This is a genomic window from Sphingobium yanoikuyae (assembly GCF_034424525.1).
GTDB lineage: Bacteria > Pseudomonadota > Alphaproteobacteria > Sphingomonadales > Sphingomonadaceae > Sphingobium > Sphingobium yanoikuyae.
Map to the genome: position 1 here is coordinate 4,795,913 of NZ_CP139979.1, position 54,753 is coordinate 4,850,665.

A 54,753-nucleotide genomic window follows, 5' to 3' on the forward strand; every position below is an offset into this window, starting at 1 on the left:
CGAGATGCTCGGCGCCGCGATTGACCTGCTTCAACAGTTCGGTGCGGCCGATCACCTCGTCCAGGCTGCGGAAGCCCAGGCGGGCCAGGATCTCGCGCACTTCCTCGGCGATGAAGGTCATCAGGTTGATGACCTTTTCCGGGGTGCCGGTGAACTTCTGGCGCAGCTTCTCATCCTGCACGCAGACGCCCACGGGGCAGGTGTTGCTGTGGCACTGGCGCACCATGATGCAGCCCATGGCGACCAGCGACAGCGTGCCGATGCCGAATTCCTCGGCGCCCAGGATCGCGGCGATGACGATGTCGCGCCCGGTCTTGAGGCCGCCATCGGTGCGCAGCTTCACGCGGTGGCGCAGGCCGTTGAGGGTCAGCACCTGATTGGCTTCCGACAGGCCCATTTCCCACGGCGTGCCGGCATATTTGATCGATGTCTGCGGGCTGGCGCCGGTGCCGCCGACATGGCCGGCGACCAGGATGACGTCGGCATGCGCCTTGGCAACGCCGGCCGCGACCGTGCCGATGCCGGCCTGGCTGACCAGCTTGACGCAGACGCGAGCGCGCGGGTTGATCATCTTGCAGTCATAGATGAGCTGCGCGAGATCCTCGATCGAGTAGATGTCATGGTGCGGCGGCGGCGAGATCAGCGTCACGCCGGGCGTCGAGTGACGCAGGCGGGCGATGAATTCGGTCACCTTGAAGCCGGGCAGCTGGCCGCCCTCGCCGGGCTTGGCGCCCTGTGCGACCTTGATCTCGATTTCCTCGGCCGATCCCAGATATTCGGCATGGACGCCGAAGCGGCCCGACGCGATCTGCTTGATCACCGAGTTGGCATTGTCGCCATTCTCATAGGGCTTGAAGCGCGCGGCATCCTCGCCACCCTCGCCCGACACCGCCTTGGCGCCGATGCGGTTCATGGCGATCGCCAGCGTTTCATGCGCTTCGGGGCTGAGCGCCCCCAGCGACATGCCCGGCGTCACGAAGCGCTTGCGGATCTCGGTGGTGGCTTCCACCTCGTCGATCGGCACCGCCTCGCGGGCGAAGTTGAACTCCATCAGGTCGCGCAGATAGACCGGCGGCAGGTCGCGCACGCCGCGCGAGAATTGCAGATAGGTCGAATAGCTGTCGGTGCCGACGGCGGTCTGCAGCAGGTGCATCAGCTGGGCGGAATAGGCATGGGCCTCGCCGCCGTTGCGCTGGCGATAGAAGCCGCCGATCGGCAGGCGGACGACCGCGCTGTCATAGGCCTTGTCGTGGCGCAGCATCGCCGAATAGTGGAGCGAGGCATAGCCTTCGCCCGAAATCTTCGCCGGCATGCCGGGGAAGAGATCGTTGACCAGGGCGCGCGACAGGCCGACCGCTTCGAAATTATAGCCGCCACGATAGGAGCTGACGACCGCGATGCCCATCTTGGACATGATCTTGAGCAGACCCTCGTTGATCGCGGTGCGCTGACGCTCGAAACACTGGTCGAGGGTCAGGTCGCCGAACAGGCCTCGGGCGTGGCGATCGGCGATGCTGGCTTCGGCCAGATAGGCGTTCACCGTGGTTGCGCCCACGCCGATCAGCACCGCGAAATAATGGGTGTCGAGCGCTTCGGCCGACCGCACGTTGATCGACGCATAGCTGCGCAGGCCCTTGCGGACGAGATGAGTGTGGACGGCGGCGGCGGCCAGCACGCCCTGGATCGCGACCCGGTCCTGCCCGGCACGCTCGTCGGTCAGGAACAGTTCGCTGCGCCCTTCGCGCACCGCCTGCTCGGCCTCCTCACGGATGCGGGCGATCGCCGCGCGCAGCTGTTCCTGGCCGCCGGTCGAGGGGAAGGTGCAGTCGATTTCGGCCACGGCCGGGCCGAAATAGGCCTTGAGCCGCGCCCATTCGGCGCTGTTGAGCACCGGCGATTCCAGCACCAGCACATGGCTGTTCTGCGCATCTTCCTCCAGGATGTTGTGGAGGTTGGAGAAGCGCGTCTTGAGGCTCATCACATGCCGTTCGCGCAACGGGTCGATCGGCGGGTTGGTGACCTGGCTGAAATTCTGGCGGAAGAAATGGCTGATGGTGCGCGGCTTGTCGGAGATGACCGCCAGCGGCGTGTCGTCGCCCATCGAGCCGATCGCTTCCTTGGCATCCTCCACCATCGGCGCGAGGATCAGTTCCATATCCTCCAGCGTCATGTTGGCCGCGACCTGGCGCCGGGTCAGTTCCGCCTTGTCCCATGCCGGCAGGGCGCTGGGGACGTCGGGCAGGTCGGTGATGTCGAGGAAGTCCTTGATCAGGTCGCCATAGGGGCGCTCGCCCGCGATGCGATCCTTGATCGCGCGGTCGTCATAGACTTCGCCTTCCTGCAGATCGATCGCGATCATCTGGCCCGGACCCATGCGGCCCTTCTGGACGATGGTGGTTTCGGGCACGACGACCATGCCGGTTTCCGAACCCACGATCAGCAGATTGTCGCCGGTCAGCGTGTAGCGCAGCGGGCGCAACGCGTTGCGGTCGACGCCGGCCACGACCCAGCGGCCGTCGGTCATCGCGAGTGCGGCCGGGCCATCCCACGGCTCCATCACGGAGGCGAGATATTCATACATGTCGGCATGCGCCTTGGGCAGCTCGGCGCTTTCCGCCTGCCATGCCTCGGGCACCAGCATCAGCTTGGCCGTGGGCGCATCGCGGCCCGAGCGGCAGATCGCTTCGAACACGGCGTCCAGTGCGGCGGTATCCGACGCGCCGGCCGGGATCACCGGCTTGATGTCTTCCGACTGCTCGCCAAAGGCCAGCGAAGCCATCTTGATCTCGTGGCTCTTCATCCAGTTCTTGTTGCCGCGGATCGTGTTGATCTCGCCATTATGGGCGAGGGTGCGGAACGGCTGGGCCAGCCACCATTGCGGGAAGGTGTTGGTCGAATAGCGCTGGTGGAAGATGGCGACGCGGCTCTCGAACCGCTCATCCTGCAGGTCCGGATAGAAGACCGACAGCGATTCGGCGAGGAACAGGCCCTTGTAGATGATCGAGCGGCACGACAGCGAGCAGACGTAGAAATCGCTGATCTGCGCTTCGATCACCTTCTTCTCGATGCGGCGGCGGATCAGGTAGAGATCCTTCTCGAACTCGCCGACGTCGCGTTCCTCCGGCATCGGGCCGGCGATCATGATCTGCTCGATCTCGGGACGGGTGCGCTGCGCCTTCTCGCCGATGACGGAGACGTCGACCGGCACCTGGCGCCAGCCATAGATGGTGTAGCCCGCGTCGATGATCTCGGCCTCGACGATGGTGCGGCAGGTTTCCTGCGCGCTGAGGTCGGTGCGCGGCAGGAAGATCATGCCGACGGCGAGGCGGTTGGGCAGCGGCTTGTGGCCCGAATCGGCGATCGCATCGTCGAAGAAGCGGACCGGCAGGTCGACATGGATGCCCGCGCCATCGCCGGTCTTGCCATCGGCGTCGACCGCGCCGCGGTGCCACACGGCTTTCAGCGCATCGATCGCGGAAGAAACGACGCGGCGGCTGGGCCGGCCGTCGGTCGCGGCGACCAGGCCGACGCCGCAGGCATCGCCCTCCATCTCGGGATGATACATGCCCTCGGCAGCGATGCGTGCGCGCTCTTCGGGGCTGGCCATGAAATTGGTGTCGGTCATGATGACTTACCCTTGCATCTGGCCGTCCCCTTCTTGGGGCACGGCCGCCTTCATTCTGTTGGTGCCGGCGTGCCGGCGTCGATCGTCAGTTTGCCTTTTGCGTGTCCGCCCCGAGCAATGCGGTGAGGCGGTCGCGTTCGGCCTTGGTCAGGTCTTTATAGGTGCGCGGCTTGGGCAGCTTGGCGAGTTCGGCCTGAGAGGATTGCATGATCTCCGGCATGGCCTTCATCATGTCGGGCATGATCTTCTGCATGCGGCCGATATAATGGGGGTCGGTTGCCAGCTGCATGAAGCCCTCGCCGAACTTGGCGCCGGTCGGCGTCTTCAGGAAGGCGGCGATCTGATCCAGTTCGTTCGCATTGTAGCGATAGGCAAAAGCCTCCGCCATGCCGGCGCGCATGTCCGGTTCGTAACGGCCCATGAAGCGGCCCATGGCGGGCATCATGGTGTTGACGATCACGTCCATCCGCTTGCGGAAATTGGGATCGAGGATCGCCATCATTTCCTCCATCGTGCCTTCGCCCAGGCCTTCGGCCCGTTCGGGGGCGATGCCGCCGACCTTCAGGAACTCGCGGATGGGCATCTTGGTCATGCTGTCCATCATCGGGCCCATCATCTTCTGCATCATCGGACCCATCATCTTTTCCATCGTGCCGTCGGGCAGGATGAGGGCCGCGATCGGCTGCGCCTTGGCGAGCAGCGCCGGATCGACCGGCTGCTCGGCGGCTACAGGCGCCACCGGCGTCTGCGCCTGCACGGCGACCGGGGCCGCCAGCAGCAACAGGGACAGGAAGGCGAGGCGCATCAGGCGGCAACCTTCTCGCTGGCGGCGGCGACGGCCTTGGCCTTGAGATATTTGTGCATATGGTCGGTCACGTCGCGGCCGTCGCGAATGGCCCAGACCACCAGCGATGCGCCGCGCACGATGTCGCCGGCGGCGAAGACGCCGTCCATGCTGGTCATCATCGTCTTGTGATCGACGCGCAGCGTGCCCCAGCGGGTGACCGACAGGTCGTCGGCGCCGAACAGGCGAGGCAGGTCTTCGGGATCATAGCCCAGCGCCTTGATGACCAGATCGGCTTCCAGCGTATGTTCGCTGCCCGGATCGGGCTCGGGCGCGCGCCGGCCCGATGCGTCGGGCGAACCCAGGCGCATCTTGGTGACCTTGACGCCGGTGACATGCTCCGTGCCCTCGAAGGCGATCGGCGCGGTCAGCCAGACGAACTCGACGCCTTCCTCCTCGGCATTGGCGACTTCGCGCTGCGAGCCGGGCATATTGTCGCGGTCGCGGCGATAGAGGCACTTTACCGACTTGGCGCCCTGGCGGATGGCGGTGCGGACGCAGTCCATCGCGGTGTCGCCGCCGCCGATCACGACGACATTCTTGCCGGTGGCGAGCAGGGTGCCATCCTCATGGCCGGGCACGGCATCGCCAAAGCCCGCCTTGTTGGAGGCGGTGAGATAGTCGAGCGCCTTGACCACGCCCGGTGCGCCGACGCCCGGCGCCTTGATGTCGCGGGCCTTGTAGACGCCGGTGGCGATCAGGATCGCGTCATGCTTGGCACGCAGCTGTTCCATGCTGGCGTCGCGGCCGACCTCGAACCCTTCGTGGAAGATGATGCCGCCATCCTTGAGGCGCTGGACGCGGCGCATGACGACATCCTTTTCCAGCTTGAAGCCGGGGATGCCATAGGTCAGCAGGCCGCCGGCGCGGTCGTGCCGGTCATAGACATGGACTTCATAGCCCGCGACGCGCAGATATTCGGCGGTGGTGAGGCCGGCGGGGCCGGCACCGATGACGCCGACCGACTGGCCGCGCGCGGCGCCGGGGACCAGCGGTTCGACCCAGCCTTCCTTCCAGGCGGTGTCGGTGATGAACTTTTCCACCGAGCCGATGGTGACCGATCCGTGGCCGGAAAATTCGATCACGCAATTGCCTTCGCACAGACGGTCCTGCGGGCAGATGCGACCGCAGATTTCCGGCATGGTGCTGGTCAGGTTCGACAGCTCATAGGCTTCGCGCAACCGGCCTTCGGCGGTCAGGCGCAGCCAGTCGGGGATATGATTGTGCAGCGGGCAGTGGGTCGAGCAATAGGGCACGCCGCATTGCGAGCAGCGCGACGCCTGTTCCTCGGCCTTGTCCAGAATGAAGGACTTGCTGATTTCCAGAAAGTCCTCGGCGCGCGCATCAGCGCCGCGCTTTTCCGGATAGGCCTGTTCCTTGCCCACGAACTTCAGCATCGGATTTTCAGCCATGGCATTTCCCTGCAACGATTGTTTGCAGTGCGCATAGCAGGAAAACCCGCGGAGTCACGCGGATTCTGGCATTTAAGACAGCTAGGTTGACCTATTATCTAGCGGTTTCGGAAAAGGCTGTCGCGGCGCTGTAATTATCTTTCAAATATTAGGTCCGTATCGGCCTTATCTCAGGCTGAGCCAGACCAGCGCGCCGATGCCGGCAATGATTCGATACCAGGCGAAGGGCGCGAAGCCATGGCGCGACACCAGGCCGACGAACCATTTGATGACCAGCAGCGCGACGATGAAGGAGACGATGAAGCCGAGCGCGATGCTGTCCCAGCCGACCTGGGCGCTGGTGAGCTGGTCGCCCTTCTTGAGCAGTTCCAGCGTCGAGGCGCCGAGCATGGTCGGGATGGCGAGGAAGAAGCTGAATTCGGCGGCGGTGCGGCGTTCCACGCCCAAGGTCAGTGCGCCCATGATGGTCGCACCCGAGCGGCTGACGCCCGGTACCATGGCGAGGCACTGGATGAAGCCGATGCCGATGACGCGGACCAGCGGAATGTCGGCGATGCCGTGGAAGCGCTGTTCCCTGATCAGGCGCTCGATCACCAGGATGGCGACGCCGCCGACGACCAGCGCGACGGCGACGACGCGGGGCGAGCCGAGCAGCGTGTCGATATAGTCGTGCAGGGCAAGGCCGATGACGACGGCGGGGATGAAGGCGACCAGCAGGTTGCGCACGAAGCGGATGCTGACCGGGTCGAGGCGGAGCAGGCCCATGGCCACCGCCCAGAAGGTGCGCCAGTAGAGGACGACGACGGCGAGGATCGCACCGAGCTGGATCATGACGTTGAACATCGCCCAAACCGACGCATCATAGCCGAGCAGTTCGCTCGCCAGGATGAGATGGCCGGTCGAGGACACGGGGAGAAATTCGGTCAATCCCTCCACGATGCCGAGCAGGATGACCGTCAAATAATGCATGTCCATGGGGATGTCGGATCCTCAAGCAGGGGGCGCATAAGCCAAGCCCTCCCCCCGCGAAGGGAGAGGGCCGGGCAATGCCTATATGTCAGGGATGCACCATGCCGCAGTGCAGCGAAAAGGCAAAGCGGCATGGCCACGGCCGGTCGTGGCCGATCATCGGCCCGTCGAGCCGATGGCGGGAATGGATCAGGCCTTCACGCGGCCGGCGAAGCGGCCATGCTTGCGATAGGGGACCATCCAGCGTTCGGCGACGGCGGCCATCGGCGTGGGCGCGACGCCCAGCGCCTCAAGGCCCGGCGCGCCGGGCGCGGCGACATTGTCCTGGCCCAGCATGGCAAGCTGGTCGCGGGTGATCGGGCCGCCGGGCAGCATCGCCAGCAGCGAGGCGAAGGCGCCGGGCACTTCGACCAGCGGCTTGTCGCCCCGGCCGATTGCCTTGGCGACCCAGGCGTTGATTTCCTTCATGCTCATGACCTGCGGGCCGGCGAGTTCGAAGGTCTTGCCGCCAAAGACGCCGGGCTGCTGCGCCGCGTTGGCGATCGCCTCGGCAACGTCGCCGACATAGACGGGCTGGAATTTGGTGGCGGCGCCGATCACCGGCACGACCGGGCCGCTGCTGGCGACGCCGGCGAAGCGATTGAGGAACTGGTCTTCCTGGCCGAAGATGATCGACGGGCGGACGATTGTGGCATTCGGAAAGGCGGCCAGCACGGCGGCTTCGCCCGCAGCCTTGGATCGGCCATAGGCCGAAGGGCTGTTGGCGTCGGCGCCGATCGCCGAGACATGGACCAGCGCGGTGACGCCGGCGGCGGCGGCGGCCTTGGCGACATTGGCGGCGCCCTCATGCTGGACCGCGTCGAAATCGCCGCTCAATATGCCGACCAGGTTGATGACGATGTCGCTGCCATGCAGGGCGCGGGCGACGGTGTCGGGCTTGCGGATATTGGCCGCGACGAACTGGGTCTGGCCCAGATTGCCGAGCGCCTTCACCTTGACCGAATTGGCGAGGTCGCGCTGGGCGATGCGGACGCGCGCGCCGCGTGCCATCAGCGCCTGGGCGACCTGGCGCCCGAGAAAGCCGCCGCCGCCGAAGATGGTTACCAGATTGTCCTTCATCACGCGCGTCCCATGCTGTTCGAAAAGGGGAAAGTTCGTGCCGTTTCCCTTGCAACTTCCGCCGCCCGCTGACAACCGCCCGCCGGCGGCGGTGTTCCCTTTTTACCCGATCCAGCCCTGCAGTCCGGCGATCATCCACAGGCCCAAGAGCAGGAAGAGCAGGGCGGCGCCGACCTGCAGCGCGCGCATCGGCACACGCTTCGCCAGTGCTTCGCCGAACAGCACGGCCGGGACATTGGCCAGCATCATGCCGCAGGTGGTGCCGGCGGTGACGGCAAGCAGATTGTCGAACTGCGCGCCCAGCGCCACGGTCGCCACCTGCGTCTTGTCGCCCATCTCGACCAGGAAGAAGGCGACCAGGGTGGTCACGAACACGCCGGCCTTGGACGGGGCCTTGAGCGGCGCATCCTCGTCGATCTTGTCGGGCACCAGCGTCCAGAGCGCCATGGCGATGAAGCTGGCCGCCACGGCATAGCGGAACCAGGGCTGGGTCAGCACCCCGGCGATCGAATGGCCGACCAGCGCGGCGAGGAAATGATTGGCGATGGTGGCGACGAAGATGCCCAGGATGATCGGCACCGGCTTGCGAAAGCGGGTGGCGAGCAGCATGGCCAGCAACTGCGTCTTGTCGCCCATTTCGGCGAGCGCGACGAGGGCGGTGGAGGTGAGGAAGGCTTCCATGAAGAACGTCCGGGCCGGGCTCTGACAAAAAGACACAATGCCACCGTCTTCCCCGCCCGGCCGGACTGGGAAGCCGATGCCATTGGTCTCGCCCGATGCGGCTGATACCGCATCCCATATGCCATGGCCTCTCGGCCAAATATGTTGACATATGGCCCGTCCCGTCAGCGGAACGGCTGGCTACTCCCCAGATGACGCGCTAGCCTGTAGTCGGACAGGCCGCGAAAGGCAAGCCGATGGCGACGGGCGAGAACAAGACCATGGAGACGGCGGCGGATGTCGCCGCCTATCTCGACACGGTCGAACCGGCCGAGCGACAGGCGGATGGTCGGATGGTCGCGGCGTTGATGGCGCGGCTATCGGGCGAGCCGCCGCGGCTATGGGGGCCGAGCATCATCGGCTTTGGCCGCTATCATTATCGCTATGACAGCGGGCGCGAGGGCGACATGTGCCGGATCGGCTTTGCGCCGCGCAAGGCGGAGCTGGTCTTCTATCTCGCCGGTCTGGATGACGCCGATTTCACGGCATTAGGCAGGCATCGGCGCGGCAAGGGCTGCCTCTATGTCAAGCGGCTGGCCGATATCGACATGGGGGCGCTGGAGGCGCTGATCGTGCAGAGCCTGGCGCATATGGACGGGCTGTATCCGCGCTAGGGCGTGTGTTGATACATTAGCTCTGTTGGTGATCATCGCCTGTGTCACCCATCGCCGTCACCCTGAACTTGTTTCAGGGTCTATCCTTCCCAACAGGTCCACCGGTCCTGGGGTTTGATGGATGCTGAAACAAGTTCAGCATGACGCCAGAAGGAATGGCGAGGCTCTATCCATTCAGGCCCGCTCGCCTGAAGCGGCTCAGGGCGTGCTGCTGCTCTGCTGCATCCGCCGTTCGGCGAACCATTGCTGCAACATCTGGGCGGTGCAGCCGGTGAAGCCGTTGCTGCCGATGGCGGAGCAGCTGTTGGGCAGGATCTGGCGCTGGGTCTGTTCCATCGTCGCGACCTGGCTGCCCCAGCCGGGGCCTCCCACTTCTTCGGGCTTTTCGCGCAGCTTCTTGGGAATGCGATAGCGTTCGGATTCGGGCTTGCGGGCGCAGACCACGATTTCCTCGCCCTGGCCGGTCGGGCAGGGATCATCGCCATAGACGATGAGGTTGAAGATCTTCTGCGGCGGATCGTCCTGGGCGACGGCCGGCGCGGCGGGCAGGGCCAGAGCGGCCAGGCCGGCGATCAGCAGGGGGCGGGGGAGACGCATCATCAATTCCTTCATTCGCCCCGGTTGCACCCCGTTCGTCCCGCGCTGCACTGGCGCGGGATCGATATGAACAGACGCCGCAGGACGCCCCATGCCGTCACGGCCGGGGCGGGACTTCCTGTTCCTGCGCCTTCTTGGCATCGGCGTCGGCCTTTTCCTCGGCCAGAACGCGCTTTTCGATCGCTTCGCTATCGGCGTCGATGGTCGACAGGCGCCTGGCGCGCTCGGCTTCGACCAGATCCTTCCAGCTGGCATTGTCGGCCTGCTGCCGTTCCGCCTTGGCCAGGCGCGACAGCTTGGCGAAGCAGCCGGTGGCGCCGCCACCGCCGACCGGCGAGCAGCTTTCGGTGCCGTCGCGACCGACATATTCCATCGACTTCACCCGCTCGCCCCAGGCCTGGTTGCTGGGCTTGTTGGGGTCGCCGCGCAGCGGCTCGGGAATGCGGTAGCGTTCTTCCTCGCCCTTGCGCGCGCACACGACGATGCCGTCGCCCTGGCTCTGTGGACAGGCATCATCGCCATAGACGATGACCAGATTGACCTTTTCGGAGCCGGTGCTGGTGGCGGCCGTGGGGGCGCTGTCCTGCTGCGCGAGCGCGGGGGCGGCGGTGCCCAGCATCAGGCCGGCGGCCAGAGCGATCAACGGGGTCTTCATCATCGGTCCGTCCCTTGTTCAGATGCGCTTCGACAGCGCGATGGCGGCGCGGCAACCCAGGCGGATCGCGCCGGACAGCAGCGGATAGGCCGGGGCCTGTTCCGCGCCATGGGCGATGGCGGCGTCGCGATGCTCGACCTCCTCCGCCTGGAAATCCTTGATCAGGGCAGAGAGTTCCGGGTCATCCTCGCCCAGTTGCTGCAACTGTTCCTCATAATGAAGGTCGATCTCGGTCTCGATCGCGGCGGTGCAGGCCATGGCGGCCTTTGGCCCCATCGCGGCGGTCACAGCGCCCAGGGCGAAGCCGGCGACGTTCCAGATCGGGTGGATCGCGGTCGGCCGCACGCCGCGTTCGGCGATCAGCGCGTCGAAGGCGGCGCGGTGGCGCTCCTCCTGCGCGGCCATGCCGGCGATCAGCCGGCCATAGGGATGGCGATCGCCCATCACCGCCAGCTGCCCGGCATAGATGCGCACCGCGCCGAATTCGCCCGCCTGATCGACGCGCACCATGGAGGCACGATCGGCGCTATTGGTGCGACGTCCTGGCCGGGGGAAATCCTTGGTGGCGCTCATGCCTTCCTCGCTTTCAGCAGCAGGGCCAAGATGGCGAGCGCGGCCGCGCCCGACAAGAGGCCGTTATAGCCTGCCAGCGAAATGCCGAAGAGGCTCCAGGGCGCAACATCGCAGCGGGTGATCGGCGTTGCCATGATCTGGCTCAAAATATCGGCGCTGCTGCCGCCGGTCGGCGTGGTCGAGCAGGCGGTCAGCCCTTCCCACCAGCCATATTCGACCCCGGCATGGAACAGGCCGATGGCGCCGCTGATGCCGATGGCGATGCCGGCGAAACCGGCGAACAGGCCGCTCATGCAGGCGCGGCCGCGCAGCGCATAGGCGACCAGCGCCAGCGGGATCGCGGCCATATGGGGATAACGCTGCCACCAGCACATTTCGCACGGATGCAGCCCGCCCAGATATTGGGAGGCATAGGCCGTGCCCAGCGCAATCAGGGGCACGAGCAGGGCAAGCAGGCGGGCGCGGCCCAGGGCGGGGGACAAGCTGTTCATATCGCCCGCTTAAACCCTTGTCCGCCTTTCGTCATGCTGAACTTGCCCGTCCGGTCATCCGAACGGGCACGATTCATTTCGCGCCGGGCTTGCGCGCAGCGGCCTGCTGGGCCTGGGCGATGGTGGCGCCTGGCGTGCCGGCGAGGCGGGAAATGGTCTTGAGCGCATAATCGAGCTGGAAGTCCTCGATCCCCTTCTTCTTCAGCTCCTCGGCGGTCTGGGCGAAGCGCGGATCTTCCTTGCTGTCCTCTTCCAGCGCGGCGTCGTCGGTCTTGATCTCGTTGATCAGGTGGCGGCGCAGGTCGCTTTCGCGGAACTTGGGGCGATCCTTGTAATCCGGGTCGCTGAGCTGCGGCACCTTGATGTCCGGCTGGATGCCGCCTTCCTGCACGCTGCGGCCCGAAGGCGTGAAGTAGCGCGCGGTGGTGAGCTTGAGCGCGGTGGTGTTCGACAGCGGCAGCATGGTCTGGACCGAGCCCTTGCCGAAACTGCGTTCGCCCATGATGAGCGCGCGATGCTGGTCCTGCAGCGCGCCGGCGACGATTTCGGAGGCCGAGGCGGAGCCCGCATCGACCAGCACGATCACCGGCAGGCCCTTCGCGTCATCGCCGGGCTTGGCATAATAGCGTTCGACATCGCCCTTGTTGCGGCCGCGCTGCGATACGATCTCGCCGCGCTCCAGGAAGACGTCGCTGGTCGACACCGCTTCGTCCAGCAGGCCGCCGGGGTTGGAGCGCAGGTCGAGGATATAGCCGGTCGGCTTGTGGCCCAGGCTCTTGTCGATGCTGCGGATCGCCGAACGGACATCGGCGCCCGTATTGGCCGAGAAGCTGACGATGTTGATGACGCCGATATTGTTCTTCACTTCCCACTTCACCGGCTTGATCTCGATGATCTCGCGGGTGAGGGTCAGGTCGATCGGCTTGTCGCGGCCAGTGCGCACGATGGTCAGCTTGATGCTGGTGCCCGGTGCGCCGCGCATCTTGTCCACCGCTTCATCCAGCGTGCCGCCATAGATGAGTTGGCCGTCGATGTGGGTGATATAGTCGCCCGCCTTGATCCCGGCGCGCCAGGCCGGCGTGTCCTGGGTCGGGGCGATCACCTTGACCGCGCCATCCTCCTGCGTGACCGACAGGCCAAGGCCGCCATAGCTGCCCTCGGTCTGGGTACGCAGATTCTGGAAATCGCGCGCGTCGAGGAAGCTGCTGTGCGGATCGAGGCTGGCGAGCATGCCGTCGATCGCGCCCTTGATCAGCTTCTCGTCGTCGACCTTCTCGACATAGTCGCTGCGGACCTTCTGGAAGACGTCCATGAATTCGTCGAGCGCCTTGTAGCTCGATGCCTCGCCATCGGCGAGCGCCGCGGTGGTGGCGGGGATGAGCGCAAGCGCGCCGAGCGCGACCGCGCCCTGCAGGAAGGTGGATTTCATGGCTGTCCTTGGAGTCCGCATCAAGGGATCGATATACGTCGATTCGCTATCCAACGCAAAAGCGCGCTTCGACCAATGTTGCCTGGCGTCGATGAGCGTGGGGTTAATGAGTTTGACCTTCGAGCGGTATTCGCCTGAATGACCAGTGCTTACATGATCATATGCGAGGTGGTCTTTGCGTTTCTATATTCCGCAGTTGGACGTTGCAGGCCAAATGGAGGAGAGTTCCGCTCATCCTGAGCATCTGGGAGGGTTGCCCTTTGGCTTGCCAGCGGATCTTTGGCCCACTTGCGCCGAATGTGGGGGAACGCAGTCACTGATTGCGCAGTTTTTGCATGATCCGCTGCGGCTTGATCTCGGCCGTTCGGGCAGAATGCTGTTTGTTTTTCAATGCAATCACGATCCGGGAATGTGTGCAACTTGGGAGGCGTTCTCGGGCGCCAACAGTTGCCTGATTCTGGAGCCTGAAATGCAGACAGGCCATCTTACAGAATATCCTGCGGACAGTCCGCCTCTCGACAATGCGGCATTTGTGCGCGGATGGGACGAACGAGGCCTGCACTTGGCTGTGGCCGATGAACTGGCTTTCTACACCGACGAGGCTTTCTTCCAGCTGAGCGACGAAATGCTCGCAAATGTCAGTTGGTCTACACGGCTAGGTGGCGTTCCGCGATGGATACAAAGTGCAGAAGAATCGCCACGACCGGGATGGCGGTTCGTTGGGCAGCTGGATTCACTCTACAGTTTCCGCTCGGCTCCGTCCTTCAGTCCAGACTGGATATCCGTTGATAGCGAGCAGTTCGAGGGCCGGACACATATAGGGGAAGGACCGAACTTTGGTGGCGGGATTGCCTACCTCTTTTTACGCGAAAATGAGGGTAACCCTGCCGCAGCCATGTTCTGGCAGCGCTAGTCTGAATCAGCCGATTCCCACCAGCGGCACGATGTCCACCGGGCGGCCGTTGCGGCGCAGTTCGATCGTCACTGTCGGGCGGCCCTGGGCGGCGGTGAGGCCGACCGGGTCGCCCTGGCGCACACTCTCGCCGACCTGGGCGGTGACGCGGTGCAGGCCGGTGATGAGGGTGGTCCAGCCCTGGCCATGGTCGATGATCAGGATCTGGCCATAGCCGCGATAGGGGCCGGCAAAGGCGATGCGGCCGGCGGTCGGCGCGACCGCCTGAGCGCCGGCCTGGGTCACCAGGGTCAGGCCGCGCGAGCGCACACCGCCGTCATTCACCTCGCCCATGCCGGTGACGAGCTGGCCGACGACCGGCAGGCGATAGGGCGGCGGGCCGCTGTCCAGCGTCTCGCGGTCGGGCGCGGGCGCACCGGTCCGGTCGGGGCGGGCGGGGCGCAGCACCGGGCCGGACAGTTGCGCCAGGCGATCGCGCAGGTCGCTCGCCACCTCCAGCTGGTCCATCAGGTCGACAATGTCGCGCGCCTTTTCGCCCAGCGCCAGCGCGCGTTCGCTCTCCAGCCCGGCATTGGCGCGATAGTCGCGGGCGGCGACGCGCTTTTGCGTTTCGAGCTGGCGCAGCGCGGCCTGGCGATCGGTGAGGGCGCGGCGGCTCTTGGTCAGGGCGTCGGCGGCCTGCTGGGCGGTGGCGCGAATCGCGCGACTGCGGTCCAGCTCGGCGCGCAGGCCAGCGGTGCGCTGCTCGATCACCGGCAGCACCTGTCCCAGCACCGCGCGCATATGGACGGCGTCGCTGATCGATCCGGGCTGGACGAGGGCAAGGGCGAGCGGGCGGCGGCTCATCATCTGCAGCGCAGCGGTCAGGCGCACCACCGGTTCCTGCCTGGCGGCGAGGCGCGCGGCCTGGGCGCGCTGCATTCGGGCGATGATGGCGATGCGGGCCTGGGCGGCCTGCACATCGGCCTCGGCCTGCTGGATGCGGGCGGCCATGGCGGCGGCGCGGCGGCCGGCCTGTTCGGCCTCGTCACGGGCCATGCCGGCCTGGCGCTCCAGCCGGACCGAACGGTCGGCGGCCTCCACCGACTGGCGGCGGGCGTCGCGCAGCGCCTTCTGTTCCTGCGCCAGCGTGGTGCCGGCGGTGCCGGGCAGGATGATCGCGGCATCGTCCGCGGCGGGCAGGCGCGTGGCGACAAGGGCCAAGATGCCGGCCAGTGCGATGCCCGTGATGCTGTTGCTGATGATGCTGCGCTTCAACCGCTTGTCCCGCCCGATAGGGCTTTGACTAGGCGCAAGCCGCGGGCATGTCGAGCCTCAGCCTTCGCGGTGATAGGGGTGGTTGGCGAGGATCGAGCAGGCGCGCCACAGCTGTTCGGCGAGCATGGCGCGGGCGATCATGTGCGGCCAGGTCATGGCGCCAAAGGCGATCAGCAGGTCGGCATTGGTCCGTTCGGCATCGTCGAAGCCGTCGGCCGCGCCGATCAGGAAGCGGATCTCGCGCGTGCCGGTGTCGCGCCAGCCCTCGATCCGCCGGGCAAAGTCCATCGAGGAAAGTTGCTTGCCCTTTTCGTCGAGCATGACCGTCACCGTGCCGGGGCCGACGGGCGGCAGCTTGCCGCCCCGGTCGGGCATTTCGGTGATCTTGTGCGGCATGGTCAGCCGCTTGACATAGCGGTCGACCAGATCGGCTTCGGGCGAGCGCCCGATCTTGCCGCGCGCGATGATGTGGAGGAGCATGGCTCCCCCCTAGCCTGTCATCGCGCCCATGTCGAAGGGCGCGACGGCAAGGATCAGGCGTTGCCCGCGACCGGCGCGTCGACGAAGCCCCACATCCGTTCCAGATTGTAGAAGCTGCGCACTTCCGGCTTGAACAGATGGACGATCACGTCGCCGGCATCGATCAGCACCCAGTCGGCGACCGGCAGGCCTTCGACCCGCGCGGAGCGGCCAGTGGCCTTCTTGATCCGTTCGGCCAGATGCTGGGCGATCGCCGCGACCTGACGCGACGAACGGCCGCTCGCGATCACCATATGATCGGCGATGCTGCTCTTGCCTTCGAGGGGGATGGAGATGGTTTCCTGCGCCTGGTCGTCGTCGAGCGACTGCATGACAAGGGCGTGCAGGGCGGCCACGCTATCGGCGGCAGGCGCCGTATCGTTGGCAGGGGCGAGGTTAGTCAATTAAACTCCAATCTAGACGATCATCCGGCGCGTGAGCGGATCGCGCACACACGTTGCTTCATATTCGCGATGCCAGAGGGGGTCCGCCTGCCGTAGCAGGGTTGCCGATCTTGGATCAGGGCGAAAGCGCAATAGCACGAGCGCCGGTGGTCTCCAATTCGTCCAGTCTGCACTCTGGCGCGCGGACCGGACGAAGCGCCGCAGCCAGCTCATGGCCGTAGAGCCACGGGCAGCGTCATCATAGCCCGGACGGGCGATGACGGCAATGGGCATCTGTCGCGCTATGCCGCGCCAGTCGCGCCATTGGCCAAATTGCGCCAGATTGTCGGCGCCCATCAGCCAGACGAAGCGGTTGCGGGGGTAGCGCTGGCGGAGCGCGCGCAGCGAGTCGACGGTGTAGCGCGTGCCCAATTGGCGCTCGATCGCCGTGGCGCGAATCGGCGCGCGGCGGGCGATCTTCTGCGCATGGGCAAGGCGGACGGGCAGCGGCGCCATGCCCCTGGCGGGCTTCAACGGATTGCCGGGCGATACCAGCCACCAGATTTCGTCGAGACCCAGGGCGTCCCTGGCGAACAGCGAAATGGCGCGATGCCCGCCATGCGCCGGATTGAAGGAGCCGCCAAGCAGGCCGATCTTTTTCATGGGGGCAGCCATGCCAGCGCCGGGCGCCGGCGGCAATGGCCGGCGCGCCGCGCTCATTCCGCCGCTGGCAGCGCGCGCGCCTCTTCGGCCTGGGCGTCGCGGGCGAGGACGTCGAGCGGTTCCATCGCCTCGATCTCCTTGCCGCCGGTCTCGATATCGAGATCGCGGAACTTGCGGCCGGTGGAGAGGACACGCGTCTCGAAGCTGCCGATGAAGCTGTTATAGTTGGAGACCGCGCTGTTGAGGCCTGATCCCAGCTTGCGCAAATGGGTCGCGGCGACGGACAGGCGCTCATACAGCTCCTTGCCGAGCTGGCCGACCTGCTGCGCCTGTTCCTGCATCTTGGCCTGGCGCCAATGGCCCGCCAGCGTGCGGGCGAGTGGCAGGAAGGTGGCGGGGCCGCAGATGATGACGCGATTCTTGGCGGCGCGCTCCCACAGCTCCATGTCCGCTTCCAGCGCGGCGGTGACGAAATTGTCGCCCGGCACATACATGATGACGAAGTCGGGGGCCTTGTCGAACTGTTCCCAATAGGCCTTGCGCCCCAGCGCGTCGGCATGGGTGCGCATCGCGCGGGCATGATCGAGCATATGGGCGTCGCGCTGCGCTGGATCGACCTGATCGACCGCGTTCAGATAGGCGACCAGCGAGCATTTGACGTCGACCACCATCTGCTGGTCGCCGGGCAGGTTGATGACGAAGTCCGGACGCAGGCGGCCGTCCTCGACCGCGACCGACACTTCCTCCTTGAAGTCCACGAAGGGGGAAAGGCCGGCGGTTTCGATGAGATTCTTGAACTGCTGTTCGCCCCAGCGGCCGCGCGTCTTGGGCGCGGCGCGCAGGGCGTTGACGAGCTTGGCGGTTTCCTCGCGCACCTGGCCCTGGCCCAGATGAACCTGCTGCACCGCTTCGCGCAGTTCGGCATAGCTGCCGACCCGATCCTTCTCGACGCGGGCGAGGCCTTCCTCATAGCGCTTGAGCGTGGTTTCGACCGGGTTGAGCAGCGTCTTCAACTGCGCCTCGCTCTTCTCGCTCGCCTGGGCGAAGCGCTGGTCGGCGCGGGTCAGGAACTGGGTCTGGGCGGATTCGAGCAATTTGCCGCCAATCTCGCTGAACTGGGCGGAGAGCTGTTCCTTGGCATCCTTGAGCGCGGCGATCTGCTGCTCGAACGCCTGGGTGCGGGCATGGATGTCGGACTGGAGCGCGGCCAACTCGCGCAGCGCGGCTTCGCGCTCGGTCTGGATCGCCTCGATGCGCTGGCTGGTGGCGGCCTGCAGTGCCTCGATCCGCTGTTCGGACGCGGCCCGCGCGGATTCGAGCCGGGCGAGCTGGCTCATGCCCTGCGCGACCCGTTCCTTCTCAACCGCCAGTTCGGCGATCGCGCCGTTGCGCTGGGCGGTGGCGATGTCGAGCTTGCCGGCCAGATCGGCCTTTTCGGCGGTCAGCGGCGCCAGCGCCTTGCCCTTGAGCAGCCAGCCGACGGCCAGGCCGATCAGCAGCGCGACGGGAATGAGAAGGGCGGCGAGGCTGTCCATAACTATCCTTTTTGGGAACGAAACGGGAACTTAGCGGGCGAAGGAGGCGGCCGCAAGAAGCTTCCTTGTGTGTGCCGTCATGCCGCCTGTGCGCTGGGCGCGGCAAAGCGGGCGCGATATTCGCCGGGCGACAGGCCGACCAGGCGGTGGAACAGCTTGCGGAAGGCGGCGGCATCCTCATAGCCGACGCTCCAGGCGATCTGGTCGATCGTGCGCCGGGTAAATTCCAGATGCTCGCGCGCCCGCGCCACGCGCAGATGCTGGACATATTCGATCGGGGTCATGGCGGTCGCCGCCTTGAAGCGGCGCTGGAAGGTGCGCTCCTCCAGCGCGGCCTGCGCCGCCATCTCGGTGACGCTGACTGCCTTCGCCTCCCGCGCGGCGAGCCAGTGCTGCACCTTCAGGATCGGCTCGTCGCCATGGGTCAGGCGCGGCAGGAAGCGGGCGAAATGCTTCTGCTCGCGCCCGGCCGTGTCGATCAGCAGGAATTTGGCGGTGTCGAGCATCACCGTCGGGCCGAGCAGCCGGTCGACCAGCCGCATGCCAAGGTCGGTCCAGGCCATCAGCCCGCCGGCGGTAATGATATCGCCATCGTCGATGACGATGCGGTCGCAATCGAGCTTCACGGCGGGGAAGCGGGTGCGGAAGGCGTCGGCGAACCACCAATGGGTGGTGGCCGGGCGACCATCGAGCAGGCCGGTCGCCGCCAGCAGGAAGGCGCCGCCGCAATTGGAGGCGAGCGTCGCCCCGGCGGCATGGCGATCGAGCAGCCAGCGGGCATAGGGCGCGGCTTCCTCCGCCTCGGGCACGCCGGTCAGGCGGCCGGGGACCAGCCAGATGTCGGGCGTGCCGCCCAATGCTTCATGCGTGTCATGGCTGCGGGCGAAGCAGCCGTCATCGCCCATCCGCCAATGGCTGACGCGCACTACAGGGCCGCCATGCTGGACCGAAAACTGCCCGGCAATGTCGATCAGGTCGGTCATGCCATGGACCATCGCCTGCTGACAGCCCGGATAGAGCAATATGCCCACTTCGGCACGCGGAAGGCTGCTGTCGGCCATATGCTGATCCTTTGTCGGAATCGGCCCGCTTAATGTCGGAACCGCCAATCCCGATCCTCCGCCATTGCCCGTAATAGTGCAAGCACAGGGCGTGAAGGCGCCCTTCTGGAACAGAAGAAGGGAATTTCACATGAGCAACTTCGTTACCACGCAGGACGGCACCCGCATCTTCTACAAGGATTGGGGGCCGCGCGACGGCCAGCCGATCATCTTCTCCCATGGCTGGCCGCTCAGCGCTGACGCCTGGGACGCACAGATGGTCTATTTCGCCAATCAGGGTTTCCGCACCATCGCCCATGACCGCCGCAGCCATGGCCGGTCGGACCAGGTGTGGGACAATAATAATATGGACCAGTATGCCGACGATCTGGCCGATCTGATCGCGGCGCTGGATCTGTCCGACATCATCCTGGTCGGCCATTCGACCGGCGGCGGCGAAGTCACCCGCTACATCGGCCGCCATGGCACCAGCCGGGTTGCCAAGCTGGCGCTGATCGGCGCGGTCCCGCCGCTGATGCTGAAGACCGAAGCCAATCCCGGCGGTCTGCCGATCGACGTGTTCGACGGCATTCGCAAGGGCACGTTCGACAATCGCAGCCAGTTCTTCAGGGATCTGACCATCCCCTTCTACGGCTATAACCGGGACGGCGCGGTCATCTCCGAAGGCATTGTGCAAGAATTCTGGCGGCAGGGGATGATGGGCGGCCTCAAGGGGCAACTCGACTCGATCCGCGCCTTTTCCGAAAGCGATTTCCATGCCGACCTGGCGAAGGTCGATGTGCCCACGCTGGTCCTGCATGGCGACGACGACCAGATCGTGCCGATCGGCGCGGCGGCCCTCTCCACCATCAAGATCGTTACGGATGCGGTGCTGATCGTGTATGAAGGCGCCGACCATGGGCTGACGCAGACTCACCAGGACCGGTTCAACGCCGACCTGCTCGATTTCATCAACGGCTGACACAAATACCGTTCGCCCTGAGCGAAGTCGAAGGGTTCCACCGAGCGGAGCGAGGTGCCTTCGCTTCGCTCAGGCAAGGGCTTCGACTTCGCTCAGCCCGAACGGGAAAATAGTCTTTCAAAGGAGACATCCCATGACCCAAGACACTATCCTCATCACCGGCGCGTCGGACGGTATCGGCGCCGTCTATGCCGATCGCTTTGCCAGGCGCGGCGCCAATCTGATCCTGGTCGCCCGCCGCGCCGAGAAACTGGAAGCGCTGGCCGCTCGCCTGCGCGCCGACGGTGGCGTCAGCGTGGAAGTGATCGCCGCCGACTTGTCACAAGCCGATGATCTGGCGCGAGTCGAAGCGCGGCTGCGTGACGATGACGCGATCACCGGCCTGGTCAACAATGCCGGCATCGCCGGGGAGCAGGCCTTTGTCGAGACCGACCCGGCCTATCTCACCGGCCTGATCGACCTCAACATCCTCGCGGTGACGCGGCTGTCCCGCGCTATTGCGCCGCGGCTGGCGGCCAGGGGCGCGGGCACGCTGATCAATATCACGTCGGTCACCGCGCTGATGCCGGACGGCTTCACTGCCGTCTATCCCGCGACCAAGGCCTATGTGCTGGCCTTTACCGAGGCGCTGCAGGTCGAACTGGGCGGCAAGGGCGTGAAGGTGCAGGCGGTGCTGCCCGGCATCACCCGCACAGCCATCTGGGCGGCGGAGCAGATGGCCGGCCTGCCGCCGCACATGGTGATGGATGTCGAGGTGATGGTCGACGCGGCACTGGCCGGGCTCGACATGGGCGAGGCGATCACCATCCCTGCCTTGCCGGATAATGCCGATCTCGACGCCTATCTCGCCGCGCGGGCTGCGCTTCGGCCCAACCTGTCGCTCAAGGATGCGGCGCCCCGGTATCGGGTGACCGCCTGACCTCTTTCGTCATTCCCGCGAAGGCGGGAATCCATCTCCTGACCTTGCGTCTGGATTCATCGTTGGGAGATGGACCCCCGCTTTCGCGGGGGTGACGGGAATTTTCCAGGGAGAAGCATCATGATCCTCGGTCTTTCCATTCCCGCCTTCATCGCCCTGCATGTCGCGATCAGCCTGATCGGCATCGTCAGCGGCCTTGTCGCCCTGCCGGCCATGGCGAAGGGGCATATCCTGCCCAAAATGCAGGGCCTGTTCCTGGTGACGACCCTGCTCACCAGCCTGACCGGCTTCCTCTTTCCCTTTCGCGGCTTCACCCCGGCGATCGGCGTCGGTATCCTCTCGACGCTGGTGCTGATTATCGCCTTCGCCGCCTTTTACGGCCTTGGCCTGCGCGGCCGGGCACGGGGCGTCTATGCGGTGACCGCGACCATCGCCCTGTGGCTCAACCTGTTCGTGGCTGTCGTACAGGGCTTCCTCAAGGTGCCGGCGCTCAACCGGCTGGCGCCGACCGGCACGGAGCTGCCCTTCCTGGCGGCGCAGGCGCTGCTGCTGATCCTCATGCTGATCCTGGGCGCGGCGATCCTGCGTCAGTCCAGGCTGGCGCGGAAGGCGGCGAGCCGCTCGATCGCCTGATCCAGCGTCGCGTCCGACTTGGAGAAGCAGAGGCGGACCAGATGGGTGACCGGATCGTCGGGGTAGAAGGCGGAGATCGGGATCGCCGCCACCCCGGCTTCGTCGATGATCCGGTTGCAGAAGGTCACATCGTCCATCGTAATGCCCGACGCGGGCAGGTCGATCGACAGGAACCAGGTGGCGCCGCTCGGTTGCACGACATAGCCCGCCTGACTGAGACCCGCCGCCAGCCGATCGCGCGACGCCTGATAGGCGGCGCGCTGATCGTTCAGCCAATCTTCGGGCCAGCCCAGCCCCTGCGCCACCGCCCATTGCAGGTTGGGCGGGGTGGTGAAGGTCAGAAACTGGTGGGCGCGGGCGAGCAGGGTGGCGATCGGCGGCGCGGCGCACATCCAGCCGACCTTCCAGCCGGTGACGGAGAAGATTTTGCCGGCAGACCCGATCTTGACCGTGCGCTCGCGCATGCCGGGAAAGCCGATCAGTGGACGATGCGGCAGCCCGTCATAGACGGTCTCCTCCCAGACTTCGTCGCACAGCGCGATCAGGTCATGGGTGGTGCAGAGGTCGGCCAGCAGCGCCAGTTCCGCCTCACGCAGCACGATGCCGGTGGGGTTCACCGGATTGTTCATCAGCAGGATGCGGGTCCGGGGCGTGATCGCCGCCTCCAGCGCGTCGCGGGTGACGCGCCAGTCCGGCGGCATCAGCTTCACCACCCTGGCCACGCCGCCGACCCGTTCGACCAGCGGCAGATAGGCGTCATAGAGCGGCGCCAGCATCAGCACTTCGTCGCCGGGCCTCACCAGCGCAAGCAGGCTGGCGGCGATCGCCTCGGTCGCGCCGGAGGTGACGATGATGTCCTGCGGGCTGAGGTCCAGTCCCTGACGCCGGGCATAATGATCGGCCAGCGCGGTGCGCAGTTCGATCAGGCCGGGCATCGGCGGATATTGGCTGGAGCGGGTCAGCAGCGCATCCGCCGCCGCCTGCAGCACATCCTGTGGTCCCGGCCCTTCGGGAAAGCCCTGCCCCAGATTGATCGCGCCGGTCTCCCGCGCGCGCGCCGACATATGCTCGAAGATGGTGGTCGGCATGTCGCGATAGACGGGATGGCCAAGTCGGGTGTCGGGCAAGCGGGGCTCCATCGGATCGGCGGCGGTGGCGCAGGTCTAGAGCCTGATCGTTTGAGGTGGAAGCGCCATGCGCTTCTACCGATGACGTGAATCAGGCTCTGCTTCTTGATCCCGGTCTTTCCATTGCCTCGCGCAAACCGGTCCGGCATCATGGCGCCTCCTCATCACAGGGAGACAGACCCATGTGTTCGGACGTCGATGGCATGCATGACCAGCCGCACGGGACGCAGGAGGAGGATGGCGCCGCGCCCTCCCGCCGCGCCTTTCTGACAGCGATGACGATGGCGGGTGGGGTGGCCATGGCCGCCTTGCCGGCCGCACCCGCAATGGCGGCGCCCCCGGCCGACGGCCCGGATGCGTCGATGACGCCGGACGCCGCCCTGGCCGAGATCATGGCCGGCAATGCCCGCTTCGTCGCCGGCAAGCCGACCGCCCATCTGCAGGACCTGTCGATCATCAAGGCGCGCGCGGCCGAGGGGCAATGGCCCGTGGTCGGCGTCCTGTCCTGCGCCGACTCGCGCGTGCCGGTGGAGATGGTGTTCGACGAATATATCGGCCGGCTGTTCGTCACCCGCATCGCCGGCAACATCACCACGCCCGAAATCGTCGCCAGCCTGGAATATGGCGTGGCGGTGCTGGGGCTGAAGGCGCTGGTCGTCATGGGCCACAGCAATTGCGGCGCGGTGAAGGCGGCGATCGACAATCCCGAGGTGCCGGGCCAGATCAGCGCGCTCTTCCCCGCGATCCTGCCCGCCCTCTATCTCGCCCGCAGCAAGGATGCGGCCATCGTCACCCGCACCAATGCGCTGGTGCAGGCGGCGACGCTGGTCAACGCCTCACCGGTGATCGAGGAAAAGGTGAAGGCGGGCACGCTGAAGGTGGTCGCCGCCGTCTATGACGTGGCGACCGGCAAGGTCGACATGCTGCCGGTGCCGGCCGACATGCTGATGCGCGGCTGATCCGTCAGGGCCGGGTCGCCGCCGCATTCCAGGCGGCGACCTTCGCCTTCGTCTCTGCCAGCAGCGCGTCGAGCCGGGCGCGGTCCTGCAGCGTGCCGCGCAGGATCACCGCGTCGATCGCTTTTGTGGCGTGGATATCCTCCAGCGGATTGGCGGTCAGCAGGACCATATCCGCCTGCTTGCCTTCCGCCACCGCGCCATAGCGGTCGAGCAGGCCGAACCAGGCCGGGCCGGCACGGGTGGCGCTGGCCAGCGCCTGGGCCGGGGTCAGGCCGCGATCGACATAGAGCGCCAGTTCCTGGTGCAGGGCAAAGCCGGGATAGTCGAAGCTGTTGAGGAAGCCCGCATCGGTGCCGGCCATGATGGTGACGCCGGCCTGCTGCAACAGCGGCAGGATCGCGGCATTATGCTCGTAGATGGCGTGACGCTGGGCGATCTGATCGGGCGTGGCCTTTGCCGCGCGCTCGATCCGCCAGTCATAGGTCTTGCGCAGGCGCGGGCCGATATAGGCCAGTTCGGGATCGGCGCTGTGATCATTCTGGTCGAGATAGGCGACGGTGCGCGAGATGCTGAGCGTCGGCGTCACGAACACGCCGCGCGCCGCCATGTCGCGATAGGCGGCCATGGCGGTGGCTTCGTCAAAGCCGGCGTCCAGTTGCGCGCTCGCCTGTGCCCGGTCGATCCTGCCGGCGGCGAAATCGGCGGTGATCCGCGCCTCATCCTTCACGCCCGCCTTGTGCGCATAGTCGATATGCTCGATCGAGCTGATCCCGGCCTCGATCGCCTGGCCGACGGTCAGCGCCATCGGAATATGCCCCGATGCGCGCAGCCCGGCGCCGCGCGCCTTGCGCACGGCATAGAGGAACAGATCGGGCTTAAGGGTGCTGTCGGTGATCTTGACGAAATTGACGTTCAGTTCTTTCAGCTTGGCGATCGCCTGGTCGACATCGGCCTCCGACCCGGTTTCCAGCGTGCCCTTCCACACCGGCTTGATCCCCTCGATCTTGGGGCCGGAACTCAGCAGGGTCGGGCCAAACAGCCGCCCGTCGGCAATCTCGCCGCGCCAGCGCAGCACATCATAGGGCAGGTCGCCCGACGCATCGCGCACGGTGGTGATGCCGTTGGCGATATAGAGCGGCAGCAGCGCCTTATTCTCTTCGATCAGCTCCGGTCCGCCGCCGAAATGGACATGCATGTCCCACAGGCCGGGGATCAGATAGCGGCCCCTGGCCTCGACATTCTTGCCCGCGCGCCAGGCGGCGGCGATCGTGGCGTCGTTGCCGACCGCGACGATCCGGTCGCCCCTGGTCGCGACCGCCTGGTCGGGGACCAGCCGGCCATGCTCGACATCGACCAGCGTCGCATGGCGGATCAGCAGGTCGGCGCGGGCCGGCGCGGTCTTTGCCGCGGCGGGCAGGGGCAACAGGGCAGTGGCGGCCAGCAGCGCGGCGAGAAGCGTCTTCATGAAAATCCCCGGTTCTTGTGCGGCGCGCAGGATAGGCAGGGGCTGCATCATCGACAAACAACATATATGAATGGCAATCATTCATGATCCAAATGGAATGCCATGCTCGATCCGCGCCTGCTCCGTGCCTTTGTCGCGATCGCCGACAGCGGCAGCTTCACCATCGCGGCGCAGCGGCTGCACATGACCCAGTCGACCATCAGCCAGCAGCTCGGCCGGCTGGAACAGGCGGTGGGGCATATGCTGGTCGATCGGGCGGCACGGCCGGTGCGGCCGACCGCGGCGGGCGAGCGGCTGCTGGGCCATGCAAGGCGCATCCTGTCGCTGCAGCAGGAGGCGGAAAGCCTGCTCGCCGATCCGGCCGGCAGCGCGTCGATCCGCATCGGCCTGCCCGACGACATCGCCAGTCGCGACATGATGCGGGTGTTCGCCCGCTTTTCCGAGCAATATCGGGCGGTGCGGCTGGACGTTACTACCGGGCTCAGCCGCGATCTCACGCGCCGATACCGCGCGGGCGAGTTTGACATCATCGCTGTCAAGGAACCGACGCCGAGCGCCGATTGTCGCGCGAGTTTCGCCGAACCGATCGGCTGGCATGAAAGCGCGGACCGGCAGGGCGACTGGCCCGATCCCCTGCCGCTGGTCGCCTTTCCGGCGGGCGGCCTCTATCGCGATGCGATGTTCGACCGGATCGGGCGGGAGAGGCGGCGCTGCCATGTCGCCTTCACCGGCAGCGACCTCACCAGCGTGCTGACCGCGGTGGAGGCGGGCATGGGCCTGTCGCTGGTGCCGATGCGCGCGGCGACCGGGCGGGCGGTGCGACCCTATGCGCCCTTCGGGGCGGAGGTCGAAATGCGCGTGTCGCTCTATGCCTGGGACGATGCCGGGCCGACGGCTGAACTGGTCGCGCAGATGGCGGCGGTGCTGGCGGCGCGGTAAGAGCGGCGGCCGCTTGCGCGGCCGCAACTGGGTCTAAGCGGTGCGGCACCTTGCGGTGCCGAATAAACCGGATGACCGTCCCCCGGACGGTCATTTAATCCGGTTTATTCCCACTCGATCGTGCCGGGGGGCTTGCTGGTGTAGTCATAGACCACCCGGTTAATGCCCTTCACCTCATTGATGATGCGGGTCGCGACGCGGCTGAGGAAGGCGGCGTCGAAGGGGTAGATGTCGGCGGTCATGCCGTCGGTCGAGGTGACCGCGCGCACCGCACAGACGCTGTCATAGGTGCGGTGGTCGCCCATCACGCCGACGGTGCGGACCGGCAGCAGCACGGCAAAGGCCTGCCAGATCGCGTCGTAGAGGCCGGCGTTGCGGATTTCCTCCAGATAGATGAAGTCCGCCTTGCGCAATATGTCGCAGCGTTCCTTGGTCACTTCGCCGGGGATGCGGATGGCAAGGCCCGGCCCAGGGAAGGGATGGCGGCCGACGAAAATGTCGGGCAGGCCCAGTTCCTTGCCCAGCACGCGCACTTCGTCCTTGAACAATTCACGTAGCGGCTCGACCAGCTTCATGTTCATGCGTTCGGGCAGGCCGCCGACATTATGGTGCGACTTGATCGTCACGGAAGGCCCGCCGGTGAAGCTGACCGATTCGATGACGTCGGGATAGAGGGTGCCCTGCGCCAGGAAGTCGGCGCCGCCGATCTTGGCGGCTTCTTCCTCGAACACGGCGATAAATTCGCCGCCGATGAACTTGCGCTTCTTTTCCGGATCGGTGAGGCCGGCGAGGCCGCCCAGGAAGCGTTCCTCGGCGTTCACATGCACCAGCTTGATGCCATAATGTTCGCGGAACAGGCTGACGACCTGCTCGGCTTCGCCCAGGCGCATCAGGCCATGGTCAACGAACACGCAGGTCAGCTGATCGCCGATCGCTTCATGAATGAGGACCGCCGCCACCGCGCTGTCGACGCCGCCCGACAGACCGCAAATGACCCGGCCATTGCCGACCTGTTCGCGAATCTCGGCAATCTTGACCTGCCGGAACTCGGCCATGGTCCAGTCGCCGGCGAGGCCGCAGACATGGCGGACGAAATTGGCGATCAGCTTACCACCGTCGGGCGTGTGCACGACTTCGGGGTGGAACTGCGTGCCGTAGAATTTCCGTTCCTCGTCGGCGATCACCGCGAAGGGCGCGCCGTCCGACACGGCCACGATCTTGAAGCCGGGCGCGAATTTCGTGACCTTGTCACCATGGCTCATCCACACCTGATGCCGCTCGCCGACTTCCCACAGTCCGTCGAACAGGGCGCAGGGTTCGGTCACGGTCAGGAAGGCGCGGCCAAATTCGCCGCCTTCGCCGGTCTCGTGACCGGGGCGCACTTCGCCGCCCAACTGATGGCTCATCACCTGCTGGCCGTAGCAGATGCCCAGGATCGGCACGCCGGCGTCGAACAGGGCCTGCGGCGCACGCGGGCTGCCTTCCTCCGGCACGCCGGCGGGCGAACCGGACAGGATGATGCCCTTGGGCTTCATGCGGTCGAACGCGGCCTGGGCCTGGGTGAAGGGGGCGATCTCGGAATAGACGCCGGCTTCGCGCACGCGCCGGGCGATGAGCTGAGTCACCTGGCTGCCGAAGTCCACGATAAGGATGGAATCCTGAAGGGGCAGCGTCATCGAATCGCCTTTATATCGAGCGTGGGAAGGGATTCGCGCCCGGTTAGTCGCACCGCCCCGATATGTCCAGTTTTCCCGGTTCAGAGCATCATCCGATTAGGGTAAATCGGATGATGCTGTGATTTCCTTTTGTTTGCCGCATTCTGCGAGTCGTCGGCTGTTCCAGCCGACTTCAGAATGCTCTAGGCCGGCGCATGGCCATCCTGTTTGCGTCCCGCTGCGCGGCCGAGCAGGGCGGCGCCGGCGAGCACCAGCGCCGCGATCAGGAAGGCGCTGCCGATGAAGGGCAGGATCGGGCGGGTGCCGACCGAGGCGGAATAGACCGCGCCGAAGAATAGCGGGGAGACAATGCCGGCGATCGCGCCGACACTGTTGTTGGCGCCCTGCAACTGGCCCTGTTCGCTTTCGGAGACGCGCTGCGTCATCAGCGACTGGATGGTCGGCATGGCGAGGCCCCAGAGCGCATTGGGGAACATGGCGGCGACGAACAGCCAGCCGGTGGGGGCCAGGCCCATGGCGGCGATGCCGACCGCGCCGAAGCCGAGGCCCACGACCATCGTCGTGCGATCGCCCAGCCGCTTGACGACCGGGCCGACCAGCAGGCCCTGCACCGCCATGTCGAGCAGGCCGACCATCGCCAGCAGGGTGCCGACCTGCCAGGCGCCCCAGCCATAGCGGTCGCCGGCATAGAGGACGAACACGGCCGAGAAGAGATGATGGGCGAAATAGAGGAGGAAGTTGACGATCGCGAGGCTCGACAATTCGGGGTGCGAGCGCAGCAATTGCAGCGCGCCGAAAGGATTGGCGCGGCGCCAGCTGAAGGCCATGCGCTTTTCCGGGGCGAGCGATTCCGGCAGCACGATGAGGCCATAAAGGAAGGCGAGGCCGGACAGACCCGCCGCCGCCCAGAAGGGCGCGCGGTGCGAGATTTCGCCCAGCACCCCGCCCAGCAGCGGCCCGGCGACGAAGCCCGCGCTGAACGCTGCGCCGATCAGGCCATAGCCGCGCGCCCGGCCCTCGGGCGGGGTGATGTCGGCCATATAGGCGAAGGTGGAGGTGAAGCTGGACGAGGTGATGCCGGCAAGGATGCGGCCCAGCGCCAGCCACCAGAGATTGGGCGCCAGCGCCATCAGCACATAGTCGAGCGCCAGCCCCGCGACCGAGATCAGGATCACCGGCCGGCGCCCGAAGCGATCGGACAGCGAGCCGATCACCGGCGAGCAGAGAAACTGCATCGCTGCCCAGAGCGCGACGAACAGGCCATTCCACAGGCCCGCGCTGGTGCTGGAGCCGGACAATGTCTCGATCAGCTGCGGCAGCACCGGAATGACGATGCCCATTGACATGACGTCGAGCAGCGCCGTCACCAGGATGAAGGCGATGGCGGCGGTGCGGCGCGGATGGGCGGGGGCGGTCATGGCGCAGGCGCTATCCTGCCGGGATGGCGATGCCAAGCGCGATGGCGCGATGGCGCGATGTTCAGGCATGGGGCGCCGTTTCAGCATGTCTGACGCCCCAAAAAAAAAAGGGCCGCCCCGGCGGGACGGCCCCAGCTCATGCTATGGGATGCATGAAGGGATCAGCGCTGCTCGCGATCCTGATTGTCGCGGCGTTCCTGCTGGCCGCCGCCCTGCTGGCGACGCTGTTCATCCTGTTGGTTCTGCTGGTCGGGCTTGCCGGGCTGACCGCCCTGCTGACCGGGATTCTGGTTCTGGTTCTGGTTTGCCATCTCACACTCTCCTAACGGGCATCATAACCCGCCTGCGCTCAACTTGGGCCGGCGCAGCGATGTTCCGAAAAATCATGCTGATCGAAATCAAGTCCGCCACAAGTTGCGGACAAGCTGCCATATTTCCTGTGTCTCGCCCAAAATTGGATCGATCGGAACGCCTGATGCGGCGATGGCGTCATGAGACTGTCCTGTCGGCTTGCGCGGCGGTGAGCTTGGGCTAGTCTGCGCCCGTCCACAGCAGGAGAGCGCCGATGACCACCGATCGCGATGATGTGCCGTCCCCCGTCGAGCGGCTGGCGGAGGATCGCAACTGGATCGCCTCGACCGGGCTCAGCCGGCGTCACATCCTGGCCGGGGGCGCCTTTGCCGCCGGTTTCGCCGCCGCCTGCCAGCCGGTCGCGGCCAGCACCATCCAGACCCCGGCCGATGGGCTGGTGGAGGAAGCCGTCTCGATCCCGACCAGCGACGGTTTTGCCATGCCCGGCTTCGTCGCCCGGCCGGCGGGCAAGCAGAAGGCGCCGGTGATCGTCGTCGTGCATGAGATTTTCGGCGTCCATGAATGGGTGCGCGACATGTGCCGGCGCTTCGCGAAAGCGGGCTATCATGCCGTCGCGCCGGATCTGTTCGCCCGCCATGGCGATGCGACCAAGATCAGCGACTTCAAGCAATTGGTGGCGGAGATCGTGAGCAAGGCGCCCGATGCGCAGGTCTTGTCCGACATCGATGCCACTTATGCCTTTGCCGGCGCCCATGGCGGCGACGCGTCGCGGCGCGGCATTACCGGCTTCTGCTGGGGTGGCCGGGTGGTCTGGCTCTACGCCGCGCACAGCGCCGCGCTCGACGCCGGCGTCGCCTTCTATGGCCGGCTCGTGACCCAGAAGAACGACCTCCAGACCCTGTCTGTGATCGAGGAGGTGGGGCAGCTCAAGGCGCCGGTGCTCGGCCAATATGGCGAGCTGGACAAGGGCATACCCCAGGCCGATGTCGAGGCGATGCGCGGCGCGCTCAAGGCGGCGGGCAAGTCGCCGCCCGATGCGATCACGGTCCATGCCGGCGCCGACCATGGTTTCATGGCCGATTATCGGCCCAGCTATAATGAAGCAGCGGCGAAGGCCGCCTGGACCGAAACGGTCGGCTGGTTCGACAAATATGTGAAGGGGTGACCGGCACCCCTTCGCCGTTGCGCCTTATTTCTGCTTCATCGCCTCGACGGCAGCCAGCGTGCTCTTCACATGGCCGGCATAGCTCATCTCGCTATGGACGAAGGCGATGCGGCCGCTGGGCGCGATCACATAGGAGGTGCGGTCGGTCATGCCCGGCCGCATCTTGAGCGCGACATCATAGCCCGACACGATGTTCGGCCCGGCCGAGGCGACCGCGAACTTGCCGGCGCATTCCTTGGTGGAGAAGGCGACCAGATCGTCGACCGGATCGGCCGACATGCCGATCACGGTGGCGCCCGCCGCCTTGAACTTGTCGATATTCTCCGCGAACTCGCGGGCCTCGGCGGAACAGCCCGGCGTGAAGGCCTTGGGGAAGAAATAGAGGACCACCGGCCCGCGCTTCAACTGATGCGACAGGGTGACGGTGAAGGTCTTGCCGGCCAGCGCGCCGCGGGTGGTGAATTCCGGCGCCTTGGCGCCGACCGCCAGTGCCGCCATGCTGCCCTGCGTGCCCAGGGCTGCGGCCGCCAGGGCCAGGATGATCTTCGCGCTCTTCATAATCTAGCTCCCATGGGTCGGTCAGGCGGCGGGGGTGGGCGGTTCCCACAATTCGATGGCATTGCCCTCGGGATCATGGATGCGGGCAAAGCGCCCGACATCGGGATGATCCCATTCGGGCTTGGTGATGGCCTCAACGTCCGCCGCGCGCAAGTCCGCCAGCAGCCCGTCGAGATCGGACACGCGCAGATTGATCATGAAGCTCTTGTCGGCGGCGAAATAGTCGCTGTCCTGCTTGAACGGCGAAAAGACCATCGGCCCGCCTAGCGTCTGCCAGACATATTCGTTGACCGCCGGAATGTCGGGATCGGCGCTGCATCCGCCGCCGACGCCAAGATGGGTGCGATACCAGGCGGACAGCGCCTGCGGATCACGCGCGCGAAAGAAAAGTCCGCCCATTCCCAGGACCGGCATGGCATCCCTCCTCGATTGTCTCTGTGGTGATAGCATGGCTGCGATGGCCGGTCACGCGGGGGTTGGGGGAACCCGATGCCGCCCTGCCGGGTTGGCATCGCATGCGTAACCATTTCCTCCTCGCCCTTCCGCTGCTGCTGCTCGCCGGTTGCGGCAGCAAGGAACAGAATCAGTCCGGCATGGTCACCAACATCCTGGACCAGGCCTTGCCCAGCACGCGCGATGTCCCGCCCGGCGCCAACGCCATCACCCCGGTCGAGCCTGCGCCCGACCTGCCGGTGGCCAAGGGCGACGCGATCCACGCCAACGCGATCCCGATCGCGTTGCAGGGGCGCTGGACCGGTACCAATGAGCGCTGCGGCGACCGGGCGGCGGCCCAGGCGCTGGAACTGACCGCGGCCAGCCTGATCTTCCACGAGAGCGTCGGCACGGTGCAGCGTGTCACGCGCGAGGGGGAGGGGCGGCTGGCGGTCGTTGCCAATTTCACGGGGGAGGGCGAAAGCTGGACCCGGACATTGATGCTGCGTCCCTCGACCGATGGGCAGCAGCTTACCATCACCAATGACGGCACGGCGATCGTGCGCAAGCGCTGCACCCCGGCCGCCTGAACCGCTTCCCCCGGCGCGCAGTCCTCGCTACAGCGGCGCGATGATCGGCCGCCTCACCCTGAGTGATTTCCGCAACCATGCGGACGCGCTGATCGTGCCCGACCAGCCGTTCGTCCTGCTGACCGGCGATAATGGCGCGGGCAAGACCAACATATTGGAAGCGGTATCGATGCTGGCGCCCGGCCGGGGGCTGCGCGGCGCGGCACTGCGGGCGATGACGCGGCAGGATGGCGGCGGCAGCTTCGGCATCGCGGCGGAGGTGGATGGCGTGGTGCTGGGCACCGGCGTCAGCGCGGATGCGCCCGACCGGCGGCAGGTGCGGATCGGCGGTGTCGCCTCGTCCGCCAATGCGCTGGCCGATCATCTCTCGATCGTCTGGTTGACGCCGGCGATGGACCGGCTGTTCCTCGACAGTCCTGGCGGTCGCCGCCGCTTCCTCGATCGCCTCACCCTGGCGCTCCATCCCGGCCATGCCGCGCACAGCGCCCGCTATGAAGCGGCGATGCGCGCGCGCAACCGGCTGCTGACCGATCTGCGCCGGGCGGACCCGGCATGGATCGGCGCGCTGGAGGCGCAGATGGACGAGCATGGCACGGCGCTCGCCGCTGCCCGCGCCGATCTGGTCGCGCGCCTCAACCGGCAATTGGTCGATCAGCCCGACGAGCCCTTCGCCCGGCCCCTCATCCGAATCGCGCGGGAGGATGGTGCCAGCGACGAACCGTTCGGCCAGCGGCTTGCCCGCGAGCGGCGACGCGATGCCGCGGCCGGCCGCACCCTGTCGGGGCCGCATCGTCATGATCTGGATGTCATCCACATCGCCAAGAATCAGGCGGCGGCGCTCTGTTCGACCGGCGAGCAGAAGGCGCTGCTGCTCTCGATCCTGCTGGCGCATGCGGCTCTGGTGTCGGCTGATCGCGGCCAGCCGCCGGTGCTTCTGCTCGACGAAGTGGCGGCGCATCTCGACCCGTCGCGACGAGCTGCGCTGTTCGACCGATTGCGTGAAACCGGCGGCCAGGTCTGGATGACCGGCACGGAAGATAGTCTTTTCAACGAGTTGAACGGTGCAACCCGGCTCCATGTAACGGCCGGGCATGTTTTTCGTTCCGCAGCATGACGCATCGCAGCAACGACTCATCGCTCGGTGGTTTTCAAGACGAACGGCGTCTGCCCTAAGGAGGTCATCGGGGATTATACCTACCTACAAGTCGGGGGTCGCAAGGAATGATCGGTGGTTTTCGCGCGCTGTTCGCAGCCGCCATGCTTGCGCTCGGTGCCTTCTCTGCCGTTCCCGCCACCGCCGGTGTCCTGCAATGCGCCCCCTTCGCCCGCGAAGTCTCCGGCATCGAGATTTTCGGCAATGCCAACACCTGGTGGAACCAGGCCGCCGGTCGCTACGACCGTGGCCATGAGCCCCGCGTCGGCGCCGTCCTCTCCTTCGCGTCCAGCCGCGCCATGCCGGTCGGCCATGTCGCCATGGTCAGCAAGATCGTCAATGATCGCGAAGTGCTGCTGACCCACGCCAATTGGTCCTATCGTGGCGGTGTCGAGCGCAATGTCCGCGCCATCGACGTGTCGCCCAACAATGACTGGACCGACGTGCGCGTATGGTATGGCCCGATCGGCGACGTCGGTCTGCGTTCGAACCCGACCAACGGCTTCATCTATGCCGACAAGCCGGAAATCGATCAGCCGGTCCAGATCGCCCTGGCCGATCGCGCCACCGCCGGCACCGACAGCGCCAAGGGTGCTTTCTGAGCCGTTAACCCAATCCTTACGGATGGGGCTCTAGGGTCGATCGCGGTGGGGCGATACTCGACGCTTAGAGGTCGCATTAAATGTTTCGATATGTCCGCTGGATGGCTTTGCTGTCCGGCCTGACGGCGGCGCCCGTGCTGGGCGCCACGGCGCTGCAGTGCGTTCCTTATGCGCGCATCGTGTCGGGCGTGGAAATCTATGGTGATGCGCTGACCTGGTGGGACCAGGCGCAGGATCATTACAAGCGCGGCAGCATCCCAAAAAAGGGCGCGGTGCTCGCCTTCCGGCCCGTCGGGCCGATGACCCTGGGCCATGTCGCCGTGGTCAGCCGGATATTGGATGATCGCCGCGTGCTGATCCGCCACGCCAACTGGTCGTCGCCTGGTGCGATCGAGGAGGATGTGCTGGCGATCGACGTGTCGGACGCGGGCGACTGGAGCCAGGTGCGCGTCTGGCACAGCCCGACCGGGCAGATGGGCGCCCGCATCAACCCGACCTTCGGCTTCATCTATCCGGCCAAGGCGAAACTGCATCCCTTCACGCCGGATCCGGCGCTGGGCAGCAGCCTTCGCTATGCCAGCGCTGGGGCCGGCACAGGCGATGGTGAGGACGGTGCGGAGGCTGCGCCGCTGCCCAGGGCGGCGACACGGATGGCGTCGGTCCAGACGCATGCGATGGTGGCGGCGGTTTCGCCCAAGCCTGCTGCGCCCCGGCGCAAGGCGGCGCCCCGTATCGAGGCGGACCCGTTCATCATCGAATATGCGGACAACAGCCCGTCGGATCGCTCGCTGGGCGACGTCATCGCCGACGTGAAGCGCGAATCCCTGATGAACTGACCGGCCCCCGCGATCGAGCGGGGACCGGCCTTATCTGCTTATTCGGCGTCGGCGGCCTTGTCGCCCTCGGCGCCTTCGGCCGGGTTTTCGAACCAGGCCTCGACTTCACCCGACAGCTTGATGGTCAGCGGGTTGCCATGACGGTCGCGGGTCTTGCCGGCGGCGACGCGAATCCAGCCCTCGGAAATCGAATATTCTTCCACATCCTTGCGCTCGCGGCCCTTGAAACGGATGCCGATGCCGCGTTGCAGCACCTCCATGTCGAAATGGGGGCTGCGCGGGTTGGTGGACAGATGGTCGGGGGGCGTGTCGCTCATGATCTCAATTTCCCTGAAAATGCTGCGCAGCGCCTACTCTTTCCTGCCCGCAGGCGTCAACCGCCGCGCCCGTCATCGACATCGCAGAAGATGCGGCGGATGACGCCATCGTCCAGCCAGTTGGCGAAACGTTCCTGCGCGTCGGTCAGCCCGGCAAAGGGATAGGCCACCGGCTGGTCGCCAACGGCACGGCTGGCGGCGGTCAGGCGCATCATCGCGTCCGGCGCCACGGTCAGGATGCGGCCGCGCCGGTCGGTCGATGCGCTGTTGATGCCGACCACCCGGCCATCGGTGGAGAAGACCGGCCCGCCGCTGATCCCCGACAGGGTGCCGTCGCCCTCGGGCAGGCGGCCACGCTCGGCCCAGACCAGCACCGGCTGGTCGATGCCGCTGCTGCCGCGCCGCGCTTCGGCCCGGCCGATCAGTTCGGACAGGACCAATGTCGGTTCACCGGCGGGGAAGCCCATATGATAGCCGGTGGAGCCGGGCGAGGGTGCGCCGCTGCGCAGCGGCAGGGCGGCGGGGCTGCGCGGGCCGCGCGGGATGATCGCGGCATCCGATTCCCGGCTTTCGATGACGCGCGGCACCTCCAGCGCGCGGCCGCGCTGTTCCAGCCCGACGCGCGAACAGCCATGGGTGACATGTTCGGCGGTCATCCACACGCCGCTGCGATCGACGGCAAAGGCCGTGCCCATGGCGTCGGCCGGGCCGCCGGGCCGATCCTCGATAATATATTGTTCCTCGCCCCCGCGCGGCAGCGGGCGGCGGGGCGAGCGGGGATCATATTGTTCGACCTGCAAGGACGGTGCCTGCATCTCGCCCAGCCAGGCGAGCAGCAGGATCAGGCCCAGCAGCCAGGGCAGGCAGCCACAGCCCCCACGCCCCATCGCGTCAGCCTGCCACGGCCGCAGCCGTCAGGCAGGCGACCGCGGCCTTCATCATCGCCAGGAAGATCGCGGCGGAACGCTCATTCGCCTCGATCCGGCCCGACAGCGATCCCAGCAACAGGTCGACCAGGCGAAAGGCGATCAGTTGCAGCACCAGCGTGACGCTGCCCCAGATGACGACATCCCAGACATTCACCGATCCGGCGAGGCAGAAGGCCAGCGGCACGGCGAGGCCGACGGATGCGCCGCCGAGCGAAATGGCGGCCGCCTCATTGCCGGCGCGGATCAGCTTGAACTCGTCGTGCGGGGTTATCCACATATAGACCGCCATGGCGGCCGCCCAGACCAGGGTGGCGCAGGCGAGGTGGAGAAGCAGGATCGGCAGGCCCGACAACAGGCTCTGGATGACGGGTGTAGGATCGCTCATGGGCACAGAAATGCCGCAACCCGCCCTCGGGTTCAATCGGGGCGGGCCGCGATATGGATTTGGTCAGGCGGGATCAGCGGCAGATGCGGACCCGGACCCGACGGTCGCGATAGGCATTATAACGCCATTCGTCCCAGCAGCGCTGGCGATAGGCGGAGCGATGATAGCCGCGTCGTCCGTCATAATAGCGCCGGTCGCCGCGCCAGCGACGGCGGTCGTCCCAGCGGCGATTGTCCCAATGGCGCCGGCCATCCCAGCGGCCATCGCGATCGCCGCGCCAGCCGTCGCTGCGATAATGCTGCGCCTGGGCAGGCGCGCTCGTGGCGGCGATGCCGGCCATGGCCAGGCCCAGCATCGCGGCGCTTTTCCACAGGAATTTCATCTTGCTTCTCCTCTGTCCGGCCCGGCTGCCGGGGCAGCGCGGGGACGTAGGGAGGAGAATGGGGGCCGGTCACTGAACCGTCCGGGAACGGGGCTGACAGGCTTTGTTCAGCCCGCCCGGGCGGTCGCAATTCTGCCTCGCATCATCGGTGCGCGGCGGTGTTTCAGCGTCCGCGCAGCGCCGTCTCTGCCTCGATCATATAGTCGCGGGTGATCGGCAAGGCGCGGCGGTCGCGCACATATTGGACCTGGAAATTGACCATCGACCCATGTTCGAACACGGTCGCTGCGCCCGCCAGATAGAAGGTCCACAGGCGGAAGAAGCGCTCGTCATAGAGGGCGACGATATCCGCCTTGTGCGCCATGGTCCGCTTGTACCAGTCGCGGATGGTGAGGCCATAATGGATGCGCAGCACCTCCACGTCGGTGATCATCAGCCGCGTGCCTTCGCTGCCTGCCACCATTTCCGACAAAGCGGGGATATAGCCGCCGGGGAAGATATATTTGGTGGTGAAGGTATCGGTGATGCCGGGGCCATCGACCCGGCCGATGGTGTGGATCAGCATCACGCCGTCGGGTGTCAGCAGGTCGCGGCACTTGTTGTAGAAGACGCGATAGTCGGCGGTGCCGACATGTTCGAACATGCCGACCGACACGATCCGGTCGAACGGCCCTTCAATGTCGCGATAGTCGATCAGCTCGAACCGCACATGGTCGGCCACGCCGGCGTCGATCGCCCGCTGGCGCGCGACCTTCAACTGCTCTTCCGACAGGGTGATGCCGGTGACGTCGACACCGAAATGCTTGTGCAGATACAGCGCCATGCCGCCCCAGCCGCAGCCAATGTCCAGCACCTTCATGCCCGGCTTCAGGTAGAGCTTGGCGGCGATATGCGCCTTCTTGTCTTCCTGCGCCTGTTCCAGGCTGATCCCCGCCTCATTCTCCGCATCGGGGAAATAGGCGCAGCTATATTGCCGGTCACGGTCGAGGAAGAGGGCGTAGAGCGCGCCCGACAGGTCATAATGATGGGCGACATTGGCCTTGGACCGGCTGCGATGATTGGCCTTCCACAGCTTGCGGCGCACCGTCTTCAGCGCGCGCTGCACCGGCCCCTTGGCGTCGATCGACTTGCCATTTTCCCAGGCGTTGTTCTGGCGGATCATGGACACGAACTCCATGATGCCGCCGCCTTCGATCGCCACCCGGCCATCGATATAGGCCTCGGCCATGCCCAGGCGCGGATCCTTGACGATGTCGAGGGGCACGCGCTTGTCGAGGAAGCGCAGCGCCAGCGGGGGCAGGTCGGGATCGGGCGAACCGACGGTAACGCTACGGCCATCGGCATAGAAAACGGTCAACTGACCCTTGGTGACAAGACGTCTCAGAACGCGGTCGAAAATCTTCATGGAGCAGGCTGGTCCTTCTCGTTACGCGGCCGTCAAATACCTGCATACCAATCATAATTGGCGCGGTCTTCCCAAAAACCGCCCTTGCCCCGACCGATGGACAATAGGCTCTCGACCGCCTCGATCCGCATCAGATATTTGGCCTGTTTATAACCCAGTTGCCGCTCCACCCGCAGCCGCAGCGGCGCGCCATTGGCGACGCTGAGCGGCCGGTCGTTGAGCGCGAAGGCCAGGATGGTCTGGGGATGGAAGGCATCGATCAGGTCGATGCTCTCATAATAAGCGGTGCCGCCGCCCATGTCGTCGGCGCAGTGGAACACGATATAGCGCGCGCGATCGCGCAGCCCCGCGCCGTCGAGCAGCAGCTTCAACGGCACGCCGCGCCACTTGCCGATCGCGCTCCACCCCTCGACACAGTCATGGCGGGTGATCTGCTCGCGATGGGGCAGGGCGTGCAATTGCGACAGCGAAAGCGACAGGGGGCGGGCGACCAGTCCGTCGACGCGCAGCCGCCAGTCGGCAAAGCCGCTGCGCCACAGCGCCTTGTAGGCCGGGGTGTTGGGGTTGGCGGTGCCGTTCGCGCGGAATAAAGGCGAAATCTGCTCCGGTCGGAATTCCTGCGCCAGTGCGTCGCGCGCCATGATTGTGCGCTGCGCCCATTGATGAAAATTGTCGGCGGAAAAGAGGATGTCGCGGGCCAGCGGCTGGCGCGCGATCCGGTCGCATCCCGCCAGCGTCGCGGTCGCGCCCAGCAGTAGGGTGCGGCGGGTCAGGATCATGGCCGGTCCTTAGGGAGGCGATATCGGCCGGTGATCATCGATCCTATCTCGTTCACGGGGCCGGCCAGCAGCACCATCAGCATATGGACCAGGAAGAAGGCGACCAGCGCGAAAGCGGCCAGGAAATGGATCGATCGCGCCGACTGGCGTCCGCCGAACAGGTCGACCAGCCAGGGCCAGGCGGCGTTCATGCCGGGCGACATGGTAAGGCCGGTCAGGATCAGCAGCGGCAGGGCGATGAAGATGACCGCGATATAGCTCGCCTTCTGCAGCACATTGTAGCGCAGCGCCGCGGCGCCGGTGGGGAAGCGCAGCCGGGCATGGTCCCTTATGTCCTGCCAGACATGGCGCGGCGCCAGTTCGCCCCGGCGAAAGGCCAGGTCGCGGGCGATATGGCCGCCGGCCAGACTCCAGATCATGTAGAAAAGCAGCGCGAAGGCGAAGATCGGCGCGGCGGTCAGGTGCCAATGGCGGGACAGCGCCAGATTATAGAGGGCGGGCAGGGTGATCCAGCCGGGGAACCGGTCCAGCTCCAGCCAGGCATGGTCGAAATTGGCGCCATAGTGCCCCCAATAGAGGCGGGGATGGGCGTTGAAGATGCCAAGGCCAGAGGTGAAGAGGATATAGAGCAGCAGCGCATTCAGCCAGTGCCACAGCCGGGTCATCAGGCGGTGGCGGCGGACCATGTCCCCTGGGGCGTAAGGCGGCTCCATGGCCATGACCCTATTGTCTTTTGTCGAAATATCCAGCCGCATCGCGGTCGTTCGCATGTCCAGGCCTGTCGTTGGTCGAATGGCCATGGTGCGCGCCGTGCGATTGCGATCAACGGCTGGCCCTGCAAGGGACTGATGAAGTCGACTTCAAAGAATTTTCGTACAGAAATTTGAATTGATAAAATTCCTCCACGAAACGGGAGTATAAACAAGGTCGCCTGTCACGATTTTCGGCGCTTCGACGCAGATATTGGATGGGTAATATGAAGAGTATCACGTTTTTTATCGCTTCGGCTGTGCTATGTTTTGTTTCGGCGCCTGCCTTTGCGCAGGATTATGCCCCTTTCACGGGTGCCCATGCCGAAATCATCACCGGCTATGATGTGGTCGATGCCAAGGGCGTCAAATCGGCCGACGGTCTGCTCTATGGCCTCAATGCCGGTTATGATTTTGCCCGGGGCGGCCTGATCCTCGGCATCGAGGGCGAAATTTCCGATTCCACCACCCGCCTGCATGTCGCCGGCGGCAAGAGCGAAACCCATCGCGATCTTTATGTCGGCGGGCGGATCGGCGTGCCGCTCGGCAGCAAGGCGCTCGCCTATGTGAAGGCGGGCTACAGCAATGCCCGGATGGAATATGAAGCCAGTGACGGCGAAGGCGGCCTGATCCGCGGCGGCGACAATGGCGACGGGCTGCGGCTGGGCGCGGGTCTGGAATATCGGATCGCCGAAAAGCTCTTCCTCAAGGGCGAATATCGCTATTCCGATTATGAGGCAGGCGTGTCGCGCCACCAGTTGGTGACGGGCATCGGCCTGCGCTTCTGATCGCCCGGAAACCGGGGCTTTCGCGAAGGGGGCGGCGGTCGGGCCGTCCCCTTTTTGCGGCCGGTCGTGCTGCAGGCGCGTTGTCACACTTTTGCAACACAAGCCCTGAAATTGATTGAAATAAAGGCCTTGCCCCTTTGCAAGTGAGTTTGGCGATCCTAGATGGCCACTGCGCTCTCATGATGCAGAGGGGGCAGTTCCTTTCCGAAGTGTCGGAGAAGAATAAGCAGGAGGAAGTGTGACTCTATTTCATATTTTCCTAGCATTAAACCTGAACGCTAGATGAACAATTAAGTCGTAGCGTCATAATAAATATCGAGGACTTTATGAAGACTGTGATTTTCGCAGCGATTGCTGCTGCCGCCGCTGTTTCGGCCCCCGCTTTCGCTCAGGATGCTGCGCCGTTCACCGGTCCGCGCGCTGGCGTCACCATGGGCTTTGACAAGGCGCAGGGCGAAGACGGTTTCAGCTACGGCGTGACCGCCGGCTACGACCTCGCCGTTGCCAACCGCGTGACCTTCGGTCCGGAAGTGTCGTTCGGTGACTCGACCGTCGACGGCCAGGGCTTCGACGCCAGCCGCGACCTCGCCGCTTCGGTCCGTCTCGGCTATGTCGTGACCCCGCAGATCCTGGCGTTCGGCAAGGTCGGCTACGCTTCGAGCCGCATCGAAGCCGCTGGCGCCCACACCTCGCTGGAAGGCGTGCGTTACGGCGGTGGCCTGGAATATTCGGTGACCCCGAACACCTACATCTCGGCCGAATATCAGCGCACCGAGTATGAAGATAATTTCGGTGGCCGTGACGCTGGCGTCGTCGGCATCGGCTTCCGTTTCTGATCCCTCTCGATCGGAATATGGGGAAGGGCGGTCCGTTCGGGCCGCCCTTTTTTTATGTCGGCAGCGGCGTCCGATCGGGCGCGAGCCAGGCCCGGCGCGCGGCCGGGCTCATCAGCGTCTCGCGCGTCCAGTAGGCGAAGGGCCAGTCCTTGTCGCCCAGCGGCGACGCCATCAGCGCGGCATAGGCTGCGGCCGGCGTCACATCGGCGGGCAGGCCGGCCAGCAACTGCCGGGCCATGTGCAGCGAGGCCTGGGTAATGGTCTCATGATAGCCGCTCGTGTCGCTGTTCACCCCGCCGACGCTTTCATTGTAGCGGCGGATCATGCCGGGCATGTCAATTTCGGCGTCAATATCGGGCCGGCGCAGGATCAGCCACAGCGCGGTCGCGAAATGGGCGCCGTGGGTCCAGTGCGCCTTGGGCAAAGTGCAGGCGCAAAAGCCGCGTCCCAGCATATCGATCTCGTCGTCGGTCATCCTCATTCCCCCAAAAGAAAAGCCCCGCCGATATGGGCGGGGCTTGTCGTCGCGCGGCATGCGCGCAGCCAGTCGTCCCCGGATTATCCGAGTGCGGCTTGCTTCTCTTCGGCCAGGCGCTTGAGTTCCGCCTTGCTCTTCTTCTCGCTCGCCGACTTTAGCTGGCCACAGGCGGCCATGATGTCGCGGCCGCGCGGCGTGCGCACCGGCGCGGAGATGCCGCCCTCGAACACGATCGTGCTGAACGCGCGGATTCGTTCGGGACTCGAACATTCATAGTCGGTGCCCGGCCAGGGGTTGAACGGGATCAGGTTGACCTTGGCCGGCAGCTTGTACTTGCGGATCAGGCGGACCAGTTCATGCGCGTCGGCATCGCTGTCATTCTTGTCCTTGATCATCACATATTCGAACGTGATGCGCCGGGCATTGTTCGCCTTGGGATAATCGGCACAGGCCTGGAGCAGTTCCTCGATGCCATATTTGCGGTTGAGCGGCACCAGCTCGTCGCGCACTTCCTTGGTCACGGCATGGAGCGAGACCGCCAGGTTCACGCCAATCTCTTCCGCCGCGCGCGCCATCATCGGCACGACGCCGCTGGTCGACAGGGTGATGCGCCGCTTCGACAGGGCCAGGCCATCGCCGTCCATCACCAGCTTGAGCGCGTCGCGGACATGATCGAAATTATAGAGCGGTTCGCCCATGCCCATCATCACGATGTTGGTGAGCATGCGGCCGTCCGCCGTATATTGCGAATCCTCGTCCGTCTCGTCGTCATTGGCGCTGGCCATGCTGCCCTTGGGCCATTCGCCCAGCGCATCGCGCGCCAGCATGACCTGGCCGACAATCTCGCCCGGCGTCAGGTTGCGGACCAGTCGCATCGTGCCGGTGTGGCAGAAGCTGCAATTGAGCGTGCAGCCGACCTGGCTCGACACGCACAGGGTGCCGCGGTCCGCATCGGGGATGAAGACCATCTCATAATCCTGGCCATCGTCCGAACGGAGCAGCCATTTGCGGGTGCCGTCGTTCGACACCTGCGCTTCCACCACCTGCGGCCGGCCGACGATGAAGCGTTCCGCCATCCACAGCCGCATCGGCTTGGCCAGGTCGGTCATCTTCTCGAAATCGGTCTCGCCGCGATGATAGAGCCAATGGAACAGCTGCTTGGAACGCAGCTTGGCGGCCTTCTGGTCGAGCCCGGCTTCTTCCAGCACGCCCTTCATCTGGGCGCGGGTCAGGCCCAGCATGTCGACGCGCCCGTCCTCACGGGGCGTCACCGCGCGGGGCACGGGCACAGGGTCGATAAGGCCGGGAATCGGCATGATGGGATTGGCGGCGGAATGCATGGCCGCGCACATAGTCGATTTTGCCGGATTTTTAAAGTGGCGTTGCAATCAGCGTAAACGGGCGCAGCCCAGCGCTGCCGCGTCGATCGCCGTGGCAGCGCCGCGCAGCGCATAGCTGTCGGCAAAGGCGCCGCCCTTGGCCGATGTCGATTGGACGCTCATGCTGCTGGCGGAGCGCATCGCAGCGATGATCGCGGCATCGTCCTGCGGATTGGCGGCCCACGCGTCGGCTTGGCCCGCAACCAGCGCGAAACGGCGGTCGCCGACGCTGAGCGAGACCCGCGCATTGGCGGCGCGGGGCCGGCTGAGGCGGAAATGGATCTGGCCCCGGACATGCTGGCGCGGCCAGGTGCCGACGGCGGCAAAACCCTTGGGCGCATCGCCCGCGCGGCGCGGCACCGGCATGGCGATGGCGTAGCAGCGCGGGCCGTTCTGGCCGGCGCCGGGATCGCGAAACGCGCCCCAGCTTTCGAAAATGCCGAGCGAATCGCGCGCCATGGCCGGACTGGCGAGGATGACGAGCGGGATCAGCAGGGCGGGCAGGCGGCGCATGGTCCGGGCAAAGCGCAAGCCATCGCCATTTGCAAGCCCGGCTTCGTTTCGAAAGCGCGTCGAGGTGCTTGCCGCCGCCGACATAGCGGTTATGAAGGACCATCCATCATTGCCGCCGGGATTCGACCGAATCCTCGCCATCGACGCAAAAAGAACGGACAGAACAGGGACATGAAGGCCACCATCGAACGCGCAACGCTCCTCAAGAGCCTCAGCCACGTCCAGTCGGTGGTCGAGCGGCGCAACACGATTCCGATCCTGTCCAACGTGCTGATCGAGGCATCGGCGGATGGCGCGATCAAGCTGATGGCGACCGATCTCGACCTGCAGGTCGTGGAAAGCGTGTCGGCCCAGGTCGAACAGGCCGGCGCCACCACCATTTCCGCCCACACGCTGTTCGACATCGCCCGCAAGCTGCCCGAAGGCAGCCAGGTGTCGCTGCAGGCGGCCGACGGCAAGATGCTGATCCAGGCCGGACGCGCCCGCTTCAACCTGTCGACCCTGCCGCGCGACGACTTCCCGGTCATTGCCGAGGGCGACCTGCCGACCAGCTTCGAACTGCCGGCCGAAACGCTCAAGCAGATCATCGACAAGACGCGCTTCGCCATCTCGACCGAAGAGACGCGCTATTATCTGAACGGCATCTATTTCCACGTCTCGGACGAAGGATCGCCGGTGCTCAAGGCCGCCGCGACCGACGGCCATCGTCTGGCCCGCGTCACCGTGCCGCGTCCCGACGGCGCCGACGGCATGCCGGGCATCATCATCCCCCGCAAGTGCATCGCCGAACTGCGCAAGCTGCTCGACGAGGTCGAGGGTTCGGTGCAGGTCAGCCTGTCGGCCAGCAAGATCCGCTTTGGCCTGGGCAGCGCGATCCTGACCAGCAAGCTGATCGACGGCACCTTCCCCGATTATAGCCGCGTCATTCCGACCGCGAACGACAAGCTGCTCAAGATCGACCCGCGTAGCTTCGAGGAAGGCGTGGACCGCGTTGCGACCATCGCCACCGAAAAGACCCGCGCGGTCAAGATGAGCCTCGACAAGGACAAGATCACCCTGTCGGTCACCAGCCCGGAAAATGGCACGGCGGCCGAAGAAGTGCCCGGCGCGTTCCAGGGCGAAGGCTTCGATATCGGCTTCAACGCCCGTTATCTGCTCGACATCCTTGGCCAGATCGACACCGACATCGTCGAACTGCACCTGGCCGATGCGGCCGCACCGACGCTGATCCGCGAAAATGATCGCAGCCCGGCGCTCTATGTGCTGATGCCGATGCGCGTCTGACGGGTCTTGCCGGGAGATCGCTGAATATCAGGGAATCTCCCGGACCCGGCGGGTAATCGCTTCTCAAGCTTTGTCGATTAGACGATCGGCATGGCTATTGTCCGCAAAACAGATACTGATGCGCCGGCCAGGACCGCGAGCCTGCTGGTTTCGCTGGGTCTGGCCGAAAGCGGCACGGAAGTCGCCGCCAACTGGCTGTCGCGCAGCTTCACCCATGTCGCCGCCCTGTGGCCACTGATGCTGCTGGCCAAGCTGTGCGTTGCGGCGCTGCTCGGCATGCTTTCCTTCACCCGGCCGGAACATGGCGCCCTGCTGTGCGGCGTAGTGCTGATCGACGGCCTGCTGATGCTGGTGCCGCGCTGGGCGCTGTTCCGCAATCTGCGACCCCATGTCCAGAACTGGCTGATGCTGCCCGCGCTCTTCTGTTCGGGACTGATCTTCAGCCTGTGGCTGGCGCAGGGCAATGGCGTGGCGATGCCGTCCGCAGTGCCGGAAATGGCGATCGCGCTGCTGGCGGTCTGCATCGTCGGCGACCGGCGCCTGCTTGGGCTCAGCTATTTCATGGGGGCGCTGCTGGTGGCCGGCATCGCCCATGCGGGCATGGTGCATCTGGGGCTGCTGGCCAGTTGCCTGGCGGTGATGGCGATCGCCACCCTGCGGCAGGCGGCGGCGGATCGCGAACGCGCGATCGAACAGCATCGGCAGGATCTCAAGGCGCAGCGCTCCGACCGGCTGCTGGAGGAATATGAACAGTCCGGCCGCGGCTGGTTCTGGGAAACCGATCGTCACGGCCACATCACCTATATCTCCGCCACCCTGGCCGAACCGCTGGGCGTGGAAGCGGGCAGCCTGATCGGCCGGTCGCTGACCGACATCATCCAGCAGGGTGACCGGCAACAGGGCGATGGCGAGCGGACGCTCGGCTTCCACCTCTCGGCCCGGACCGGCTTTGCCGACATTGCGGTGCGGGCTGCGATCGCCCGCGAGGAACGCTGGTGGTCGATCTCGGGCGAACCGGTGTTCAACGAATATGGCCAGTTCCACGGTTTCCGCGGATCGGGCACCGACCTGACCGAAATGCGGCGCAGCCAGGCGGAAGTAACGCGCCTGGCCCAATATGATTCGCTGACCGGCCTCGCCAACCGCGTGCAGATGCTGCAGGCGCTGGAACAGGCGGTGCTGGGTTCCCGCGGCAAGCAGGGCGAATGCGCGCTGATGATGCTCGACCTCGACCGGTTCAAGAGCGTCAACGACACGCTCGGCCATCCGGCCGGCGACGCGCTGCTGCGTCAGGTCAGCCAGCGGCTCCAGCGCGTGGTCGGCAATCAGGGGCTGGTCGGGCGCCAGGGCGGCGACGAGTTCAAGGTGCTGGTGCATGGCCGCCATGACCGCAACCGGCTCGGCCTGCTGGCTCAGGCGATCATCAGCGCCCTGTCGCAGCCTTATTCGATCGAGGGCACGGGCGTGGTGATCGGCGTGTCGATCGGCATTTCCTTCTGCCCCGAAGATGGCGTCACCGCCGATGCCCTGATCCGCAATGCCGACCTTGCCCTCTACAAGGCGAAGGGCGACGGACGCGGCGTCTATCGCTTCTATTCGGCCGACATGCATGCCGATGCGGAGGATCGCCGCCAGCTCGAACAGGATCTGCGCCATGCGCTGACGGCGGACGGCCTGCACCTCGTCTATCAGCCGATCGTCAGTTCGACGACCGAGCGCATCACCGGCTATGAGGCGCTGCTGCGCTGGGATCATCCGGTGCGCGGCGCCATCTCGCCCGCCTTGTTCGTCCCCATTGCGGAGGATAGCGGCCTGATCGCGCCGATCGGCGAATGGGTGATGCGCACCGCCTGTCGCGACGCGGCGCAGTGGGACGCGGGCATCCGCGTTGCGGTCAATGTCTCGGCGATGCAGTTCGCCAATCCCGGTTTCCCGACCACCGTGATGCAGGCCCTGGCGAGCGCGCAACTGGCGCCCGAACGGCTGGAGCTGGAAATCACCGAAAGCGTGTTCCTGAACGACAATGACGGCACCGACGCCATGTTCACCCGGCTCAAGGGGCTGGGCGTGCGGCTGGCGCTCGACGATTTCGGCACCGGCTATTCGTCGCTCGGCTATCTGAAGAAGGCGCCGTTCGACAAGATCAAGATCGACCAGAGCTTCGTGCGCGGTGCCGCGATCCGGGGCAGCCGCAACAGCGCGATCATCAAGGCGATCGTCAGCCTGGCCGAGGCGCTGGGCATGGACACCACGGCGGAAGGGGCCGAGACCCGCGACGAGCTGGACCTGATCCGGCAACTGGGATGCAGTCATATCCAGGGCTATATCTATGGCCGGCCGATGCCCGCCGCCCAGGTGCTGGAAGGACAGCGCGCCAATGGCGTCTCCGCCCGGTCGGAAGGTTTCCAGTCGAGCCGGCCGGAGCGCAAGGCGATGCTGCGCACGGTCGCCGTCCATCATGACGGCCATGTCTATAATGGCCGCATCCGCAACATCTCCGCCACCGGGGCGATGATCGAGGGGCTGTGGAATGTGCCGGAAGGTACGCAGTTTGCGATCGACCTGTCGGAGGGGCAGAGCGTCGACGCGACCACCCGCTGGTCACGCGAGGACCGCATGGGGGTGGAATTTGCCGCCCCGATCGATCTGGCCCTGCTTCGCCCGCAGGCGCGCGCACTGGCCGGATAGCGATACAGGCGACCGGCCGGACATCGCCCGGCCGGCCGACCTTTCAGAAGAACAGCTTGCGGAAGCTGACCGACACGGTCCGGCCGAGCGGGTCGAGATAGCCCGGCTGATAGCGGACCGGGGTTGCTCCGGTCGCGTCGGTGACGTCGCGGCGGGTGTTGAAGATATTGTCGATGCCGATCGACACGCGCGCGCCGCGCAGGAAGGGATGGGCCTTCACCAGGCTGGGCATCTGGCCGAAATTGGCGAACAGCCGCAGATTGGCGGTCGCCAGGCTGGCAAAGTCCAGCCGCGAACTGCCGCCTAAGGCGCCATCGACATGGGTGCCGCTTTCCCAGTCGACGCCCAGCCGGCCGCCAATGCCATTGTTCACATAGCCGACCCGCGCCTTCAGTTCGTGGCGGGGCTGCCCGCCCGACGAGCCGACCGCATCGCCGTCGAGCAGGTTGAGTTCGGGCACGCCCGGCGCGATCAGGATGCTCTCGGTCAGGTGCCAGGTATGATAGAGGCTGAAGGTCAGCCGCCCGCCGGCCTGGCCGGCGCCGGGGCCACGGAAACCGCCCGGACCGCCAAAGCCGCCGCCCGGACCACCCGGACCGCCGGGCCCGCGCGGACCATCGCCACCGCCCTGCGCATTGTCGCCGCCCTGCGCATTGTCGCCGCCACCTTGGCCGCCATTCTGGCCACCGGGGCCATCATTGCCGCGCTGGTTGTTGTCGCCGTCGCCGCGGGGCGCGCCGTCATTGCCCTCGCCGCGCGGTGGACCACCCTCGCGATTGCCCTCCGCGCCGTCGCGCGGGCCACGATTGCCGAAGGCGGCGCGCATGTCCTGCAATTCCTTGGGCCGATCCTCGGGCTTGGCGCCAGCCGCGCGCCACGCCTCGATCACCTTCTGGATGTGCGACTTCAATGAGATGGACAGGTCGAAGCCCCAGCGCAGCTGCTCGCTTTGCGAGCGCAGATAGTTGATCGGCCGCCCGTCGATGCTCAGCAACTGACCATCCTCGTCGCGCATGAAACGCTGCGGGAAGGCATTCTCGATCGCCGGCGTCGGCGTCGGGAAGGCGGAAATGGGGTTGCTGGTCCGGCTGTTGAGATAGGTTGCCGTCAGCGTCAGGTTCGGTTTCTCGAACGGCTTGATCCGGGCGTTGATGCGGAACTGGTCGCGCGTGCTGGATCGCAGGTCCGGGTTGCCGCCGGAAAATTGCGTGACGAACACGGTCTGGCCGGTGGCATAGTCGAACACCGACACGTTGGGCGTCGAAATCACCGGATCGTTGATCTGCGTGCCGGTCGGCGCCGACTTGTCCTGATTGGCCGACACCAGCAACTGCACCGCCGGCACCGGCCGCCAGCGCAGGCCATAGCCCAGCGTCGACAGCGTGCCGAAATCCGACAGATGCTGCGCCCCGGCGTTCATGTTGACGCCGACATCGCCGATCGCGCCCAGGAACCCCTTTGACCGGCTGGTCAGCGGTATGTCGAAACTGACCTGTCCGCTCGTAATCTCGCGATTATAGTCGAGGCCGCGTTCCACGCCTGACCGCACCGAATTGCTTTCAAAGCCATTGGCCGATCCACCGACCCGCACCGACGTCATGACATTGCCGGCCGGCAGGGTCAGCAGCGATCCGCTGACCAGCAGGTCGCCGCCGATCGCGCGCGATTGCGACCGGGCGCGGTCGGTCAGGCGCGATTGCAGCAGGTCGGCGGTGAAGGCGCCATAGGGATTGACGCTGGCCGATCCGGCATCGAGCGCGGCCTGGATGCCGCCCGTGTCGACGCCGCGATCGGTGCGGGTGCGGGTGTCGGAAATGTCGCCATTGCCGGTGAAGGACCATTGCCAGGTGCCGCCCAGCCGACCGTTCAGCGTGACGCCGATGTGCCCGGTGGTGCCGCGGATCTTCTGCCCCAGCGCGCCGGCCTGCTCCAGATAGCGATAGAGGCGGACATCGTCGCCAAAGGCGGAGAAGGGATTGCCGCCGGGCAGGGTGAGGGCTGCGGCCGACAGGCCCTGCAGCGAATCATTGTCGGACAGTTCCAGCCGGCCGTTGATCGTCGCCGATACGCCGCCCAGCGCGCGCGCCAGGGTCGCGTTGGCCGAGAAATTCTCGGTCGCGGGGCTGAGCGTGCGATATTTGCTGAGATTGCTGACGCTGGTCTGGTTCGCGCCGGCAACGAAATCATTGAGGCCGGGGGCGCCGTTGGCGGCACTGCCGGGCACGCTGGCGACCGTCACGGTCTGGCCGGCGGCGGCCGACAGGGCCGGGTCGATCTCCGCCCCCCGCTCGATCGCGGTGATATTGCCGGCCAACGAATAGGGCATGCTGGGCGCTGCGGCATTGATGCCGCGCTCGCTCTCCAGCAGATTGTCGGCCCGGCTATATTTGACGTTCAGCGTCAGCCGATTGTCGCCCCGGATGCGCAGCACGCCCACTTCCCCCTGGCCATTTTCGCGTCCGCCATCGGTGGTGGTGCCGCCACGCAGGTCGACCGTGGTCGCGCGGAAACGCTGGCGCAGGACGATGTTCACCACCTTCTGCGTCGGCGCATAGCCATAGGACAGGGCCACTTCCTCGGGCAGGATGTCGACCCGCGACACCGCTTCGGACGGCAGGTCGGAAATTTCCGAGAAGCTGGAAATGCGCTTGCCGTTCAGCAGGATGACCGGCGTGCCATTGGTCTGTGGCGACAATTCCGTGATGATTTCGGAAATCGACGTGACGCCCAGCGCCCGGACATCGGCGGGCGACAATTGCTGTTCGGGCTTGATGTCGCCGGGCACCGCGCCGCGCTGGACCGCGCCGGTCACGACAATCTCGTCGCCCTCGTCCATCTGGGCCGGCGGCCCTTTCTGCTCGGCCTCCTGCGCCATCAGCGCGCCGGGCGCCGCGCCCAGCATCAGTGAAAACAGCAGCAGCGACGTCGTCTGGCGCACGGAAATTTACCCCTAATCTGGACCCTGACAGGATCTCGTTTAGGCCGCACTTGTCGCAAAAATCTGGCAAGGCAAAGACAGTTTTGTCGCAAAGTGTAACGGCGCGTCACATGGTGCAACAAATGCGTGTTCGGAGCGTGATCGGCCTCACTTGCGATCCCGCGTCAGTCGGGCATAGACGGGCTTTCGCGGCCGCGCCTTACGGCCGGACGAAGGGGGATTATATGCGCCATTCCATCATCCTGCTGCCCTTGCTGTGCCTGGCCGCACCGGTCGCCGCGCAGCAGGCCGACGATCTCAACCGCGTCATCGACGAAGGGCTGAACCACAGCCAGGTGATGCAGATCGCCCAGCATCTGACCGACGATATTGGCGGGCGCATGACCAACTCGCCGCAGATGCGGCAGGCGGAGGCCTGGACGGCCGACCAGTTTCGCCAATGGGGCCTGTCCAATGTCCGCAAGCAGGGCTTCCGCTTCGGTCGCGGCTGGTGGATTGCCGGCTCCTCGGTGAAGATGATCAGCCCACGCCCGATCCAGCTCACCGCTATCCCGATCGCCTGGACGCCGCCGACCAATGGCGTGCTGAGTGCGCCGATCATCGTCGCGCCGATGAAGAAGGAGCGCGATTTCGACGCCTGGCGCGGCAAGCTCGCCGGCAAGATCGTGCTGGTGTCGCTGCCCGGCACCGGCGACGAGCCGAACGAGGCCGCCTTCCAACGGCTGAAGGGCGAGGATATCGAGAAGCTCGACAAGTTCGAGCAGCCGAAAAATGATCCCGCGTCGCTGGAGCGGCTGATGAAGCGGCTCAGCTTCACCCGCAAGCTGGAGGCCTTCCTGAAGGCCGAGGGGGCGGTCGGCTGGGCGCGGCAATCCTATCGCGACGGCAAGCTGCTGCATGGCGAGGGCTATGATTTCGGCGTCAGCGACACGCCCGCGCTGCCCGGCGTCGAGATCGCGGCGGAGGATTATCGCCGTCTCGCCCGCCTCGCCAAGACCGGCCCGGCGCCGGTGCTGGAAATCAACAGCGACGTCCGTTTCGACGACAGCGACGTCAACGCCTACAACATCCTGGCCGATATTCCCGGCAGCGATCCCAAAGCCGGCTATGTCATGGCCGGCGCGCATCTCGACAGCTGGGTCGCAGGCGACGGCGCGGCGGACAATGGCGCGGGCAGCGCCATGATCATGGAGGCTGCGCGCATCCTCAAGTCGCTCGGCATCAAGCCCAAGCGCACGATCCGCTTCGCGCTATGGTCGGGCGAGGAACAGGGGCTGTTCGGCTCGATGGCCTATGTCGACGAATATCTCGCCACCCGCGCACCGGGGCCGAAGGAGGAAGAGGGGCGGGAGGAAATGTATTTCCGCTACAAGACCCGTTTCCCGATCACGCCCAAGCCCGGCTATGCGGACCTCAAGGCCTATTTCAACATCGACAATGGCTCGGGCAAGCTGCGCGGCCTCTATGCCGAGCGCAACGTCGCGGCCGTCTCGCTGCTGCGCGAATGGCTCAGCCCCTTTGCCAGCATGGGCGCCGGCAATGTCGTGTCGCAGCCGACCGGCGGCACCGACCATGAATATATGCAGACGATCGGCGTGCCGGGCTATCAGTTCATCCAGGATCCGCTCGACTATGAAAGCCGTGTCCACCACAGTGGCATCGACACCTTCGATCATCTGAAGGCAGAGGATATGCGCCAGGGTGCCGTCGTCCTCGCCGGCATGCTGCTGCAGGCCGCGAACAGCGACAAGACCCTGCCGCGCATGCCGCTGCCGACCCAGCCGGCGGTCAGCGATCCGTTCAAATATGAGGATCCGGCGCTGGACTGAACGTAACGGGCGGGGCGGCGGCGTCGCCGCTCCGCCTAGCTCTGGGCGTCGTGGAAGATGATGCCCAGCGTATGGCGCATGCCGGACAGGAGCCGGCTGACGCCATGGCGCATCTGCACACGGTGGACGCCGCGCGTGCCCGTCACCGGCCGCTCGCGCACCGGGAAGACCACGGCATCGCCCTTGCGCAGCGGCACCATTTCGGCGCGCGACTGCATGCGCGGGCGCTGTTCGGTCAGGATGAAGGCGCCGCCGGTGAAGTCCGCCTCCGGCTCCGACAGCAATATCGCGGCCTGCAACGGGAAGATGGTCGCGCCATAGACATCCTGATGCAGCGCATTCCAGTCGCCCGCCTCATAGCGCAGTAGCAAGGGCGTCGCCTTGTCCTGACCACCGAGCGCGCACTGGTTGAGGAAATCTGCGTGGCGCGCGGGATAGAGCGCATCGCTCCCCAGCATCGCCGCCCAGCGATTGGCGACCTCTATCAGCGGCGGATAAAGTGCCTCGCGCAGCGTGGCGACCGGCTCGGGCAGCGGGTAGTTGAAATAGCGATAGCGCCCCCGGCCATAGCCATGGCGCGCCATCACCACCTCCTTGCGGAAGGCATGGGGCTGGTCCCATAGCGCGACGATCGCGTCGCACTGGTCCGGGGAAAGCAGGGCAGGCAGGCGCGCGGCGCCATGAAGGTCAAGGTCAGTGAGGTCCATGGCGCGCAACATGGGCGGAGCGGGGCACGGCGTCATCCCGCGCCTTGCGTTCAAATCCGGCGGATCATTTCGGCTTGCGGAAACGGTAGAGGAAACGGTCGGTCTTGCCGCGAATGGCGGGATCGAACACCAGCTTGCTGTGATCGTCGGCGGGGTTGGCGAGCAGCGGGCTTCGCGCCTCCAGCACGAATCCGGCGCGCAGGAAGTCGGCCTTCACCACCGCCGGGTCGATCCGGTGGAGCTTGTCCACGACTGCGCGGGTGTCGCCGGCCGGGCCGACATGGTCGATGATGCCGACGATCCCGCCCGGCCTGGTCGCGGCATAGAGCGTCTTCACGAAGGCATCGGGGTCGGTGCGCGGAATGCCGAACTTGTCCGACTGCCAGTAGAGATCATGGTAGCTCAGATTGATGATGCTGAAGTCGAAACTGTCGGGCGCCGCCGCGAAGGCCTCGAACGGATAGCGCACCCAGTCCACTTCCGGCCGGCGCGCGACCAGTGCCGCCCATTTGGGCTTCTCTTCCTCGCTGGCGTAGAATTGGCTGGGCTCGAACCCGGTCACCTTGCCCTTGGGGCCGACCGCATCGGCCATGATCTCCGCCCAATAGCCCGATCCGGTCATGATGTCGGCCGCCTTCATGCCGGGCTTGAGGCCCAGGAACGCCAGCGTCTCGGCCGGCTTGCGGCTTTCGTCCAGCGCGCGCGCGTCGGCGGGCCGCTTGGGGTCGGCCACGGCGGCGGCAAGATCCGTCTTGGCAAGGGTGATGATCGGCATGGACAGGGCAAGGCCGCTCAGGGCCAGGGCAAGCATCAGGCGCATGGATTTTCCCCTCATGGAAGGCGGGCCAGCATGCTCCCGATCGCGCATCCGTTCAACGATCCGCGCCGATGCCGGTCGATCGATTCCGGTCGTTGGTCGAAGGGCGGGGCAGGCCTGCCGCGTCCACTCGGCTCTCCACATGCACGTTCAGGCCCAATCATATTGTCATGGTTAACGGGCTCGGCTTGGGACGGCGCGGGGGCAGATGATAAGGAGAAAATGATGTCGCACCCGATGAAATTAGCCCCCATTGCCATGGTGTTGGTGGGCTCGCTGGGGCTGGGTGGCTGTGCCACGAAATCCTTCGTGCGCGAACAGGTGGCGACCGTGAACCAGCGCGTCGATGCGCTCGACGCCAAGCTGCAGACCACCGACGGCACGGCACAGCAGGCTCTGGCCCAGGCCCAGTCGGCCGCCGGTCAG

The 54,753-nt window shown here is 65.9% G+C and carries 55 protein-coding genes and 1 riboswitch (2 of these 56 only partly in view); of the genes, 19 read left to right on the forward strand and 36 right to left on the reverse strand.

Annotated elements, in window-relative coordinates; all coding sequences use genetic code 11:
- The 6 genes from gltB to U0025_RS22330 form a co-directional block, all read right to left on the reverse strand.
- Window positions 1-3,625: the 5' portion of a glutamate synthase large subunit gene (gltB, locus tag U0025_RS22305; RefSeq protein ID WP_004209810.1), read on the reverse strand. The gene continues 911 nt to the left of window position 1, outside the view; only the first 3,625 of its 4,536 coding nucleotides appear in the window; the start codon lies at window positions 3,623-3,625; its stop codon lies off the left edge, out of view.
- An 85-nt stretch (window positions 3,626-3,710) separates the two neighbouring features.
- A complete protein-coding gene (locus tag U0025_RS22310; RefSeq protein ID WP_004209811.1) occupies window positions 3,711-4,430 on the reverse strand; it encodes a DUF2059 domain-containing protein in 720 nt (239 codons plus the stop codon).
- On the reverse strand, window positions 4,430-5,881 hold the full coding sequence (locus U0025_RS22315; protein WP_004209812.1) for an NAD(P)-dependent oxidoreductase: 1,452 nt from the start codon (window positions 5,879-5,881) through the stop codon (window positions 4,430-4,432). The genes U0025_RS22310 and U0025_RS22315 overlap by 1 nt, the downstream gene beginning before the upstream one ends.
- Window positions 5,882-6,046: 165 nt before the next feature.
- Entirely contained in the window at window positions 6,047-6,856 is an 810-nt protein-coding gene (locus U0025_RS22320) for an undecaprenyl-diphosphate phosphatase (protein ID WP_004209815.1), read from the reverse strand.
- Window positions 6,857-7,039: 183 nt separating this feature from the next.
- On the reverse strand, window positions 7,040-7,969 hold the full coding sequence (locus tag U0025_RS22325; protein WP_004209816.1) for a complex I NDUFA9 subunit family protein: 930 nt from the start codon (window positions 7,967-7,969) through the stop codon (window positions 7,040-7,042).
- Window positions 7,970-8,071: 102 nt separating this feature from the next.
- Window positions 8,072-8,650 (reverse strand): TMEM165/GDT1 family protein, encoded by a 579-nt coding sequence (locus U0025_RS22330; RefSeq protein WP_004209829.1) that lies wholly within the window; start codon window positions 8,648-8,650, stop codon window positions 8,072-8,074.
- A 94-nt stretch (window positions 8,651-8,744) separates the two neighbouring features.
- Window positions 8,745-8,852, reverse strand: a riboswitch (yybP-ykoY riboswitch).
- Between the two features lie 34 nt (window positions 8,853-8,886).
- On the opposite strand from U0025_RS22330, the gene U0025_RS22335 reads away from it, so the two are divergent.
- Window positions 8,887-9,303 (forward strand): DUF1801 domain-containing protein, encoded by a 417-nt coding sequence (locus U0025_RS22335; RefSeq protein WP_004209831.1) that lies wholly within the window; start codon window positions 8,887-8,889, stop codon window positions 9,301-9,303.
- Window positions 9,304-9,501: 198 nt separating this feature from the next.
- On the opposite strand, the gene U0025_RS22340 is transcribed toward U0025_RS22335, so the two are convergent.
- The 5 genes from U0025_RS22340 to U0025_RS22360 all read right to left on the reverse strand — a co-directional run bounded on the left by U0025_RS22340 (window position 9,502) and on the right by U0025_RS22360 (window position 13,048).
- Complete coding sequence (locus tag U0025_RS22340) at window positions 9,502-9,900, reverse strand: hypothetical protein (protein WP_004209832.1); 399 nt, start codon at window positions 9,898-9,900, stop codon at window positions 9,502-9,504.
- Between the two features lie 97 nt (window positions 9,901-9,997).
- Complete coding sequence (locus U0025_RS22345) at window positions 9,998-10,558, reverse strand: hypothetical protein (protein WP_010336965.1); 561 nt, start codon at window positions 10,556-10,558, stop codon at window positions 9,998-10,000.
- 15 nt (window positions 10,559-10,573) lie between these two features.
- Window positions 10,574-11,128 (reverse strand): demethoxyubiquinone hydroxylase family protein, encoded by a 555-nt coding sequence (locus tag U0025_RS22350; protein ID WP_004209834.1) that lies wholly within the window; start codon window positions 11,126-11,128, stop codon window positions 10,574-10,576.
- Window positions 11,125-11,619 (reverse strand): disulfide bond formation protein B, encoded by a 495-nt coding sequence (locus tag U0025_RS22355; RefSeq protein ID WP_004209835.1) that lies wholly within the window; start codon window positions 11,617-11,619, stop codon window positions 11,125-11,127. Before U0025_RS22355 ends, U0025_RS22350 begins: the two co-directional genes overlap by 4 nt.
- A 73-nt stretch (window positions 11,620-11,692) precedes the next feature.
- A complete protein-coding gene (locus U0025_RS22360; protein ID WP_004209836.1) occupies window positions 11,693-13,048 on the reverse strand; it encodes a S41 family peptidase in 1,356 nt (451 codons plus the stop codon).
- A gap of 175 nt (window positions 13,049-13,223) precedes the next feature.
- Between U0025_RS22360 and U0025_RS22365 the strand changes: the two genes are divergently transcribed.
- Complete coding sequence (locus U0025_RS22365) at window positions 13,224-13,961, forward strand: hypothetical protein (protein WP_004209837.1); 738 nt, start codon at window positions 13,224-13,226, stop codon at window positions 13,959-13,961.
- Window positions 13,962-13,967: 6 nt separating this feature from the next.
- Here U0025_RS22365 and U0025_RS22370 read toward each other — a convergent pair whose 3' ends face one another.
- The 6 genes from U0025_RS22370 to U0025_RS22395 form a co-directional block, all read right to left on the reverse strand.
- The gene (locus tag U0025_RS22370) at window positions 13,968-15,218 is read right to left on the reverse strand and encodes a murein hydrolase activator EnvC family protein (protein ID WP_004209839.1); all 1,251 of its coding nucleotides are present in this window, start codon (window positions 15,216-15,218) and stop codon (window positions 13,968-13,970) included.
- Between the two features lie 57 nt (window positions 15,219-15,275).
- Window positions 15,276-15,698 carry a 23S rRNA (pseudouridine(1915)-N(3))-methyltransferase RlmH gene (locus U0025_RS22375; RefSeq protein WP_004209840.1) on the reverse strand — a complete coding sequence of 141 codons (423 nt, stop codon included), beginning with the start codon at window positions 15,696-15,698 and terminating at the stop codon, window positions 15,276-15,278.
- A 53-nt stretch (window positions 15,699-15,751) separates the two neighbouring features.
- On the reverse strand, window positions 15,752-16,141 hold the full coding sequence (gene rsfS, locus U0025_RS22380) for a ribosome silencing factor (protein WP_004209841.1): 390 nt from the start codon (window positions 16,139-16,141) through the stop codon (window positions 15,752-15,754).
- A gap of 12 nt (window positions 16,142-16,153) precedes the next feature.
- Window positions 16,154-16,783: a nicotinate-nucleotide adenylyltransferase gene (locus tag U0025_RS22385; protein WP_037490839.1), complete on the reverse strand. Its 630-nt coding sequence runs from the start codon at window positions 16,781-16,783 to the stop codon at window positions 16,154-16,156.
- Between the two features lie 53 nt (window positions 16,784-16,836).
- On the reverse strand, window positions 16,837-18,318 hold the full coding sequence (gene rmuC, locus U0025_RS22390; protein ID WP_004209843.1) for a DNA recombination protein RmuC: 1,482 nt from the start codon (window positions 18,316-18,318) through the stop codon (window positions 16,837-16,839).
- A gap of 77 nt (window positions 18,319-18,395) precedes the next feature.
- Window positions 18,396-19,379, reverse strand: a complete 984-nt coding sequence (locus U0025_RS22395) for a GlxA family transcriptional regulator (protein WP_004209844.1) — start codon at window positions 19,377-19,379, stop codon at window positions 18,396-18,398.
- A gap of 130 nt (window positions 19,380-19,509) precedes the next feature.
- On the opposite strand from U0025_RS22395, the gene U0025_RS22400 reads away from it, so the two are divergent.
- The 3 genes from U0025_RS22400 (at window position 19,510) to U0025_RS22410 (ending at window position 21,892) form a co-directional block, all read left to right on the forward strand.
- The gene (locus U0025_RS22400) at window positions 19,510-20,340 is read left to right on the forward strand and encodes an alpha/beta fold hydrolase (RefSeq protein ID WP_004209845.1); all 831 of its coding nucleotides are present in this window, start codon (window positions 19,510-19,512) and stop codon (window positions 20,338-20,340) included.
- Between the two features lie 133 nt (window positions 20,341-20,473).
- Entirely contained in the window at window positions 20,474-21,259 is a 786-nt protein-coding gene (locus U0025_RS22405; RefSeq protein WP_004209846.1) for an SDR family NAD(P)-dependent oxidoreductase, read from the forward strand.
- A 120-nt stretch (window positions 21,260-21,379) separates the two neighbouring features.
- A complete protein-coding gene (locus tag U0025_RS22410; RefSeq protein ID WP_004209847.1) occupies window positions 21,380-21,892 on the forward strand; it encodes a hypothetical protein in 513 nt (170 codons plus the stop codon).
- Here the strand turns inward: U0025_RS22410 and U0025_RS22415 are convergent.
- Window positions 21,847-23,031: an aminotransferase gene (locus tag U0025_RS22415; protein ID WP_037490842.1), complete on the reverse strand. Its 1,185-nt coding sequence runs from the start codon at window positions 23,029-23,031 to the stop codon at window positions 21,847-21,849. The genes U0025_RS22410 and U0025_RS22415 overlap by 46 nt on opposite strands.
- Window positions 23,032-23,201: 170 nt before the next feature.
- On the opposite strand from U0025_RS22415, the gene U0025_RS22420 reads away from it, so the two are divergent.
- Window positions 23,202-23,978 (forward strand): carbonic anhydrase, encoded by a 777-nt coding sequence (locus U0025_RS22420; RefSeq protein WP_004209850.1) that lies wholly within the window; start codon window positions 23,202-23,204, stop codon window positions 23,976-23,978.
- A 4-nt stretch (window positions 23,979-23,982) separates the two neighbouring features.
- Here the strand turns inward: U0025_RS22420 and U0025_RS22425 are convergent, their stop codons facing one another.
- Window positions 23,983-25,443 (reverse strand): amidohydrolase family protein, encoded by a 1,461-nt coding sequence (locus U0025_RS22425; protein ID WP_004209851.1) that lies wholly within the window; start codon window positions 25,441-25,443, stop codon window positions 23,983-23,985.
- 102 nt (window positions 25,444-25,545) lie between these two features.
- On the opposite strand from U0025_RS22425, the gene U0025_RS22430 reads away from it, so the two are divergent.
- Window positions 25,546-26,382 carry a LysR family transcriptional regulator gene (locus U0025_RS22430; protein WP_004209853.1) on the forward strand — a complete coding sequence of 279 codons (837 nt, stop codon included), beginning with the start codon at window positions 25,546-25,548 and terminating at the stop codon, window positions 26,380-26,382.
- Between the two features lie 104 nt (window positions 26,383-26,486).
- Here the strand turns inward: U0025_RS22430 and guaA are convergent, their stop codons facing one another.
- Entirely contained in the window at window positions 26,487-28,058 is a 1,572-nt protein-coding gene (gene guaA, locus U0025_RS22435; RefSeq protein ID WP_004209854.1) for a glutamine-hydrolyzing GMP synthase, read from the reverse strand.
- Between the two features lie 182 nt (window positions 28,059-28,240).
- Window positions 28,241-29,476, reverse strand: a complete 1,236-nt coding sequence (locus U0025_RS22440; protein ID WP_004209855.1) for a TCR/Tet family MFS transporter — start codon at window positions 29,474-29,476, stop codon at window positions 28,241-28,243.
- Between the two features lie 152 nt (window positions 29,477-29,628).
- Between U0025_RS22440 and U0025_RS22445 the strand changes: the two genes are divergently transcribed.
- Both U0025_RS22445 and U0025_RS22450 read left to right on the forward strand, forming a co-directional pair.
- Window positions 29,629-29,802, forward strand: coding sequence for a hypothetical protein (locus tag U0025_RS22445; protein WP_169331139.1), 174 nt, complete (start codon window positions 29,629-29,631; stop codon window positions 29,800-29,802).
- Window positions 29,803-30,041: 239 nt separating this feature from the next.
- Entirely contained in the window at window positions 30,042-30,953 is a 912-nt protein-coding gene (locus U0025_RS22450; RefSeq protein ID WP_004209858.1) for a dienelactone hydrolase family protein, read from the forward strand.
- Window positions 30,954-30,977: 24 nt separating this feature from the next.
- Here U0025_RS22450 and U0025_RS22455 read toward each other — a convergent pair whose 3' ends face one another.
- Together U0025_RS22455 and U0025_RS22460 are read right to left on the reverse strand one after the other, a co-directional pair.
- Window positions 30,978-31,511, reverse strand: coding sequence for a peroxiredoxin (locus U0025_RS22455; protein ID WP_004209859.1), 534 nt, complete (start codon window positions 31,509-31,511; stop codon window positions 30,978-30,980).
- A gap of 21 nt (window positions 31,512-31,532) precedes the next feature.
- Window positions 31,533-31,925 carry a VOC family protein gene (locus tag U0025_RS22460; RefSeq protein ID WP_004209861.1) on the reverse strand — a complete coding sequence of 131 codons (393 nt, stop codon included), beginning with the start codon at window positions 31,923-31,925 and terminating at the stop codon, window positions 31,533-31,535.
- A 101-nt stretch (window positions 31,926-32,026) separates the two neighbouring features.
- On the opposite strand from U0025_RS22460, the gene U0025_RS22465 reads away from it, so the two are divergent.
- The 4 genes from U0025_RS22465 to U0025_RS22480 all read left to right on the forward strand — a co-directional run bounded on the left by U0025_RS22465 (window position 32,027) and on the right by U0025_RS22480 (window position 35,124).
- Entirely contained in the window at window positions 32,027-32,533 is a 507-nt protein-coding gene (locus tag U0025_RS22465; protein WP_004209862.1) for a hypothetical protein, read from the forward strand.
- Window positions 32,534-32,573: 40 nt separating this feature from the next.
- Entirely contained in the window at window positions 32,574-33,647 is a 1,074-nt protein-coding gene (recF, locus tag U0025_RS22470) for a DNA replication/repair protein RecF (RefSeq protein ID WP_004209863.1), read from the forward strand.
- A 107-nt stretch (window positions 33,648-33,754) separates the two neighbouring features.
- Complete coding sequence (locus U0025_RS22475; RefSeq protein ID WP_004209865.1) at window positions 33,755-34,288, forward strand: CHAP domain-containing protein; 534 nt, start codon at window positions 33,755-33,757, stop codon at window positions 34,286-34,288.
- 80 nt (window positions 34,289-34,368) lie between these two features.
- Window positions 34,369-35,124: a CHAP domain-containing protein gene (locus tag U0025_RS22480; protein ID WP_004209866.1), complete on the forward strand. Its 756-nt coding sequence runs from the start codon at window positions 34,369-34,371 to the stop codon at window positions 35,122-35,124.
- Between the two features lie 38 nt (window positions 35,125-35,162).
- Here U0025_RS22480 and U0025_RS22485 read toward each other — a convergent pair whose 3' ends face one another.
- From U0025_RS22485 to U0025_RS22515, 7 genes are all read right to left on the reverse strand, one after another.
- Entirely contained in the window at window positions 35,163-35,441 is a 279-nt protein-coding gene (locus tag U0025_RS22485; protein ID WP_004209867.1) for a DUF3297 family protein, read from the reverse strand.
- A 56-nt stretch (window positions 35,442-35,497) separates the two neighbouring features.
- Window positions 35,498-36,328 carry a S1 family peptidase gene (locus U0025_RS22490; protein WP_004209868.1) on the reverse strand — a complete coding sequence of 277 codons (831 nt, stop codon included), beginning with the start codon at window positions 36,326-36,328 and terminating at the stop codon, window positions 35,498-35,500.
- A 4-nt stretch (window positions 36,329-36,332) separates the two neighbouring features.
- Window positions 36,333-36,755, reverse strand: coding sequence for a DUF350 domain-containing protein (locus tag U0025_RS22495; protein WP_004209870.1), 423 nt, complete (start codon window positions 36,753-36,755; stop codon window positions 36,333-36,335).
- A 73-nt stretch (window positions 36,756-36,828) separates the two neighbouring features.
- The gene (locus U0025_RS22500) at window positions 36,829-37,137 is read right to left on the reverse strand and encodes a hypothetical protein (RefSeq protein ID WP_004209871.1); all 309 of its coding nucleotides are present in this window, start codon (window positions 37,135-37,137) and stop codon (window positions 36,829-36,831) included.
- Between the two features lie 163 nt (window positions 37,138-37,300).
- On the reverse strand, window positions 37,301-38,542 hold the full coding sequence (locus tag U0025_RS22505; RefSeq protein ID WP_004209872.1) for an SAM-dependent methyltransferase: 1,242 nt from the start codon (window positions 38,540-38,542) through the stop codon (window positions 37,301-37,303).
- A 32-nt stretch (window positions 38,543-38,574) separates the two neighbouring features.
- A complete protein-coding gene (locus tag U0025_RS22510) occupies window positions 38,575-39,321 on the reverse strand; it encodes a molybdopterin-binding protein (protein ID WP_004209874.1) in 747 nt (248 codons plus the stop codon).
- Window positions 39,318-40,007 (reverse strand): cytochrome b/b6 domain-containing protein, encoded by a 690-nt coding sequence (locus tag U0025_RS22515; RefSeq protein ID WP_217653168.1) that lies wholly within the window; start codon window positions 40,005-40,007, stop codon window positions 39,318-39,320. Before U0025_RS22515 ends, U0025_RS22510 begins: the two co-directional genes overlap by 4 nt.
- A gap of 290 nt (window positions 40,008-40,297) precedes the next feature.
- Here U0025_RS22515 and U0025_RS22520 point away from each other — a divergent pair, with 290 nt between their 5' ends.
- Window positions 40,298-40,858: an outer membrane protein gene (locus U0025_RS22520; protein ID WP_004209877.1), complete on the forward strand. Its 561-nt coding sequence runs from the start codon at window positions 40,298-40,300 to the stop codon at window positions 40,856-40,858.
- Window positions 40,859-41,184: 326 nt separating this feature from the next.
- Window positions 41,185-41,694: an outer membrane protein gene (locus U0025_RS22525; protein ID WP_004209879.1), complete on the forward strand. Its 510-nt coding sequence runs from the start codon at window positions 41,185-41,187 to the stop codon at window positions 41,692-41,694.
- Window positions 41,695-41,746: 52 nt separating this feature from the next.
- Here U0025_RS22525 and U0025_RS22530 read toward each other — a convergent pair whose 3' ends face one another.
- From U0025_RS22530 to U0025_RS22540, 3 genes are all read right to left on the reverse strand, one after another.
- Window positions 41,747-42,169, reverse strand: coding sequence for a hypothetical protein (locus U0025_RS22530; RefSeq protein ID WP_004209880.1), 423 nt, complete (start codon window positions 42,167-42,169; stop codon window positions 41,747-41,749).
- Window positions 42,170-42,252: 83 nt separating this feature from the next.
- Window positions 42,253-43,512: a 23S rRNA (adenine(2503)-C(2))-methyltransferase RlmN gene (gene rlmN, locus U0025_RS22535; protein ID WP_004209881.1), complete on the reverse strand. Its 1,260-nt coding sequence runs from the start codon at window positions 43,510-43,512 to the stop codon at window positions 42,253-42,255.
- Between the two features lie 48 nt (window positions 43,513-43,560).
- The gene (locus U0025_RS22540; RefSeq protein WP_004209882.1) at window positions 43,561-44,064 is read right to left on the reverse strand and encodes a hypothetical protein; all 504 of its coding nucleotides are present in this window, start codon (window positions 44,062-44,064) and stop codon (window positions 43,561-43,563) included.
- A 171-nt stretch (window positions 44,065-44,235) separates the two neighbouring features.
- Here U0025_RS22540 and dnaN point away from each other — a divergent pair, with 171 nt between their 5' ends.
- Both dnaN and U0025_RS22550 read left to right on the forward strand, forming a co-directional pair.
- Window positions 44,236-45,348: a DNA polymerase III subunit beta gene (gene dnaN, locus U0025_RS22545; protein WP_004209883.1), complete on the forward strand. Its 1,113-nt coding sequence runs from the start codon at window positions 44,236-44,238 to the stop codon at window positions 45,346-45,348.
- A gap of 90 nt (window positions 45,349-45,438) precedes the next feature.
- Window positions 45,439-48,036: an EAL domain-containing protein gene (locus U0025_RS22550; protein ID WP_004209884.1), complete on the forward strand. Its 2,598-nt coding sequence runs from the start codon at window positions 45,439-45,441 to the stop codon at window positions 48,034-48,036.
- 43 nt (window positions 48,037-48,079) lie between these two features.
- Here U0025_RS22550 and U0025_RS22555 read toward each other — a convergent pair whose 3' ends face one another.
- Window positions 48,080-50,974, reverse strand: coding sequence for a TonB-dependent receptor (locus tag U0025_RS22555; RefSeq protein WP_004209885.1), 2,895 nt, complete (start codon window positions 50,972-50,974; stop codon window positions 48,080-48,082).
- 224 nt (window positions 50,975-51,198) lie between these two features.
- Here U0025_RS22555 and U0025_RS22560 point away from each other — a divergent pair, with 224 nt between their 5' ends.
- Window positions 51,199-52,803: a M20/M25/M40 family metallo-hydrolase gene (locus U0025_RS22560; RefSeq protein WP_004209886.1), complete on the forward strand. Its 1,605-nt coding sequence runs from the start codon at window positions 51,199-51,201 to the stop codon at window positions 52,801-52,803.
- A 35-nt stretch (window positions 52,804-52,838) separates the two neighbouring features.
- On the opposite strand, the gene U0025_RS22565 is transcribed toward U0025_RS22560, so the two are convergent.
- Window positions 52,839-53,546: a 2OG-Fe(II) oxygenase gene (locus U0025_RS22565; RefSeq protein WP_004209887.1), complete on the reverse strand. Its 708-nt coding sequence runs from the start codon at window positions 53,544-53,546 to the stop codon at window positions 52,839-52,841.
- Between the two features lie 28 nt (window positions 53,547-53,574).
- Complete coding sequence (locus U0025_RS22570; protein WP_004209888.1) at window positions 53,575-54,330, reverse strand: class I SAM-dependent methyltransferase; 756 nt, start codon at window positions 54,328-54,330, stop codon at window positions 53,575-53,577.
- 222 nt (window positions 54,331-54,552) lie between these two features.
- Between U0025_RS22570 and U0025_RS22575 the strand changes: the two genes are divergently transcribed.
- On the forward strand, window positions 54,553-54,753 hold the 5' portion of the coding sequence (locus tag U0025_RS22575; RefSeq protein ID WP_004209889.1) for a hypothetical protein. The gene runs 99 nt beyond the window's last position; only the first 201 of its 300 coding nucleotides appear in the window; the start codon lies at window positions 54,553-54,555; its stop codon lies beyond the right edge, outside the window.

What these genes read in the sequence shown, in the direction of transcription:
- recF (WP_004209863.1), top strand. Translation starts at nt 32,574, where the DNA reads ATGATCGGCCGCCTCACCCTGAGTGATTTCCGCAACCATGCGGACGCG.
- U0025_RS22385 (WP_037490839.1), bottom strand. Translation starts at nt 16,783, where the DNA reads ATGAAAAAGATCGGCCTGCTTGGCGGCTCCTTCAATCCGGCGCATGGC.
- U0025_RS22515 (WP_217653168.1), bottom strand. Translation starts at nt 40,007, where the DNA reads ATGGTCCGCCGCCACCGCCTGATGACCCGGCTGTGGCACTGGCTGAAT.
- U0025_RS22525 (WP_004209879.1), top strand. Translation starts at nt 41,185, where the DNA reads ATGAAGACTGTGATTTTCGCAGCGATTGCTGCTGCCGCCGCTGTTTCG.
- U0025_RS22550 (WP_004209884.1), top strand. Translation starts at nt 45,439, where the DNA reads ATGGCTATTGTCCGCAAAACAGATACTGATGCGCCGGCCAGGACCGCG.
- U0025_RS22485 (WP_004209867.1), bottom strand. Translation starts at nt 35,441, where the DNA reads ATGAGCGACACGCCCCCCGACCATCTGTCCACCAACCCGCGCAGCCCC.
- U0025_RS22520 (WP_004209877.1), top strand. Translation starts at nt 40,298, where the DNA reads ATGAAGAGTATCACGTTTTTTATCGCTTCGGCTGTGCTATGTTTTGTT.
- U0025_RS22480 (WP_004209866.1), top strand. Translation starts at nt 34,369, where the DNA reads ATGTTTCGATATGTCCGCTGGATGGCTTTGCTGTCCGGCCTGACGGCG.
- U0025_RS22455 (WP_004209859.1), bottom strand. Translation starts at nt 31,511, where the DNA reads ATGAAGAGCGCGAAGATCATCCTGGCCCTGGCGGCCGCAGCCCTGGGC.
- U0025_RS22415 (WP_037490842.1), bottom strand. Translation starts at nt 23,031, where the DNA reads ATGGAGCCCCGCTTGCCCGACACCCGACTTGGCCATCCCGTCTATCGC.
- U0025_RS22440 (WP_004209855.1), bottom strand. Translation starts at nt 29,476, where the DNA reads ATGACCGCCCCCGCCCATCCGCGCCGCACCGCCGCCATCGCCTTCATC.
- U0025_RS22335 (WP_004209831.1), top strand. Translation starts at nt 8,887, where the DNA reads ATGGCGACGGGCGAGAACAAGACCATGGAGACGGCGGCGGATGTCGCC.
- U0025_RS22420 (WP_004209850.1), top strand. Translation starts at nt 23,202, where the DNA reads ATGTGTTCGGACGTCGATGGCATGCATGACCAGCCGCACGGGACGCAG.
- U0025_RS22315 (WP_004209812.1), bottom strand. Translation starts at nt 5,881, where the DNA reads ATGGCTGAAAATCCGATGCTGAAGTTCGTGGGCAAGGAACAGGCCTAT.
- U0025_RS22330 (WP_004209829.1), bottom strand. Translation starts at nt 8,650, where the DNA reads ATGGAAGCCTTCCTCACCTCCACCGCCCTCGTCGCGCTCGCCGAAATG.
- rlmN (WP_004209881.1), bottom strand. Translation starts at nt 43,512, where the DNA reads ATGCATTCCGCCGCCAATCCCATCATGCCGATTCCCGGCCTTATCGAC.
- U0025_RS22500 (WP_004209871.1), bottom strand. Translation starts at nt 37,137, where the DNA reads ATGAAATTCCTGTGGAAAAGCGCCGCGATGCTGGGCCTGGCCATGGCC.
- guaA (WP_004209854.1), bottom strand. Translation starts at nt 28,058, where the DNA reads ATGACGCTGCCCCTTCAGGATTCCATCCTTATCGTGGACTTCGGCAGC.
- U0025_RS22410 (WP_004209847.1), top strand. Translation starts at nt 21,380, where the DNA reads ATGATCCTCGGTCTTTCCATTCCCGCCTTCATCGCCCTGCATGTCGCG.
- U0025_RS22450 (WP_004209858.1), top strand. Translation starts at nt 30,042, where the DNA reads ATGACCACCGATCGCGATGATGTGCCGTCCCCCGTCGAGCGGCTGGCG.
- U0025_RS22395 (WP_004209844.1), bottom strand. Translation starts at nt 19,379, where the DNA reads ATGGCCGACAGCAGCCTTCCGCGTGCCGAAGTGGGCATATTGCTCTAT.
- U0025_RS22345 (WP_010336965.1), bottom strand. Translation starts at nt 10,558, where the DNA reads ATGATGAAGACCCCGTTGATCGCTCTGGCCGCCGGCCTGATGCTGGGC.
- U0025_RS22425 (WP_004209851.1), bottom strand. Translation starts at nt 25,443, where the DNA reads ATGAAGACGCTTCTCGCCGCGCTGCTGGCCGCCACTGCCCTGTTGCCC.
- U0025_RS22355 (WP_004209835.1), bottom strand. Translation starts at nt 11,619, where the DNA reads ATGAACAGCTTGTCCCCCGCCCTGGGCCGCGCCCGCCTGCTTGCCCTG.
- U0025_RS22310 (WP_004209811.1), bottom strand. Translation starts at nt 4,430, where the DNA reads ATGCGCCTCGCCTTCCTGTCCCTGTTGCTGCTGGCGGCCCCGGTCGCC.
- U0025_RS22565 (WP_004209887.1), bottom strand. Translation starts at nt 53,546, where the DNA reads ATGACGCCGTGCCCCGCTCCGCCCATGTTGCGCGCCATGGACCTCACT.
- U0025_RS22360 (WP_004209836.1), bottom strand. Translation starts at nt 13,048, where the DNA reads ATGAAATCCACCTTCCTGCAGGGCGCGGTCGCGCTCGGCGCGCTTGCG.
- U0025_RS22540 (WP_004209882.1), bottom strand. Translation starts at nt 44,064, where the DNA reads ATGCGCCGCCTGCCCGCCCTGCTGATCCCGCTCGTCATCCTCGCCAGT.
- U0025_RS22350 (WP_004209834.1), bottom strand. Translation starts at nt 11,128, where the DNA reads ATGAGCGCCACCAAGGATTTCCCCCGGCCAGGACGTCGCACCAATAGC.
- U0025_RS22445 (WP_169331139.1), top strand. Translation starts at nt 29,629, where the DNA reads ATGAAGGGATCAGCGCTGCTCGCGATCCTGATTGTCGCGGCGTTCCTG.
- U0025_RS22495 (WP_004209870.1), bottom strand. Translation starts at nt 36,755, where the DNA reads ATGAGCGATCCTACACCCGTCATCCAGAGCCTGTTGTCGGGCCTGCCG.
- U0025_RS22405 (WP_004209846.1), top strand. Translation starts at nt 20,474, where the DNA reads ATGACCCAAGACACTATCCTCATCACCGGCGCGTCGGACGGTATCGGC.
- U0025_RS22490 (WP_004209868.1), bottom strand. Translation starts at nt 36,328, where the DNA reads ATGGGGCGTGGGGGCTGTGGCTGCCTGCCCTGGCTGCTGGGCCTGATC.
- U0025_RS22505 (WP_004209872.1), bottom strand. Translation starts at nt 38,542, where the DNA reads ATGAAGATTTTCGACCGCGTTCTGAGACGTCTTGTCACCAAGGGTCAG.
- U0025_RS22340 (WP_004209832.1), bottom strand. Translation starts at nt 9,900, where the DNA reads ATGCGTCTCCCCCGCCCCCTGCTGATCGCCGGCCTGGCCGCTCTGGCC.
- U0025_RS22560 (WP_004209886.1), top strand. Translation starts at nt 51,199, where the DNA reads ATGCGCCATTCCATCATCCTGCTGCCCTTGCTGTGCCTGGCCGCACCG.
- rmuC (WP_004209843.1), bottom strand. Translation starts at nt 18,318, where the DNA reads ATGGACAGCCTCGCCGCCCTTCTCATTCCCGTCGCGCTGCTGATCGGC.
- U0025_RS22530 (WP_004209880.1), bottom strand. Translation starts at nt 42,169, where the DNA reads ATGACCGACGACGAGATCGATATGCTGGGACGCGGCTTTTGCGCCTGC.
- U0025_RS22320 (WP_004209815.1), bottom strand. Translation starts at nt 6,856, where the DNA reads ATGGACATGCATTATTTGACGGTCATCCTGCTCGGCATCGTGGAGGGA.
- U0025_RS22375 (WP_004209840.1), bottom strand. Translation starts at nt 15,698, where the DNA reads ATGCTCCTCCACATCATCGCGCGCGGCAAGATCGGGCGCTCGCCCGAA.
- U0025_RS22510 (WP_004209874.1), bottom strand. Translation starts at nt 39,321, where the DNA reads ATGATCCTGACCCGCCGCACCCTACTGCTGGGCGCGACCGCGACGCTG.
- U0025_RS22325 (WP_004209816.1), bottom strand. Translation starts at nt 7,969, where the DNA reads ATGAAGGACAATCTGGTAACCATCTTCGGCGGCGGCGGCTTTCTCGGG.
- U0025_RS22460 (WP_004209861.1), bottom strand. Translation starts at nt 31,925, where the DNA reads ATGCCGGTCCTGGGAATGGGCGGACTTTTCTTTCGCGCGCGTGATCCG.
- U0025_RS22400 (WP_004209845.1), top strand. Translation starts at nt 19,510, where the DNA reads ATGAGCAACTTCGTTACCACGCAGGACGGCACCCGCATCTTCTACAAG.
- U0025_RS22570 (WP_004209888.1), bottom strand. Translation starts at nt 54,330, where the DNA reads ATGCGCCTGATGCTTGCCCTGGCCCTGAGCGGCCTTGCCCTGTCCATG.
- dnaN (WP_004209883.1), top strand. Translation starts at nt 44,236, where the DNA reads ATGAAGGCCACCATCGAACGCGCAACGCTCCTCAAGAGCCTCAGCCAC.
- U0025_RS22465 (WP_004209862.1), top strand. Translation starts at nt 32,027, where the DNA reads ATGCGTAACCATTTCCTCCTCGCCCTTCCGCTGCTGCTGCTCGCCGGT.
- U0025_RS22475 (WP_004209865.1), top strand. Translation starts at nt 33,755, where the DNA reads ATGATCGGTGGTTTTCGCGCGCTGTTCGCAGCCGCCATGCTTGCGCTC.
- U0025_RS22430 (WP_004209853.1), top strand. Translation starts at nt 25,546, where the DNA reads ATGCTCGATCCGCGCCTGCTCCGTGCCTTTGTCGCGATCGCCGACAGC.